Below are 55661 nucleotides of genomic sequence, written 5' to 3' on the forward strand. Positions count from 1 at the left end.
GCCCCGGGGTGGCCAGTGCCAGCATCGATCACAGCGTCTGGTTCCACGACGATGTGGAGTGCGGCGACTGGCTGCTTTACGTCACGGACAGTCCCTGGGCGGGGCATGGACGGGGCTTCGCGCGCGGGCATTTTTACGCGCGGGACGGTCGCCTGGTGGCCAGCGTCGCGCAGGAAGGGCTGATCCGCTTCCGCGAGGCCGAGTGACGCGCGTCCCTTTGGACTGTCTGCCACCCCTATTCCATGTCATCAGGACATCCGTTGCGTTCGAGCCGCGCTGACGGCAAAGTTCATCGCACGAAAGCACTATTGGTCCGGGCCCAACAAAGGCACACTCCGGGCGGAACGGAGGAGTGGATGACCAGAATTCGGGCTGACCGGCCCTCTGTGACGATCAACTATGTCGCACGCACCGACGAACGGCCGCGTTATTATGCGAACGATCACAGTCGGGACACGGTGGTGATCGAGGAGCACGGCATGGCCGCCAGCGATGGACGGCATGAGGTGCTGGGCCTCGACACGGCCGGCGTGGCGCTGGTTGAGGCGCCCACGGCGGTCACCGACTTTGCCGACAAGACCAATTTCCCGGCTTATGCCAAGGAGATCGAAGCGCTGTTGCTGCGCGAGACGGGGGCGGATGTGGTGATCGTCACCGGTCCGCCGATCCTGCGCTTTTCGGAACGCTCCGGCAAGGCCGGCAGCAGCGATAACAGCCACCCCGCGCGCTTCGCCCATGTCGATGTCAGCGACGCGACCGCGCGGGGTTTTTCGGCGCAACGTCAGCCCACGGGGGAAGGCATTGTGCGGGCCGCGCATTACAATGTCTGGCGGGTTCTTTCGCCCGCCCCGCAGGATGTGCCGCTGGCGATCTGCGATGCGCGGTCGGTCACCGGGGAAGAGCTGTTGCTGGCCGATGCGATTTTCGACAGTCCCTCGGGCGACTGGAGCTTCGAGGGCTATGTCGTCGCGCACGACCCGGCACATCGCTGGCTGTGGTTCCCGGACATGACGACGGATGAGGCGATCATCTTCAAGACGCATGACAGCCGGGACGGGGTCGCCCGCTGCGTGCCGCACGTCGCGTTCGATGATCCGCTGTGCGATGACGAGGCACCGCCGCGCGTCAGCGTCGAGGCACGCGCCATTGCCTATTGGCGAGAAGGCAGCGTTCACGTTAAAGGTAAACAAGCGTAAACCAAATTTATCCCGATGGCTGGCCCTATCATCATCAGCTCTTAACCTTGCTCGGGTTAGGCGCAGGTCAAAGAGCTGAGAGTTCCAATGGCGACAAATGCACCTGTGATCACCGAAAAGAAAACCCGTTTCGAGCTGTTGAACTGGTTGATGGCCAACCCTGTTCTGGGGGCGGGTATCCTCGCGGTGCTCGTTCCGACGCTGCTGCTCGTCGCCCGGGAAAGCTGGTCGACGGAGCAAGGCGCGCATGGTCCCATTGTGCTGGCCACCGGTCTGTGGCTGCTGTGGCGGGAATGGCAGAACGCCGCGGTCGTCGCGCGCCCGGCGCCGGGGCTTCCGATTGCCATCGCCTTTGCGATTCTCCTGCCGCTTTATTTCGTCTCGCGTGTCAGCAACATCGTCGAGACAGAGGGCTTTCTCATGTATGGCCTCGTCGTCGCGGCGCTGTTTAGCGCCATCGGCTGGGAGGCGCTCAAGCGGCTCTGGTTCCCGCTCATTTACCTGCTGTTCGTGTTGCCGCCGCCTGAGACGCTGGTGGCCATGGTCACCAATCCGCTCAAGATCATGCTGTCCGAATCCGCCGTCGGCTTCCTGTATCTGGTCGGTTATCCGGTCGCTTCGTCGGGCGTCACCATTCAGGTCGGCCAGTATCAGCTGCTTGTCGCGGAGGCCTGCGCGGGCCTCAACTCGCTCATCTCGCTCTCCGCCATCTCGCTATTCTACGTCTATCTGCGCCACCACGCCAATGTGCGCTACGCGCTGCTGATGATCGTGGCGATCGTGCCGGTCGCCGTGTTCGCCAATTTCGTGCGGATCGTGCTGCTCGTGCTGCTGACCTATCACGGCGGCGAGGCAGCGGCGCAGGGCTTCCTGCATGATTTCGCCGGGCTGACCATGTTCATGACCGCGCTGATCACCATCTTCGCGATTGACCACCTCTTCGGCCTGCTGTTCCCGCGCCTGAAGGGCAGCAAGAGCGATTCCGTCGCGAAGCCGGCGGCCCAGCCTTAAGGCCGGGCGCGGTGTGCCTCAGCTCCGCTGTTGGGCGATCAGGGTCGACATGTCGTCCAGGATTGCCAGCCTCTCCTTTTTGAGATCCTCCAGGCGTTCGTCGCAGGCCGGCTCGATATCGGTCTCGATCCGATAAATCTGGCGCGTGAGCAGGTGGTGTCGCTGGGCAAGCGTGCGGAAATGCGCGTTGTGCAGCTTCAGCGCGTGAAGCACCGCATGGTCATGCGGGAACAGGTCGTCGAGCGTCTCGCGGGTATCAAGGGTCATGTTGCTCTCCTGAATCTTATCCGGCTGGCAATGATCCGATCGTGCCGGACGGAACGATCGCGCGCCTTGCGCAAGATCAATTCGTCGCCCACCGCCAGCGCATGGGCGGCGGGATTGCCCGCGCCCCTTGCCGTTGCGCGTCAACACGGCTAGAGGGCGCACCGGCTCTTTCCATCCTTGAAATAGACAGGCGCGACCCATGAAGATCAGCGGCGTGGATATTCGTCCCGGCAACAATATCGAATATGAAGGCGGCCTGTGGCGCGCCGTGAAGATCCAGCACACCCAGCCCGGCAAGGGCGGCGCCTATATGCAGGTGGAGCTGAAGAACCTGATCGACGGGCGCAAGAACAATGTGCGCTTCCGCTCCGCCGAGACGGTCGAGCGCATCCGCCTCGACACCAAGGATTTCCAGTATCTCTATGCCGAGGGCGACATGCTCGTCTTCATGGACACGGAGACCTATGAGCAGATCAACCTGCCCACCGATCTCGTCGGGGATGCCGCAGCCTTCCTGCAGGACGGCATGATGGTCATGCTCGAAATGTATGAAGAGCGCCCGATCAGCGTGCAGCTGCCCGAGACGGTCGAGGCGACCGTCGTCGAGGCGGACGCCGTGGTGAAGGGGCAGACCGCATCGGCGAGCTACAAGCCGGCGATTCTCGACAATGGCGTGCGCGTGATGGTGCCGCCGCACATCACCACCGGCACCCGGATCATCGTCGACGTCTACGAGCGCGAATATGTGAAGCGGGCCGACTGATGCGCGCTCTCCGCCTCGTCGCCGGGTCCGCGCTGGCCTTGTGCCTTGCCTGGTCCGCGCCGCTGCTGGCGCAGGCCAAGCCGGCCAGGCCTGCGGGGCAGCCCAGCGAAGCGCAGCTTCAGCACGCGGCGGAGAATTTCCGCATCATGGTTAGCGGTCTGCAGTCCGACAAGATTCCGCAGCCGGTGAAGAGCATTCTCTTCACTTGTGCCTACGGGAATCCGTTCAGCAAGATCAGCGAGAATACCGACAAGCTGATGACCGAGAAGAAGCTGGACCGCAAGAATCCGACTCAGGTGCTCAGCGCCATGGCGGCCGTTTGCGGTTTGCGGCCCGAGATGGTCGCACCGCCCAAGAAGTGATTTCATTCCCTGACCGGCCGCTCTTCCGCGCCGGAGGAGACAGATTGACATGGTATCCCATTCCGGCCTGCTGACGGTCATCGAGCGCGCGGCTCGCAAAGTGGCTCCGCAACTGCGGCGCGACTTCGGCGAGGTTCAGCATCTTCAGGTCAGCCGCAAGGGGCCGGCCGACTTCGTGACCGTCGCCGACAAGAAGGCGGAGGACACGCTGGTCGCCGAGCTGAGCAAGGCACGGCCGGACTGGGGCTTCCTGCTTGAGGAAGGCGGCGAGATCGCCGGCGACCCCATGAAGCCGCGCTGGGTGATCGATCCGCTCGATGGCACGACTAACTTCCTCCACGGCATCCCGCATTTCGCCATTTCCATCGCCGTCCAGGAGCCGCACCGCTCCGGCCAGGGCTGGGGCGAAGTGACGACCGGCATGATCTATCAGCCGATCACGGACGAGAGCTATTGGGCGGAGAAATCCCGTGGCGCCTGGCGGCATGACCAGCGCTTGCGCGTCTCGGCGCGTCGCGATCTGACCGAGGCACTGATTGCCACCGGCATTCCGTTCATCGGCCATGGCGACTTTACCGAGTGGAGCCGCATTTTCGGCGCCATTGCGCCGTCGGTCGCGGGCATCCGCCGCTATGGCTCCGCTGCGCTCGACCTCGCCTGGGTCGCGTCCGGGCGCTATGATGGCTTCTGGGAGAGCGGCCTCTCGGCATGGGATGTGCAGGCCGGCATTCTCCTGGTCCGCGAGGCCGGCGGCTTCGTCACCGACTTCCGGGGTGGCGCCGAGCCTGTCGAGCGGCGCCAGGTGCTGGCGGCCAATGACGTGCTGCACAGCAAGCTCCACAAGCTGCTTGCAGGCGCGCTACGCAACATGTGAGGCGGATCGGTGCGGTGCCAGTGGTGACACCGTCGCCGGCGCCGTTCCAGAGCCACAAAAAGGGCGCCCGCTGCTCGCCATTCGGCCAGCAGGGGCGCCCTTTTTGCGTCTGAGCGGCGCGTCAGCCTTCGACAGCCTCGCTGTTCAGCTGGATATAATTGGCCAGGCCCATGCGCTCGATCATCTCGAACTGTGTCTCCAGCTTGTCGACATGGTTTTCCTCGCTGTCGAGGATGTGCTGGAACAGGTCGCGGCTGACATAGTCGCGCACGCTCTCGCAATGCTGGATGGCGTCGCGCAGCAGCGGGATCGCTTCCAATTCTGTATCGAGATCGGCCTTGAGCACTTCCTCGACCGTGCTGCCGATGCGCAGGCGGCCCAGCAGCTGGAAGTTGGGCAGGCCATCGAGAAACAGGATGCGCTCCGCCAGCTTGTCGGCGTGCTTCATCTCGTCGATCGATTCCTCATATTCGAACTTGGCAAGCTTCGAGATGCCCCAATGATCGAGAAGACGGTAGTGGAGGAAATACTGGTTGATGGCCGTCAGCTCGTTCTTGAGCGCGCCATTGAGAAATTCGATGACCTTTTCGTCACCCTTCATGTTCTGTCTCCATGTCGTCAGTCGATGGAGCGCAACTAGCAGCAAAGTGGCAATAATTCACGCGAGAACGTCTCGCAATCTTGGGTGCGATAGGTTCTTAATAGCGGCGCAGTTCTTCGCTAATGCCAATGATAGTCAGGAAAAGAAGGGCCGACCCAAGTCGGGTCAGGCCGTTGCCCAAGTGCCGGTTTGGCTCGGCGCATTGAGGCTGCGGCTGCAGCGCGACCGGCAGGAGGATTGCTCTTCCACCATCACATCTTCTGCATGATCAAGACAGATGCGACATTGCGGCGTTTTGCCGAGCGCCCGGTAGGCGCTTTCGGGACACGTCACACCCTGGCGAGCAACGCTGCGCAGTTCCTGTTCCGTGATCGCATTACAGATACAGACAAGCATGATTCGTTGATAGTGTTGTTGCGAGGCATTTGCAATCTCTTGCGTGATCGAATGCGACGAATGGTGGGCGTTCGATCGCTCTGAGGTCCAGGACGAAGGGCTGAGGCTCGGCTGATTTGTTGCGAATCATTCTCAGTCCGTCCAAGGGTTGCCTCGCAGGTGCAGCAGTCCTAAAGCGCCCCCATCAAAGGCTATTAAGCCTAGGGGATTCAAGTGGTCGATCTGTCGCAATATCTGCCGATCCTGCTGTTTCTGGTTGTCGCATTGGGCTTGTCGTGCGCGTTCGTGTTCCTGCCCATGGCCGTCGGCCGGCTGACGGGATCGCACAAGCCGGACCCGGAAAAGCTGAGCGAATATGAGTGCGGCTTCCCCGCATTCGAGGATCCGCGCAGTCAGTTCGACGTGCGCTTCTATCTCGTCGCGATCCTGTTCATCATCTTCGATCTGGAAGCGGCGTTTCTCTTCCCCTGGTCGGTGAGTCTCGCTGAGATCGGCTGGGCCGGGTGGGGCGCGATGATGATCTTCATTTTCGAGCTGGTGCTCGGCCTCGTCTATGCCTGGAAGAAGGGAGCACTCGATTGGGAGTAGAACTTGAACGGCCGGGCACGCTGGGCGCTCCGCTGATCGGGGTTCCGCCGGCCACGCAGCCGGATCCCGAATTCTTCAAGGCGCTCTCCACCGAGGTGAGCGACAAGGGCTTTCTCGTCACTTCGACGGAAGACCTGTTCAACTGGGCGCGCACCGGCTCGCTTTGGTGGATGACCTTCGGCCTCGCCTGCTGCGCGGTCGAGATGATCCATGTGAACATGCCGCGCTACGACATGGAGCGCTTCGGCGCCGCGCCGCGCGCGTCCCCGCGCCAGAGCGACGTGATGATCGTCGCCGGCACGCTGTGCAACAAGATGGCTCCGGCGCTGCGCAAGGTCTACGACCAGATGAGCGAGCCGAAATACGTCATCTCGATGGGCTCGTGCGCCAATGGCGGCGGCTATTATCATTACAGCTACAGCGTTGTGCGCGGCTGCGACCGGATCGTGCCCGTGGACATCTACGTCCCCGGCTGCCCGCCGACCGCCGAAGCACTGCTTTATGGCATCATGCAGCTCCAGCGGAAAATCCGCCGGGTCGGCACGATAGAGCGTTGAGGGGGCGGATATGGTGACAGCCGTTCATTCCGCACCGCGGGTCGAGCCGATCGAGGGTCTGGCCGATGCCATTCGCGCCGCGCTGGGCGATGCCGTGCTGGCGATCAAGGATGCGCATTTCGAGCTGAGCGTGGGCGTGCAGCGCGAGGCGCTGGCCGACGCGTTACAGCTTCTAAGAGATCGTTTCGACTATCAGCAGCTCATGGAGATCGCCGGGGTCGACTATCCCGAGCGGGCCGAGCGCTTCGAGGTCTGCTATCATCTGCTCTCGGTGACCAAGAACCATCGCCTGCGCGTCAAGGTGCGCACCGATGAGGATCATGCGGTGCCGACCGTCACGCATCTCTGGCCGGTTGCCGGCTGGCTCGAGCGCGAAGTGTTCGACATGTATGGCGTGCTGTTCGAGGGCAACACGGACCTGCGCCGCATCCTCACCGATTATGGCTTCAAGGGCTATCCGTTCCGCAAGGACTTCCCGCTCACGGGCTATGTCGAGCTGCGCTACTCGGAAGAGCAGAAGCGGGTGGTTTATGAGCCGGTGAAGCTGGCCCAGGACTTCCGCAGCTTCGACTTCATGAGCCCGTGGGAAGGCGCGCAATATGTGCTGCCGGGCGACGAGAAGGCCAAGGGCGAGGCGCCGGGTGCGCCCACGCCGCCGCCACCTCCTCCGCCGCCCCCGCCTGCATCCGCTTCCCTGGACGCAAAGACGACCAAGACGACGGACAAGCCTGCGGATACCGGTGCCGGCGCGCCGGCCGACAAGGCCGCGACCAAGCAGGCCCGTGCACCGCGTGCCAAGAAGGCGGAGGTTGCGTCTGCGCCGGTGGAAGACACGCCCCCGGTGGAAAACAAGCCGAAGCGTACGCGCAAGCCCAAGACGCCCGAGGGTGACGCCTGATGTCCGAATATCTCGACAAGCTGGAGCATCTCGTTGACGACGCCGATCCGGCGCTCGGCGACACCGCGATCCAGAACTACACGATCAACTTCGGCCCGCAGCACCCGGCTGCTCACGGCGTGCTGCGTCTGGTCATGGAGCTTGAGGGCGAGATCGTGGAGCGCTGCGATCCGCATGTCGGCCTGCTGCATCGCGGCACCGAGAAGCTGATCGAGTATAAGACCTATCTGCAGGCGCTGCCCTATTTCGACCGGCTGGACTATTGCTCGCCGCTCGGCATGGAGCACAGCTATGTGCTGGCCATCGAGAAGCTGCTGAACCTCGAAGTGCCGCTGCGCGCGCAATATTTGCGCGTGTTCTTTGCTGAGCTGACGCGGATCAGCAACCACATGCTGAACCTCGGCTCGCACGTCATGGACGTTGGCGCGATGACGCCGAACCTGTGGATGTTCGAGATTCGCGAGGACTGCCTCAACTTCTTCGAGCGCGCATCCGGCGCCCGCATGCACTCCGCCTATTTCCGGCCGGGTGGCGTTCATCAGGACGTGCCGCTCAAGCTGCTCACCGATATTGGCGACTGGCTCGATACGCGTCTGCCGCGTCTCTTCGAGGATGCGATCAGTCTGGTGGCGGACAACCGCATCTTCAAGCAGCGCAATGTCGATATCGCGGTCTGCTCCAAGGAAGACGCGCTACGCTGGGGCTTCTCCGGCCCGATGCTGCGCGGCTCGGGTATTCCGTGGGATATCCGCAAGGCTCAGCCCTACGACGTCTATGATCGCATGGAGTTCGACGTGCCCGTCGGCACCAACTTCGACTGCTACGACCGGTTCGTGGTGCGCGTGGAGGAGGTCCGCCAGTCGGCGCGGATCATGAAGCAGTGCTTGAACGAGATGCCGGACGGCCCGGTCGCTTCGCTCGATCGCAAGGTCGTGCCGCCCAAGCGCGGCGAGATGAAGCAGTCGATGGAAGCACTCATCCACCACTTCAAGCTCTATACCGAGGGCTTCCACGTGCCCGAGGGCGAAGTATACGTGGCGACCGAAAGCCCCAAGGGTGAGTTCGGCGTCTATCTGGTGAGCGACGGGACCAACAAGCCCTATCGCTGTAAGATCCGCCCGACCGCGTTCAGCCATCTGCAGGCGATGGACTTCCTGATGAAGGGCCACATGCTCGCCGACACCACCGCCGTACTCGGTGCGATGGATATCGTGTTCGGGGAGTGCGACCGGTGAGCGTTGCAACCATGCTGTCCGCCGACGAGCGCATCGCCATCACCCGCGAAATGATCGCGCGCTACAATCGTCAGGATGCCGACGCCTATGTCGAGTTGATGACGGACGAGGCCTGCGAGGCGAATTATCGCGGTGCGGTCGTGCGCGAAGGCAAGGAAGGGACCCGCTCGGGCCTCGCCGCCGCTTTCGCCAAATGGCCGCAGAACCATGCGGAGATCGTCGAGGCGCAGGCCATCGGCAATTATGTGCTGATGCGCGAGCATGTCACGCGCGGCCCGGCCAGCGATGGCTCGGAGCTGGTCGAGCCGTTCGACGTGATCGCAGTCTATTCATTCGAGGGCGACAAGGTGTCGCGCGTGGAGTTCATTCGATGAGGGGCGACGCAACACCCGTCTGGTTGCATATCCTGGTGCTGAGCCTTGCCGGCATGGTGCTGATCGTGCTGGACCGCATGGCCGATGTTCCTGATGGCGTGGTCGCCGGGCTGGCATGCGCCACGGTCTATTTCTGGCTGACCTTCGGCGCGCCGGCCTACAGCAAGCGGATCCGCGAGAATGGCTGACGCGCCCCAGATCCCCGATGAAGCCGAAGTCCGCGCCCGCTGGGGCGGTTTCGCCTGGACGCCGGAAAATGCCGAGCAGGCCAAGAAGGTCATCGCGCGCTATCCCGAGGGACGCCAGCAGTCGGCAGTGATGCCGCTGCTCGATCTCGCCCAGCGGCAGGTCGGTGCGGAGACGAACACGCAGGGCTGGTTGCCGATTCCGGTGATCGAATATGTCGCCGCCCAGCTCGATATGCCGTTCATGCGCGCCTATGAAGTCGCGACCTTCTACACCATGTACAATCTGGCGCCGGTCGGCCGGTTTCATGTGCAGGTCTGCGGCACGACGCCGTGCATGCTGCGCGGCAGCGACGATGTGCTGGACGCCTGCGCCAAGCGCGGCCTGAAGAAGGGCGCAACGACCGCCGATGGCCTGTTCACGCTCACCGAGGTCGAGTGCCTCGGCGCCTGCGCCAATGCGCCGATGGTCCAGATCAACGACGACAATTACGAAGACCTGACCTTTGAGAGCATGACGGCGATCCTCGACGATCTCGCGGCCGGCAAGCAGCCCAAGATCGGTCCGCAGATCGACCGCCAGACCAGCGCGCCCGAGGGCGGGCCGACTGCGACGAAGGCGATGGTCACCGAGAATCATGATTATCGGGGGGAATGGTAATGGCTGACGAAACGCCCGCCGCGCCGCCGCCCTTTGTCGGCCCGCTGGAAGACAAGGACCGCATCTTCACCAACGTCCATGGCTATCAGGACTGGCGCATCGACGCCGCCATGAAGCGGGGCGATTGGGACAATACCAAGAAGCTGCTGGAAATCGGCCAGGATGGCATCATCGACATCATGAAGGCCTCGGGCCTGCGTGGTCGCGGTGGCGCCGGCTTCCCGACCGGCATGAAGTGGAGCTTCATGCCCAAGGAAAGCAAGGACGGGCGTCCGAGCTTCCTGGTCATCAATGCGGACGAGTCCGAGCCGGGCTCGTGCAAGGACCGCGAGATCATCCGCCACGATCCGCACAAGCTGATCGAGGGCGCGCTCGTCGCCGGCTTCGCGATGCGCGCGCGCGCCGCCTATATCTACATCCGTGGCGAGTTCATCTACGAGGCGAAGGTGCTCTTCGCGGCGGTGGAAGAGGCTTATGCCAAGGGCTTCCTCGGCAAGAATGCCTGCGGCTCGGGCTATGATTTCGACGTGTTCGTGCATCGCGGGGCAGGGGCCTATATTTGCGGCGAGGAAACCGCGCAGATCGAGAGCCTCGAGGGCAAGAAGGGCCAGCCCCGCCTCAAGCCGCCATTCCCGGCGGGCGCGGGCCTCTATGGCTGCCCGACCACGGTCAACAATGTCGAGAGCATCGCGGTTGCGCCGACGATCCTGCGGCGCGGCGCCGGCTGGTTCTCCAGCTTCGGTCGCGAGAACAATCGCGGCACCAAGCTCTTCCAGATCAGCGGCCATGTGAACAAGCCATGCGTGATCGAGGAGAGCATGAGCATCCCGTTCCGCGAGCTGATTGATCGCCATTGCGGCGGCATTCGCGGCGGCTGGGACAATCTGCTGGCGGTCATCCCCGGCGGCTCTTCGGTGCCGCTGGTGCCGGCTGCCGAGATCATGGACGCGCCGATGGATTTCGATGGCCTGCGCGCGCTCGGCTCCGGCCTCGGCACGGCAGCGGTCATTGTCATGGACAAGTCGACCGACATCGTGCGGGCGATCGCGCGGCTCAGCTACTTCTACAAGCATGAGAGCTGCGGCCAGTGCACGCCGTGCCGCGAAGGCACCGGCTGGATGTGGCGCGTGATGGAGCGGCTTGTGCGCGGCGATGCCGAGGTGGAAGAGATCGACATGCTCTTCCAGGTCACCAAGCAGGTCGAAGGCCACACCATCTGCGCGCTCGGCGACGCAGCCGCCTGGCCGATCCAGGGCCTCATTCGCCATTTCCGCCCCGAGATCGAGCGCCGCATCGCGGCCAAGCGCGGCGGCGCCCCTGTGCTGGAGGCAGCGGAGTAATCATGCCCACAGTCAAAGTAGACGGCATTGACATCGAAGTTCCCGCCGGAGCGACCGTGCTTCAGGCGTGCGAGCTGGCCGGCAAGGAAATTCCGCGCTTCTGCTATCATGAGCGCCTCTCTATTGCGGGCAATTGCCGCATGTGCCTTGTCGAGGTGAAGCCCGGGCCGCCCAAGCCGCAGGCGAGCTGCGCGCTGCCAGCGGCGGACGGTCAGGAAATCCGCACCGATAGCGAGATGGTGAAGAAGGCCCGCGAGGGCGTGATGGAGTTTCTGCTCATCAATCACCCGCTCGATTGCCCGATCTGCGATCAGGGCGGCGAGTGCGATCTGCAGGACCAGTCCGTCGCTTATGGGCGTGGCCAATCGCGCTACGACGAGAACAAGCGCGCGGTCACCGAGAAATATATGGGCCCCATCGTCAAGACGGTGATGACCCGCTGCATCCAGTGCACCCGCTGCGTGCGCTTTGCCGAGGAAGTGGCCGGCGTGCCGGAGATCGGCGCGATCTATCGCGGCGAGAACATGCAGATCACCACCTATCTGGAGCATGCCGCCAAGAGCGAGCTTTCCGGCAATGTGGTCGATCTTTGCCCGGTCGGCGCGCTGACGTCCAAGCCCTATGCTTTCGAGGCACGGCCCTGGGAGCTCAAGAAGACGCTCGCCATCGACGTCATGGATGCCGTGGGCACCAACATCCGCATCGACAGCCGCGGCCGCGCCGTGCTGCGCGTGCTGCCGCGCGTCAACGATGATGTGAACGAGGAGTGGGCGAGCGACAAGACCCGCCACGCCGTTGACGGGCTGATGCGCAAGCGGCTGGACAAGCCCTATGTTCGCAAGGATGGGCAGCTTGTCCCCGCGACATGGGACGAGGCCTTTGCTGCCATCGCTGCCGTGGCGAAGAGCGCGAACGGTTCGGTCGCGGCGATTGCCGGCGATCAGCTCGATTGCGAGACGATGTTCGCCGCGCGTGAACTGGTCCATGGCCTTGGCGGTTCGCTGCTGGAAGGTCGCCAGGGCGGCCTCGATTATGACGTCTCCAGCCTTTCGGCGGTGAATTTCAATTCGACGCTTGCTGGCATCGAGACGGCGGACGCGATCCTGCTGGTCGGCACCAATCTGCGCTGGGAAGCGCCGCTGATCAACACGCGCATCCGCAAGGCCATCAAGAAGGGCGCCAAGGTCTGGACCATCGGGCCTGACGTGGACCTGACCTATAAGGTGACCTCGCTCGGCAATGATGCCGCGCTGCTCGCGAACCTGCCCAAGGACGTGCTTGATGCCTTCGCTGCGGCCAACCGCCCGGCGCTCATCATGGGCGGCGGTGCGCTGGCGGCCACGGGCGTGCACGGCGCCGCGCTGGCGGCTGTGAGCACGCTCGGTCTCATCAAGGCTGACTGGAACGGCTTCAACGTCGTCCACATGGCGGCTGCACGGATGGGCGGGCTGATGCTCGGCTATGCGGCACAGGGCGGCGTGAAGGCGATCGCGCAGAGCGAGCCCAAGCTGCTGTTCCTGATGGGCGCGGACGATGTGCCGTTCGATCTCTTCGGCAAGAGCTTCAAGGTCTATGTCGGCCATCATGGCGACAAGGGCGCCCATGCAGCGGACGTGATCCTGCCCGGCGCGGCCTATACCGAGAAGGCCGGCACCTATGTGAACACTGAAGGTCGCGTGCAGCGGGGCGACAAGGCCGTGTTTGCACCGGGCGATGCCCGCGAGGACTGGACGATCCTGCGCGCGCTTTCTGATGTGCTGGGCAAGACGCTGCCGTTCGACAGCTTCGAGGCACTGCGCGCGGCCATGTACGCCGCCGTCCCCGCGCTGGCGCAGGAAGGCCTGGTCGAATTCGGCTGGTCGGCCCCGTCGCTGGCGAGCAATGCGAGCGGCCCGATCAGCCTGCCGATCAAGGACTTCTACCTGACCAACGCCATCTGCCGGGCCAGCCCGACGATGAAGCGCTGCTCGGCAGAACTGGTCATGGGTGAAGAGTTCGCGGAGGCCGCGGAATGACCGAGTTTTTCCAGACCTATCTGGGCACGGGCTTCGGCTGGTTCGTCGCCAACCTGATCCTCATCCTGCTCATCGCGCTGCCACTCATGCTGGCGGTGGCGATGATCATCTATGCCGACCGCAAGATCTGGGCGGCGATGGCGCTGCGTCGCGGTCCCAACGTCGTCGGTCCCTTCGGCCTGCTCCAGTCCTTCGCGGACGGCCTCAAGGTCTTCCTGCAGGAAACGATCATCCCGAGTGCTGCCAACAAGGGCCTGTTCATCCTCGCGCCGATCATCACCTTCACGGTGGCGCTGCTGGCCTGGGCGGTCATTCCGTTCGATGCCGGGATGGTGCTGGCGGACATCAATGTCGGCCTGCTCTATATTCTCGCGATCAGCTCGCTCGGCGTTTACGGCGTGGTGATCTCGGGCTGGGCGTCCAACTCCAAATATCCCTTCTTCTCGGCGATGCGAGCCAGTGCGCAGATGATCTCCTATGAGGTCTCGATCGGCTTCGTGCTGATCAGCGTCGTGCTCTGGTCGGGCAGCTTCAATCTCTCGACCATCGTCGAGACGCAGCGTAGTTATTATGGCTTCCTCAACGGCCATGGCTTCAATCCGCTGCTCTTCCCGATGGCCGTGGTGTTCCTCATCTCGTCCATGGCGGAGACGGCGCGGGCGCCCTTCGACCTGACCGAGGCGGAATCCGAGCTCGTCGCCGGCTACCAGACCGAATATTCGTCGATGAGCTTCGCGCTCTTCTGGCTCGGTGAATATGCCAATGTCATCCTGATGTGCCTGCTCAACGCGCTGCTCTTCTGGGGTGGCTATTTGCCGCCGGTGGACTGGGCGCCGCTTTATATTGTGCCGGGCATCATCTGGCTGCTGGCGAAGACCTTCATCTTCTTCTTCATCTTCAGCTGGGTGAAGGCGACAGTGCCCCGCTTCCGCTATGACCAGCTCATGCGGCTGGGCTGGAAGGTCTTCCTGCCGCTCTCGCTCTTCTTCGTATTCCTCGTGTCCGGGTTCCTGATGTTGACCCGCTATGGAGGCGGCGCATGATTGCGCATCTCGTCAAATCTTTCACCCTCTGGGAGTTTTTGAAGGCGCACGCTTTGACCTTGAAGTATTTCTTCAAGCCAAAGGCGACCATCAACTACCCCTATGAGAAAAACCCGATCTCGCCCCGCTTCCGCGGCGAGCATGCGCTGCGCCGTTATCCCAATGGCGAAGAGCGCTGCATCGCGTGCAAGCTGTGCGAGGCAATCTGCCCGGCGCAGGCGATCACCATCGAGGCGCAGCCGCGCGACGATGGCTCGCGCCGCACGACGCGCTACGATATCGACATGGTGAAGTGCATCTATTGCGGCTTCTGCCAGGAAGCCTGTCCGGTCGATGCGATCGTGGAAGGCCCGAACTTCGAGTTCGCCACGGAAACCCGTGAAGAACTCTATTACGACAAGGCGAAACTGCTCGCCAATGGTGACAAATGGGAGCGGGCAATCGCGGCGAACCTTGCCGCCGATGCCCCCTACCGTTAAGGCGCCGCGAAGGGACCAGAGGGGGACGTTTTGACCGTTCAAGTTTTCGCCTTCTACCTGTTCGCGAGCATCGTCGTGGCATCCGCCACGATGGTCATTCTCGCGCGCAATCCGGTGCACAGCGTGCTCTGGCTCATCCTGGCGTTCTTCAACGCGGCGGGACTCATGGTGCTGCTCGGCGCCGAGTTCGTCGCGATGCTGCTCGTCATCGTCTATGTGGGTGCGGTCGCCGTGCTCTTCCTCTTCGTGGTGATGATGCTCGACATCGATTTCGCGGAGTTGCGAGCGGGATTCGTCAGTTATTTCCCGCTGGGCGGCGCGATCGCGCTGATCCTGCTGGTCGAGCTGGTGCTCGGCATCGCCATCTGGCAGGCTGGTGAGGTCACGCTCGCGCAGCGGTCTGCGCCAACACCGACGGACATGCCGAACATCCAGGCGATCGGCGCGCTGCTTTACTCGCGCTACATCTTTCTGTTCGAGGCGGCCGGGCTCATCCTGCTCGTCGCGATGATCGGCGCCATCGTGCTGACGCATCGCGCCCGGGGCGGCGTGCGCTCGCAGGACATTGGCAAGCAGGTCCGCCGCCGGCCCGAGGATGCCGTGCGCAACATCGATCAGCCGGTGGGCAAGGGGGTAGAGCTGTGAGCCTCTTCCGCATCAACGCTCCGTTCGTGTCGAGCGTCGTCGAGACACGTCGCGCACCCCGCTTCTCGGCCTTGGCCTGTCCTGAGCGCCTGCCTGAGCAGGCAGTCGAAGGGCTCGAAGCGAACGGAAAGGGAGGTCTTTCCGCATGATCGGCCTGGGTCATTATGTCGTCGTCAGCGCGATCCTGTTCGTGCTCGGCGTGCTCGGCATCTTCATCAACCGCAAGAACATCATCGTCATCCTGATGGCGATCGAGCTGATCCTGCTGGCGGTGAACATCAATCTCGTCGCGTTCAGCGCCTATCTGGGCGATCTGGTCGGGCAGGTCTTCGCCATGTTCGTTCTGACGGTGGCCGCCGGTGAAGCGGCGATCGGTCTGGCGATCCTCGTCATCTATTTCCGTCAGCGCGGCACCATTGCCGTCGACGATGTCAACCAGATGAAGGGCTGATCGCGTGATCTCAATCATCGTCTTCGGTCCGCTGCTGGCCGCGATCATCGCGGGGCTGGGCCAGCGCGCCATCGGCAATGTGCCGTCCAAGATCATCACGACGGGCGCGCTGTTCCTCTCCTGCGCGCTGTCCTGGCCGATCTTCATCTCCTACCTCACCGGCAATGCGCAGCCGCAGATTGTCGAGCTGTTCACCTGGATGCGCTCCGGCACGCTGGACGTCAGCTGGGCGCTGCGGGTGGATTCGCTCACGGCGACGATGCTCGTGGTCATCACCAGCGTCTCCGCGCTCGTTCACCTGTATAGCTGGGGCTATATGGACGAGGACCCGGATCAGCCGCGCTTCTTCGCCTATCTCTCGCTGTTCACCTTCGCGATGCTGATGCTGGTGACTGCCAATAACCTGCTGCAGATGTTCTTCGGCTGGGAAGGCGTGGGCCTGGCCTCCTATCTGCTGATCGGTTTCTGGTACAAGAAGCCCTCGGCGGGCGCTGCGGCCATCAAGGCGTTCGTCGTCAACCGCGTCGGCGACTTGGGCTTCATGCTTGGCATCTTCGGCATCTATCTGGTGTTCGGCACGATTGACATTCCGGCGATCCTGGCGGCGGCCCCGACCATGGCCGGCTCGACCATCGGTTTCCTCGGCCATCGCTTCGATACCATGACCGTCCTATGTCTGCTGCTGTTCATCGGCGCGATGGGCAAGTCCGCGCAGCTCGGCCTCCACACCTGGTTGCCGGACGCGATGGAAGGCCCGACGCCGGTCTCCGCGCTCATCCACGCCGCGACCATGGTCACGGCCGGTGTGTTCATGGTCTGCCGCCTCTCGCCGCTGTTCGAGACGAGCGCGACGGCCATGGCGGTGGTTACCATCGTTGGCGCGGCAACCTGCATCTTCGCCGCCACCATCGGCACGGTGCAGACCGACATCAAGCGCGTGATCGCCTATTCGACCTGCTCGCAGCTCGGCTACATGTTCTTCGCTGCCGGCGTCGGCGCTTATGGCGCCGCCATGTTCCACCTGCTGACGCACGCCTTCTTCAAGGCGCTGCTGTTCCTTGGTGCCGGCTCGGTGATCCATGCCATGCATCATGAGCAGGACATGCGCTATTATGGCGGCCTGCGGAAATCGATCCCGATCACCTTCTGGACAATGTTGCTTGGCACGCTGGCCATCACCGGCGTCGGCATTCCCGGCACCTATTTCGGCTTTGCCGGCTTCTTCTCCAAGGATGCCATCCTGGAGAGCGCCTTCGCGGCGGGCGGTCATGGCACGGGCGCGTTCTTCGTCGGCGCCTTCGCGGCGCTGCTCACCAGCTTCTACAGCTGGCGCCTGATGTTCCTGACCTTCTGGGGCAAGCCCCGCTGGGCAGGCAGCGAGCACATTCAGCACGCTGTGCATGATGCCCATGGGCATGATGCCCACGGCCACGGTCATGACGACCATGCCCACGCCGAAGCACATGGCCATGCCGAGCATGGCGCGGATAATCCGCCCGCGCAGGAAGATGCGGGTCATGATCCGCACGGCCATGGCGTCGATGCGCAGGCGACCGGCACGGCAGGCTATCACCCCCATGAGAGCCCGCTGGTCATGCTCATCCCGCTGATCGTGCTGAGCCTTGGTGCGGTGCTGGGTGGCTATGTGTTCTACTACAGCTTCTTCGGGGTCGAAGAGGGCGCCCGCTTCTGGGCGGCCAGCACGCTCTATTTCAACGAGCATCTCGTCCATGCCGCGCATGAAGTGCCGTTCTGGGTGAAGGCGACGCCGGCCGTCGTCATGCTCACCGGCCTCGTCATCGCCTGGCTGGCCTATATCCGCCACACCGACTGGCCGGCCAAGTTTACGGCGCAGTTCTACATGCTCTACGATTTCCTGCTGCATAAGTGGTATTTCGATGAGTTGTACGATCTCATCTTCGTTCGCCCGGCCATGTGGCTTGGCCGCGTCTTCTGGAAGGGCGGCGACCAGGGGGTCATCGATCGGTTCGGTCCCAATGGCGCGGCGGCGGTCGTCGTCGCCGGCAGCCGGGTCACGCGGGCCATGCAGTCGGGCTATCTCTATTCCTATGCGCTGGTGATGCTGATTGGCCTCGCCGCGGCAGTCACCTGGGCGATCATGCCGAAATGAGCCAGAGCTTCCCCATCCTTTCGCTGATGCTCGCCGTTCCGATGATCGGCGCCATCGCCTGCCTGTTCGTCTCGGCGCAGTCGGCGCGCTGGATCGCGCTCGCCGCGACCCTGATCGACCTGGTGCTGGGCGCTATTCTCTGGCTGAGCTTCGACATGACGCCCGGTGCGGCGGAGTGGCAGTTCACCGAATATGCGCCGATCTTCGGGCGGTTCGCCTGGGCGCTGGGCATAGACGGCATCGCGCTGATGCTGATCGCGCTCACGGTGTTCCTGATGCCGATCTGCATCGGCGCGAGCTGGGAATCCGTGAAGGACCGCGTCGGCGAATATATGGCGGCGTTCCTGTTCATGGAGACGCTGATGATCGGCGTCTTCGCGGCGCAGGACATCTTCCTCTTCTACATCTTCTTCGAGGCCGGCCTCATCCCGATGTATCTCATCATCGGCATCTGGGGCGGCGCGGACCGGATCTACGCCAGCTACAAATTCTTCCTCTATACGCTGCTCGGCTCGGTGCTGATGCTCATTGCGATGCTGTGGATGGTCCGCACGGCCGGCTCCACCGCCATTCCGGAGCTGATGGCCTATGACTTCCCGCCGCACGCGCAGACCTGGCTGTTCCTCGCCTTCTTTGCCAGCTTCGCGGTGAAGATGCCGATGTGGCCGGTCCACACCTGGCTGCCGGATGCGCACGTGCAGGCGCCGACGGCAGGGTCGGTCATCCTCGCCGGCGTGCTGCTGAAGATGGGCGGCTATGGCTTCATCCGCTTCTCGCTGCCGATGTTCCCGGTCGCCTCGGCCGAACTGGCCTGGCTGGTCTGGGGCCTCTCGATGGTCGCGGTGGTCTACACCAGTCTCGTCGCGCTGGTGCAGAGCGACATGAAGAAGCTGATCGCTTATTCCTCGGTCGCGCACATGGCGATCGTGACGGTCGGCCTGTTCGCCTTCAACCAGCAGGGCGTCGAGGGCGCCATGATGGTGATGCTGGGCCACGGCCTGGTTTCCGGCGCGCTCTTCCTGTGCGTGGGCATCATCTATGATCGCCTGCACACCCGCGAGATCAGTCGCTATGGCGGCCTTGCCGTCAACATGCCGAAATATGCGCTGCTGTTCATGCTCTTCACCATGGCCTCCGTTGGCCTGCCGGGCACGAGCAACTTCGTCGGCGAACTCTTGTCGCTGATGGGCATCTATCAGGCATCGAGCTGGGTCGCACTGGTCTGCACCACCGGCATCATCCTGGGCGCCGCCTACATGCTGTGGCTCTACCGGCGCGTCGTGTTCGGCGATCTGGTCAAGGACGACGTCCGCGCCATGCCGGACCTCTCGGCGCGTGAAATGGCGCTGCTGGTGCCGATTGCCGCTGCGGTGCTGTGGATGGGCGTCTATCCCGAGAGCTTCCTGGCGCCGATGCGCGGCAATGTCGCCAGCATCGTGGCCCGCACCGAGGCAGTGAAGCCCGCCGGTGACGCCCATCTCACCAAGGGCACGGGCAAGGCCGCAACAACACATCACGAAGAACACGCCGAGGGGGCGCACTGATGGATAGCCTGGGCGTATTTGCTTCGGTCCTGCCGGAAATCACGCTGACGATCTCGGGCCTGGTCCTGCTGATGGTCAGTGCCTTTGCAGGCGATAGCGCCGGTCGCACGGTGAGCTGGCTCTCGGTGCTGGCGCTGGCCCTGGCCGGGCTGCTGCTCGCCACGCCGGCGGTGAATGCCGGCGGCCTGATCTTCGAGGGTCTCTACCGCGCCGATGCCTTTGCGAGCTTCGCCAAGGCACTGATCTTCTTCGCGGCTGCGGCCTGCATCGTCGTGGCACCGCGCTTCTTCGATGGCGACGGCGGGCTGCGCGCCGAATATCCGGTGCTGATCCTCTTCTCGTCCATCGGCATGTCGATGATGGTGTCGGCGGCCGATCTGCTGACACTCTATATCGGCCTCGAGTTGCAGAGCCTGGCCGCCTATGTGCTGGCGAGCTTTGCCCGCAAGGATTCGCGCTCGGCAGAAGCGGGCCTCAAATATTTCGTGCTCGGCGGCCTCGCGAGCGGCATCCTTCTTTATGGCATGTCGCTGCTTTATGGCTTCTCCGGCACGACCAGCTTCACTGGTGTCGCTGCAGCGATGGCCGATGGCCTGAGCACCGGCGAGATGTTCGGCATGGTGTTCGTGCTGGCTGGCCTTGCCTTCAAGATCAGTGCCGTGCCGTTCCACATGTGGACGCCCGACGTGTATGAAGGTGCGCCGACGCCGGTTACCGCCTTCTTCGCCAGCGCACCCAAGGTCGCCGCGCTCGCGCTGACGGTGCGCGTCGCGATCAGCGCGATGGGGCCGAGCGGCGTCGCCTGGCAGCAGATCATCATCTTCATGGCCTTGGCGTCCATCGTGCTGGGCGCCGTTGCGGCGATCAACCAGCCCAACATCAAGCGGCTGTTGGCTTATTCCTCGATCAACAACATCGGTTTCGCGCTGATCGGCCTGGCGGCCGGCACGGCCGAAGGCGTTGCAGCGGTGATGAGCTATCTGTTCATCTACATCATCATGACGGTCGGCAGCTTCGTCTGCGTGCTGCAGATGCGGGATGAGGACGGCAATCCGGTCGAGACGATCGCGAGCCTTGCAGGCCTGTCGCGCTCGCGGCCGGGTCTGGCGGCTGCGCTGGCGATCTTCATGTTCAGCCTGGCGGGTATTCCGCCGCTGTTCGGCTTCTGGGCCAAGTTCCTGGTGTTCGATGCCGCCGTGGGTGCGGGCCTCACGCCGCTGGCCGCCATCGGTATTGCCGCCTCGGTGATTGGTGCCTTCTATTATCTCAAGGTGGTCAAGACGATGTACTTCGACCAGCCGGCCGAGCCTTATGGCACTGCCCGCAGCCCGCTGGAATACGGGCTTATGACCGCCTGCGCAGCGATCATCGTGGTGGGCTATCTGCTCAACCCCTGGCTCGACCGGGCGAGCGCGGCTGCTGCAGCTTCGCTGTTCTGAGACCGCCGCGCGTCGCCTCCCGAGCGGGGCGACGCGGCGGTGCCCAATGGGCGCGTCGATGACCCTCGATCACCGCATGGCGTCAAAGGGGCGTGGCTAGATGGCGCACGCGCGCATCCATGTCGTGTCGGAAACCGGCTCCACCAATGCCGATCTGCGCGCGCAGGCCGACAGCTGGCCGGATGGGCACTGGTTGCGCGCCGAGCGCCAGACGGCGGGGCGGGGGCGGCTCGGGCGCGCGTGGCAGAGCCCGACGGGCAATCTTTACGCGTCGACCCTGATCGCGCTGCAGCCGGGTGATCCGCCTGTCACCGGCATCAGCCTGATGATGGGGATCGCGGTCCATGACGCGCTTTCAAGCCTCGCAGAGAATGCGCCGATCCTGCTGAAATGGCCCAATGATGTGCTGGCGGATGGCGCCAAGCTTGCGGGCATGTTGCTGGAGCGGGAGGGGCAGGGGATCATCGCGGGGGTGGGGGTCAACATCGCCACCGCGCCCCCGCTCGCCGACCGCCCGACTGTGGCGCTGAATTCACTGCCGGGCGGGGCCGGCCTCACTGCCGAGGCGGTTCTCGACGCGCTGGTTCTTGCGGTCGACCGCTGGCTGCCACGCTGGCGCGCCGAGGGGATGAGCGCGCTCGTCCCGGCCTGGCTTGCGCGGGCGCATCCCATCGGCACGCCGCTGGTGGTGACGGGCGCGGGGAGCGCCCCCGTTCACGGGCGCTTTGCTGGCCTGCGCGACGATGGTGCGCTGATGCTGGCCTGTGAAAACGGGACACAGGCGGTCGTGCACAGCGGCGATGTCGGCATATTGCCTTGAATTCGGCGCTGGAAACGCGCAACGCCGCCTGAGAGGATCAGCCCATGTTGCTAGCCATCGATGCCGGAAATACCAATGTCGTCTTCGCGCTGATCGCGCCGGATCGCACGATCCGCGCGCGCTGGCGGATCGCCACCGATCCGCGCCGCACCGGCGATGAATATGCCGTGTGGATCAACCAGCTGCTCCAGCTCGAAGGGCTGGGCATGAAGGATGTGACGGCGGTGATCGTCTCTACCGTCGTGCCGCGCGCGATGCACAATCTCGATACGCTCGCCCGCAAATATTTCGGCGTCGAGCCGCTGATTGCCGGCAAGCCGCCGGTGGAGTGGCACATCAATGTGGACGTGCCGATGCCGCAGACGCTCGGCGCGGATCGCGCGCTCAATGCCATCGCCGCCCATGACGCTTATGAAGGCGATCTGATCGTCATCGATTTCGGCACCGCGACGACCTTCGACTATATCGATTATACCGGCGCCTATAAGGGCGGGATCATTGCGCCGGGCATCAACCTGTCGCTCGATGCGCTGGTGAACAATGCCGCGAAATTGCCCCGCATCGCCATCGAATCCCCGCGCAACAATGATTCCGTGATCGGCCGCACCACGGAAGACCAGATGCTGATTGGTGTTTTCTGGGGATATGTGGCAATGATGGAGGGGCTGGTCATGCGGATGCGCAAGGAGATCGGCCGTCCGGCGACTGTCCTTGCCACCGGCGGCCTCGCCATTTTGTTCGACCAGAAGACCGATCTCTTCGATGCCATCGTGCCGGATCTCACATTGACCGGCCTGGCACTCCTTTATGAACGCAGCGGAAAAAGTGCATGACGCCAGGCGATGAACTTCTCTTCCTGGCCCTTGGTGGGTCAGGCGAAATCGGCATGAATCTCAATCTCTATGGCTGTCGTGGCAAATGGTTGATGGTGGATCTGGGGGTGACCTTCTCCGATCCGTCCTTCCCCGGCATCGATCTCATCATGCCGGACACCGCGTTCATCGAGGAGCGGCAGAAGGATCTGCTCGGCATCGTGCTCACTCATGGGCATGAGGATCACATCGGCGCGGTGCCCTATCTTGCGGCCGATCTCGACGTGCCGATCTATGCAACGCCGTTCACCGCAGGTCTGGTGCGGGGCAAGCTTGCTGAGGAAGGTCTGACGGACAGCGTGACGCTGCATGTCATCCAGGAGGACGAGAGCTTCACGCTGGGCGATTTCCGGATGCGCTATCTGCCGCTGGCGCACTCCATCCCGGAGGGCAATGCGCTGCTGATCGAGACGCCCTTTGGCCGCATCTTCCATACCGGCGACTGGAAGCTCGACGATGAGCCCCAGATCGGCGTGCCCTCCACAGCGGAAGAACTCAAAGCCGTCGGTGACGAGGGCGTATTGGCGCTCGTGTGCGACAGCACCAATGTCTTCAATCCCGAGGCCAGCGGCTCGGAAGGCTCTGTGCAGGCCGATCTGCTGAGCACGATTGCCGGCGCCAAGGGCAGGGTGGTGGTGACCACCTTCGCCAGCAATGCCGCACGCCTACAAACGCTGGCCAATGTAGCGCGGCTCACCGGCCGCAAGCTCTGCGTGGCGGGGCGCTCGCTCGATCGCATCATCACCATCGCCAAGAGCTGCGGCTATCTGCAGAATCTCCCGCCGATGCTGGACTTCGACGCGATCATGGCAGTGCCGCCGCGCGAGGCGATGATCATCGCCACCGGCGGCCAGGGCGAATCCCGCGCCGCGCTCGCCCGCATCGCGACCGATCAACACCCGATCAAGCTGGATACCGGCGACACGGTGATCTTCTCGTCGCGCAAGATTCCCGGCAACGAGCTGGCCATCGGGCGCATTCAGAATGCGCTGGCGGCCAAGAATGTAGTGATGATCACCGAGAACGATGCGCATATCCACGTCTCCGGCCACCCCGGGCGGCCCGAGCTTGCGGCAATGTATGGCTGGATCCGGCCCGAGATGATCGTGCCGGTGCACGGCGAACTGCGCCATATGGCCGAACAGGCGCGCTTTGCCGCCGAGCAGGGCATCGAGCGCGGCATCGTGCAGACCAATGGCGACATCATCCGCCTCGCGCCCGATGGGCCGCACAAGATCGGCGAGACGCGCGCCGGGCGCCTCGTGCTGGATGGCGACGTGATCCTGCCGGCCGATGGCAACACCATGAACGAGCGTCGCAAGATCATGATCCACGGCCATATGAGCGTGGGCCTGGCGATTTCCGCGAAGGGCAAGATGCTCGGCGCGCCGGATATCCGCACAAAGGGTGTGCCGGTGGAGGATGATCGCGAGCAGTTCCTGGCCGATGCGGCCAAGGCTGTGGGCGCAGTGGTTGCCAAGGGCAAGGCGAGTGGCGACGTCGAATCCGTGCGGGAAGCAGTGCGCATCGGCGCGCGGCGCGTGGCGTTCGAGTGGACTGGCAAGAAGCCGATCGTCGACGTGACGATCGTGCAGGCCGGCTGAGGGAGGCGAGGATGCAAATCGGCTCCGCGCTGGCGATCTATTTTCTGATCTGGTTTCTCAGTCTGTTTCTGGTGTTGCCGTTCGGCGTGCGCACCAGCGACGAGCTTGGGAAGGAGAAGGTGCCGGGGCAGGCGGACAGCGCGCCCCACGAGTTTCGCTTTTTCCGCATGATCCTGCGCACGACGGTGCTTTCCGCCCTGTTCTTCGCTTTGTTCTACGCGAACTGGGAATATGGCTGGGTGACCATCCGCAGCTTCGACGGGTTTCTGAACGCGCCGGAGAGCCTCCGGCAATAAGCGGGGAGGCGGGCGCGCGGTTTCAGCCGCGCGCCCCGCTCAGTTCGGCCTCAATTTGGCCGAAGCCGGTCGATGCCCTGTGCAAGCGCGACGTAGAGCTTGCCGATATCCGACGAGATCATTGTCAGCGCCAGGGTGCTGCCATCCTTGGCGGCCATCACCGTGCGCAGCAGCATTTCGAAGTCGCGGATGTAGCGGTTCACATGCTCGCGGAAGGTGGCATCCTCCTGATAGAGGGCGTGGATCTGCTTCGCCTCTGCATTGTTGACCAGCTTGGTCGCGCGCCGTGCGAACAGGCCCTGGTCGCCCTTGAGATAGGCGTTCCAGTCGCTGTCCGAGACATCCTTCTCGAACCATTTGCCGACATCGATGGCATGCTCGCCCAATGCGCCGATGAGCATGGCCGATCGTTCGGAGATCAGGTCGCGGTCCTGCGTCTCCAGCTTCTCGCGATGTGCGCTGATGGCGAGGTCGAGCGTCTTGCCGGCTTCGGCAAGGGTCAGCATGTCGCCGCTCAGCTTGTGCGTTGCCTTCTGGGCGGTCTGCGCAGCCTCGTCGGCCGCCTGAGCCAGCCGAGCCAGTTCGGTCGAGACGGTGGCCTCGACCACCTGCCGGATGGCCTTGTCGCTGGCCTCGGCGAGACCCTGCGCGGCTGCCGGGATCACGCTGTCCATCGCGTCGCGCGCGCGTGAGGCAGCAGCGTCGGCGGCATTGCGGACTTCGCCCAGCGCTTCCGCCAGGCGCGGGCCGACCGTCTCGCCAAGCACCTCCATGCCCCGGCCTGCCTGCTCGACCGCATCGGCCAGCGCGGCGATCTGCTGGCGCTGCGCGGTAAGGGCATCCTGAGACTTGCACAAAGCCTCAGTGAGCACGCTGAGCTGGGTGTTGGTCGCCTTGTCGGACTCGCGCAACTGGCTGACGACGCCGGTTGCCACCGCTTCCACGGCTTCAAGCGCAGGCCCTGCCGTGCGGATGCGTTCGTGCATCGTGCCAAGCTGGCTTTCAACCCGGCCGATCGCGGCAGGCAGGCTCTCGTCCAGCTCGCGCACGCTGCTGTCGAGGGCGAGCAGCAACGCTTCAGTGCGCTGGATAAGCTGACCGGCATGGCCATCGCCGCGCCCCAGAGTCTCGATCAGGGCCTGGGTTTCCCCTGACAGCCGGCTGAGCGTGCCGGAAAGCTGCTGGGTGCGGGCGAGAGAGGCCTGCTCCAGCGCATCGAACGAATGGGCAAGCGCGGTCGCCTGCTCGCTCGTCTGGGTCAGCCATTGCGCGCTCCTGCCGGTCTGCCCTTCCAATCGGGCATCGAGACCGTCGAGCAGGGCTTCCATCTCGCGGCAGGTGGACGCGAAGCGATCCAGACCGCCGCTCGATGCGCGATCGATCGCTGCGGCGCTCTGTTCGACGAGGGCGGCCAGCGCGGCATTCTGCGCATCAAGGCGCTGCTCCGTCGCATCGAGCACGGATTTCACGCGGTCGATGGTGAGGTCGAGACGGGCGGAGGAGAGTTCGGAGAGGTTGGTCAGCTCTTCTCCCGCGTCATGCGCGCCGTCACGCAGCCCGGAGATCTGCGCCGAGAGCGCCTTGCCGGCATCGGTGAGCTGCAGGCGGACTTCCTCCGCCACCAAAGCTGTCGCTTGCAACTGATGATCAAGCGCGTCGTGGCGCTGGCCCAGATCGCCACCGACCCGTGCGAGCGTTTCGCCCAGCGTCGCTAGCCGGTCCTCCAGCTTGGGCAGCGTATCGACCATCGCGGCGAGGCGGTCGCCGACGGCAGTCACGCGCGACAGCGAGGTCGTGCTGTTCTGGCCGAGCAGGTCGGTCTGCGCGGCGATGTCCGTCATGGATCGGCGCAGGGACTCGCTCGCCGCCTCGGCTGCCCGGGCGGTTTCGCGGGTCTGGCCGGCAAGCTGGCCGTTCACGTCAGTGAGCATGGTCAGGGCCTGGCGCGCTTCACTGGTGATTTGCGCGGCGTCGTCGGCGCTGATCGAGGCGGCCGCCGCAGCCGGGCGTCGCATCAGGATCACGGCGAGGCCGCCAAGGATCAACAAGGGTGCCGTCGCGACTGCGATCAGGTTGATCAGCCATGCGGAGCGCGCGCCGATGTCCGGATCGGTCCCACTGGCGACCACAAGCGCGACCCAGCCGACGGCAATGACCCCCAAACCCCACAATGCGGCTTTCCGCGCGGGGCTGAGCGGTTCGCGCTCTTCGGCGCCGCTTGCGAAGGATGTGGCCATGCCTTGATCTCCCCCAGAAGAACGATCGGGAAAGGCGGGCGAGTCCCAGCCTGCATCCGACTCGTTGCGGCGCGAGACGCCGTCCTGTTTCACGTGTTCTGGCCCCTTATTGATGCCGCTAATCTGGTCGATATCCCGCCCATCCGTACCGTTTTGGGACGGATTTTCGACTTTTCGGGCGTCGGACATGGCATTTCCTTAACATGTTCCCTCTGAGGGGGAACCCGGTTTTACACTCTGTTCACCTTTCGAAGGTTATCAGATTGCCATGGCATATGATCCTGGCACGCTCGAAGCAGCCCTTGCTGCGGCAGTCGGTTCCGACCGTGCGCTCATCGCGGATTTGCGTCGCGCATTCCTCGAGAGCGCAGGCCGGCAGGTTGATCTTCTCGCCCGTTCCCGCTGCGATGCGAACTGGACGATGGCGGCGCTACGACTCAAGGGGCTCTGCGCCAGCTTTGGCGTCAACCGCCTGATGAACCTCGCCGATGAAGCGCTGGTGGGCGCGCCGGGCGATCCGGTCATCCTGCGGCGCATCACCCAGGCGCTCGCGACGGTCGGGGCGGAAAACGAAGACTGACAGCCCGACCGTATGTGTCGGCTGATTACTCTCCAGGCAGCCCCATGTGTCGAAACGGGGGCCTTGCAATCAGGCCACCGCATTGCCAGACAGATTGTCTGTGTCGAATGTCGGTCTCTAGGTAGCATCCATGGTGCTGGTCGCTCTGCTCAGTGCGCGCAATGCCGCACGGGACGGTCTGCAGTCGCCCGTGTCATCGGCGCTGCTGGATTTTGGCGGCCAGAGCCTCATCGAATATCAGGCGCGGCTGGCGCTGGGCGCGGGCGCGGAAAAGCTCATCATCCATGCCGATGCGGTGGCGGCCGAGGCGGACTTGCCCGGCCTCACCCGCATGGCCGATCATATCGCGCGGGAGACCGATTGCCCGGTAAGCGTCGTGCGCGACATGCCGGAACTGGCCCGCACGATTGCGCCGGAAGACCTTGTTCTGCTGATGGCGGAAGGGGCGGTGATCCCCTCAGAAGCGCTCGACGCCCTGACGATCAGCGGGGGCGAGGCGGTGCTGGTGCTGCCCTCTGGCGCGAGCACGGCCAGCTTCGAGCGGCTGGATGCCAGCAGCATGTGGGGCGGGGCGTTCTGTGTTTCCGGGGCCCGGCTGCTCGCAACGCTGGATATGCTGGGCGAGTGGGATCTGGTGCTCACCTTGCTCCGTCGCGCCGTTCAGGATGGCGTGGAGCGGATCATGCTGCCGCCCGAGCCGGTGCTGCAGGGGCGGTTGGCCTTCCTCACCGATCAGTCCAGCGCCGATTTGGCGCTGAATGCGCTGAGCGATTACGCCCCCGACGCGAGTTGGCGCGATGGCGGCGGCGTTGCGGCCTTGCTTGCGCCGCTCTCGCGTACGTTGCTGCGCGAGTTGATGCACCGGCAGGCGGAACCGGGACATATCGCGCTGCTTGCCGTGCTGCTGTGCGCGGGCAGTGTGGCAGTGGGGCTCAGCGGATGGGCTTTTCCGGCGCTGCTCCTCATGCTGCCCGCGCTCGGCATTGCGGCTCTGGCAAATCGTTATGCCCAGCTGACCCTGCGCGCGACCGGTCGGCGTTGGCCGCTCGCGCTGGTGCAGGGCGGCGCGCTGCTGCTGTTGGGCATGACCGGTTTGCGCGCGGCGGGAGCGGACCCGCTGGCGCTCACCACGGTGCTGTTCGTGCTGCTGTTCCTCACTCTTTTCACCTTCGGGTCGGAACGAACCCCGCCCACTGCGCTTTGGGAAGTGCAGCTTCGTCCCGGCGTCCCGGCGGCATTGCTGATGGTGCTGGCCGGCGTTATCGTCGGTTATGTGGGAATAGCCTTTGCGCTGCTCGGCTGGGTTCTGGCCGGTCTGCTGGCCGCGCGACTGTTCCATGTGGGAAGGTCCGAATTTTAGGGCCTGTTAAGCCTGTTTGGCTAGGGATGGGGCATGACGGGCGTGGGTGAACCGGTTCAGCAACGCCAGGGCGGCGAGCGGGAAGGCGCGGTGTTTGCCGCGCGCTTTGCTCGTGGGCTGGCGCTGGAGGTTCGCCATGGTGCCGATCTCGCGCGGCTGGCCGACGATGCGCCGGGCCGCTGGACCGATGCCTTGCTGGCCGAAACGCGCATCCATCTTGCCGGGCTGATGAACGCGGTCGAACAGGCGCTGGTCGCCGGACTCGCCCGTGAGCCCGTGGCCTCGGCCTCCGGCATGCCCGATACAGGCTATGCGCGGCAGGCGATCGAGCGGGACATCGCCGTGCTTTCGCCGGACCTGCTGCGCCATCTGCGTCATCGCGCCTGCGTGTCGCTGCTGATGCGGCAATATCGGCTCGAGGGTCGCCATGGCGATCGCTCGCGGCTGGAGAGCGAGGCCAGCGATAATGGTCGGTATCTCGATGCACTGGCTGGCCTCGCGCTGGCGGAGCGCAACTGGTGCGGGCCGATGTTGCTCGCCGCAACGATGCTGCCGGACCTGCCGGCCGAGCTCTATCACGATCTCGTGTGGACCGTCGCGGCCCTGCTGGTGAACGGGAGTAGCACACAAGCCGCCGGCACCGATCCCATGCTGACGACGGCCATTGCGCGCGCTGCCGAGGGGCTGATTGCCCGTCATGATGAAGGGCAGGGCGCCATCGCACAGGCCCGCCGCTGCGCGCGTGCGCTTAATTCGGATCAACGCTTCGCCATCGCCCCGCACGCGCTGGCGGAAGCACGGCTGCTGCTCTTCGCCGCCATCGTGGAGTGCGAGGGCGGCATTGCGCTGGACGAGGTGCTGGAGGCGCTGATCGGCCCGCAGGAGCGCGATCGCTTTGCCCTGTTGCGGGTCATGGGCGTGGACGATCCCGGCGCTTTTCAGGTCGCAGAGATGCTCGGCCCGGTCACCGGTCTCGCCGAAGGGGGCGATGCCGCGCTCGTCGCTTTCGTCGAGGGCTACCGCGCCTTTGACGCGGAACAGGCCATGCAATGGCTGCTCGACCGGATGAACCCGCGCGCGCTGGCGGACAAGCTGGCTCTGCTGGACGGCCGATGACAGTCGCGCCCCCCGGCACGGAGCCAATCCTGGCGCGGCTGGACGGCGACGGCCGCATCATCTCGGCCGACGCGCCGCTTGCGCGGTTGCAGGCCGATGCAGGCGGCGATCCGCATGGGCCGCTCGCCATTCCTGCGCTGGCCGCGCTCGTCCGCCTCGCCGCGCGGCTGCGCATACCGATTTCCCGCGCGGTGCAGGCGGCTCAGGGCGAGGCCGATCTCAGCATGTGGGTGCAAATCCGTCCCGAGGCGGACGGCTATGCCATGTCCATCGTCGACTGGCAGGTGCGCGCTCCGCGTCAATGGCCCGGTGAACTGGGCGTGCTGATGGCGCGCCGTCTGGCGCCCGCCGAGCCGGGCTGGCCGTGGCAGGTGGATACGCAACTGCGCTTCCGGCAGGTCGCTGCCGAGGCCGCCGCCATCGGGCATGAGCCGCCTCGCGATGGCGAGCCGCTGACGGCCTATTTCCGCCTCGATGCGATCATTGCGGACGATGTGTCGCCGATGCCGCTGGTCGAGGCGCTGGCGCTGCGCATGCCATTTACGGACCAGCATGCGCGCCTGCGGGCCGACGATGCCGTCTTCTATCGCATATCCGGCGAGCCGCTGTTCGATGAGCATGGCGCGCTGATGGGCTATCGCGGCCGCGCCGTGCCGCAGGAGAGCCAGCCCGCACAGGAACCCCGCGTCGAGGCAGAGGCGCCGTCGGCGGAGATCCACGATCTCTTTGGCGATGGCATGTTCGATGCCGGCTTCGCCCCCCGGCTGGACCGCGCCCTGCGCCAGCCGATCGGGCGGATCATCGCCAATGCCGGCAGCATTGCCGCGCAGGCCCATGGTGAACTGCGCGAGGAATATGCAGGCTATGGCGCGGACATCGCCCAGGCCAGCCGCCATCTGCTCGATCTGGTTGACGACCTATCCGATCTTCACGCCATCGAGCGCCCCGATTTCCGGGTGGCGAAGGAGCGCGTCGATCTGGCCGATCTGGCACGCCGCGCGGCCGGTCTGCTGCATGTCCGCGCTGGCGAGCGCGGCATCCGTATCCAGACCCCGCCGTTGGGGGAGAGTGCTATGGCCTGCGGTGAGTATCGCCGCGTGCTGCAGATTCTCGTCAATCTCATCGGCAATGCGGTGAGGCATACCCCGCGCGACAGCACCATCTGGGTCCGCGTCGATAGCGAGGGCGGGCGCGCCCGCGTCGTCGTTGCGGATCAGGGCGGCGGCATCGACCCCGCCGATCACCAGCGCATTTTCGAGCGGTTCGAGCGGCTGGGTCTCTCCGGCGGGGATGGTAGCGGGCTGGGGCTCTATATCTCCCGCCGTCTCGCACGCGCCATGAACGGCGATCTGACGGTGGAAAGCGCGCTGGGGCAGGGCGCCCGTTTCACGCTCGATCTGCCGGTGTGGGCGGACGCCTAACCTGAGGCGTAGCGCTCAGGGTACCCGCAGACCTCGCAACTCATAGCCGATCGACTGTTCGATTTCGCAGGTCTTGCGAACGGCTGGCAGCGCCATCATCCGGTCGTAATGGGCGGTGAGGCCCGGCCAGTTCTCCACCGGCAGGGCGAGCGTGTGTCGCATCCGCCAGAATAGACGGAAAAGGTGGATGTCGGCCACCGAAAGCCTGCCGCCTACCGCCCATTCCTGACCCGCAAGCCGATGCTCCGCCTGTTCGAGCGCAGCCTCCGCGCGCTCTTGCCCGGCAATGAAGGAGGGATGCAGCGTCGACGCGGCGAACGACATCCATGAGAGAGCCTGCGCGGTGCCCATGGGATCATCCGGCAGCAGCCCTGCCTCCGGAAAGCGCCGCGCGAGATAGAAGAGGATGGCCGCCACTTCGGTCAGCGTGCCCTCCTCGGTCACCAAGGTCGGCACCTTGCCCTCGGGGTTGATCGCGAGATAGGCCGGCTCGGCCTGTTCGCGCTTGGCGAAGGAGAGGGAGCGCAATTCAAACGGCGCACCGATGTGCACGAGCGCGATGTGCGGCGCCATCGAGCTGGCGCCCGGGGCGATGTAGAGCGTGAGCATGGGTTGTCCTCCCTGATGCCGGCAAAGGCTGTGACAAGCTTAATCCTTCTCCCCTTGGGGGAGAAGGATACGAAGCCTTGCCGCTATGAGCGGCTAGGCGCAGTTGGATGAGGGGTGGCGGATCTATGGTCCGCGCGATCCCGTGGATCGCATACCCCTCTCCCAGCTTCGGCTAGGCAGCACGCTGCCAAGCCTTCGCATCCCTCTCCCTCAAGGGGAGAGGGTACAGGGCGATCCGGCTGCTCGGCCGATTATCCTCTCAGGCGGCCTTCACCTGCGCGCCGTCATAATAGCCGTGGCCGCTCGCTGCCATCTCCCGCAACTGCTCAGGCGGCGCGAAGCGTTCGCCATACGCGGCTGTCAGCCGATCCAGCACCTCGACGACCTTTGCGGGGCCGATCGTGTCGATCGCGCTGAACGGGCCGCCCGTATAGGGCGCGAAGCCCCAGCCAAAGATTGCGCCGATATCGCCATCTTGCGGCGTCACCAGCACGCCCTCGGCAAAGCAGCGGGCGCATTCGACCAATTGGCGGTAGAGCAGCCGCTCACGCACCTCGGCCGGCGTCGGCTGGTTGATGGTGCGGGTAAATTCCGCCGCGAGGCCTGGCCAGAGCGCCTTCTTTCCGCCGTCCGCCGGATAGTCGTAATAGCCCTTGCCGTTCTTGCGGCCGAGGCGGCCGATCTCGACCATATGCGCGACGACATCATCGGCCTTCGCGGGCACATAGGCATCGCCCAGTGCGGCCTTCGCGGCGAGCGTCACCTTATGGGCCAGCTCGATGGAGACCTCGTCCGAGACGGCGAGTGGGCCGACCGGCATGCCGAGCTGGCGCCCGACATTCTCGATCAGCGCGGGGTTGATGCCCTCGGCCAGCATCTGCGCGCCTTCCTGCACATAAGTGCCAAAACAGCGCGAGGTGTAGAAACCGCGCGAGTCATTGACGACGATGGGTGTCTTGCGGATCTGCGCGACGAAATCGAGCGCCTTGGCGACGGCGGCATCGCCGGTCCCCTTGCCGAGGATGATCTCGACCAGCGGCATCTTTTCCACCGGCGAGAAGAAATGCACGCCAATGAAGTTCTCGGGCTTCGACCACGCCTTGGCGAGGCCGGAGATCGGCAGGGTGGAGGTGTTGGAGCCGAAGATCACGTCCGGCCCCAGCACGGATTCGACCCGCTGGGTGATCTCCGCCTTGATCGCCGGGTCTTCGAACACGGCCTCGATCACGAAATCGCAGCCCTGCAGCGCATCCACGCTGTCCGCCGGGGTGATGCGGGCGAGGGCTTGTTCCATCTTATCCGGCGTCATGCCCCGGCCGATGCGCTTTTGCATTTGCGCTTGCGCATGGGCCTTGCCCTTGTCCGCTGAGGCGAGATCGCGGTCGAGCAGCACCACGTCGATACCGGCCTGCGCCGCGACATTGGCGATGCCCGCGCCCATCATCCCGGCGCCGAGCACGGCCAGCTTTTTTGTGGGGGCCTTCTCGACGCCAGCGGGGCGCCGCGCGCCGCGTTCGGCGGCCTGCTTGGATACGAACAGCGTGCGGACCATGTTGCCCGCCTGCGGATCGGCCACCACCTTGGCGAAATATTTGCTCTCGACGCGGATCGCCCGGTCCATCGGCAACTGGATGCCCTCATAGACCGCGCTGAGCAGCGCATGCGGCGCATGGATGTTCCGCTGGGTCTGCTTGGTGGTCATCACCGTCGCGGCCATCATCGTCTGGATGAAGCCGGGGTTGAACTGCCCCGATCCGCCGGGGACCTTGAAGCCCTTGATGTCCCATGGCTGGGTGTGGGCATCGGGATTGGCCTTCACCCAGGCCTTGGCGACATTGACGGTCTGGCCCGGGTCGGCCAGTTCATCGACGACCTTCATCGCCGCCGCCTCGGCCGGGCGCCAGCTCTTGCCTTGCAGCATGTACATGAGCGCGCCCTGGATGCCGATCAGGCGGGGCAGGCGCTGCGAGCCGCCACCGCCGGGGAACAGACCGACAAGGATTTCCGGCAGGCCGATCTGCACCTTGGGATCGTTGCTGAGCACGCGGTGATGGCAGGCGAGCGCCAGTTCCAGACCGCCGCCCATGGCCGTACCTTCGATGGCAATGGCGACCGGCTTTCCGCAAGTCTCAAGTTTGCGCAGCAAGTCGTTGAGGGTGAAGACATTGTCGAACAGGGCGGCCATGTCGACATCGCCGCTTGTCGCCTCGCGCAGCATGGCCGAGAGATATTTGAGATCCATGCCCGCCATGAAGCCACTGTCCTTGCCGGAGCAGATGACGGCGCCCTTGATGGCCTCCTCGCTATCGATCCGCGCGATGGCGGCAGCGAAATCGGTCAGGAAGTCGGGCGTGATGACATTCATCGACTGCCCCGGCACGTCGATGGTGAGAAGGGCGATGCCGTCGCCGTCGATCTCGGTCGTGATGGTCGTAGCCATGTGTGCCTCCTGACTCGTTCGTCTTCACTTTCCGTTCGCCCAGAGTAGGGGCTGAGCCTGTCGAAGACCCGTATCGAAGGGTCACTGAGCAGGCTGGGCGCTTCGATACGCTCCTTCGACAAGCTCAGGAGCTACTCAGCACGAACGGTGTTGAACTGCTGCCTTCAATTCGCGGGCCTCAAACCCGCTCGATAATAATCCCGGTGCCCATGCCCGCGCCGACGCACAGGTTGATGAGCGCCGTGCCCTTGCCGGAGCGTTCCAACTCATCGAGCGCAGTGCCCAGCACCATGGCCCCGGTCGCGCCGAGCGGGTGGCCCATGGCGATGGCGCCGCCGTTCACGTTGATCTGGCCGTGATCGAGCCCCATCGCCTGCATGTAGCGCAGCACGACGCTGGCGAAGGCTTCGTTCAGCTCCCACAGGTCGATATCGCCGACCGACATTCCAGCCTTTTTCAGGAGCTTGCTGGCGATACTTTCCGGTCCTGTGAGCATAATCATCGGCTCTGAGCCGACCGAGGCCATGGCCTTCATGCGGGCGCGCGGCTTGAGCCCATATTTCTCGCCCATCGCCTTGCTGCCGACCAGCACGGCCGCAGCGCCATCGACGATGCCCGAGCTGTTGCCGGCATGGTGGACGTGGTTGACGCGTTCCAGCTCCGGGTAGCGGAGCAGGGCGATGGTGTCGAAGCCCGGCATCTCTTCGCCCATGGCGAGAAAGCTGGGCTTGAGGCTGGCAAGACTCTGCATCGTCGTTTCCGGGCGCATATGCTCGTCATGGTCGAGCAGCACCTGACCGATCACGTCCTTGACCGGGATGATCGACTTGCCGAAGCGCTGGTCGTCCCAGGCGGCCTTGGCGCGCTTCTGGCTCTCGACCGCATAGGCATCCACATCGTCGCGAGAGAAGCCGAACTTGGTCGCGATCACGTCCGCGCCAATGCCTTGCGGCGCGAAATAGCTGGCATAGGCCACATTGGGATCGGAAGCCCAGGCGCCACCGTCCGCGCCCATCGGCACGCGGCTCATGCTCTCCACGCCACCGCCAATGGCCAGCTCCGCCTCGCCGCTGATCACCTTGGCCAGGGCCATGTTCACCGCTTCCAGGCCCGAGGCGCAGAAGCGATTGATCTGCACGCCCGGCACGGTCTCGGCATAGCCGGCGGTCAGCACCGCCATGCGGGCGATGTCCGTCCCTTGCTCGCCGACCGGGGCGACGCAGCCGAGGATCACGTCATCCACGTCCGCCGTGTCGATGGCGTTGCGATCGCGCACCGCCTGGAGAACCTGGACCGCTAGCTGTACCGGCGTCACCTCATGGAGCGACCCGTCCGGCTTGCCGCGTCCCCGCGGTGTGCGCACGGCATCATAGATGAAGGCTTCCATGGTCACTCTCCTGTAGGTCTGGCGGGGCCTTTGGTGCGGCCAATATGGGCCATGCCATCGCCTTCGCGCAAGGGTCAGCTGCGGGTTTCGCCGGTTGGGCGATCCATGCAAGCCCAAGAAATCGGCCAATCCTCGGCCTTACCCTAACGTCAACGGAAGGTGTAAGGGCGGGGCATAATTTCCCTCTCTTTCGCGCCACGGTAAGCCGTTCATGCCAAGTCCGCGCTGCCCTTTTGGGCGCAAGCGGCCCGACTCGGGCGTCTGCGGTTGAATAGAAAGTTCCAACGGCCTATCTGCGCCGCATCAGCATATCGACATGCACACCCGCGTGTCCTCTTGTCCTTTTCCCGGGGGTAGGCATGGCCAGCCAGAACGAACACAGTCCCAAGCCGGCAAAGCCGGACGTTCCCAAGGATGTCGAGGAGGCGATCCGCACCCTCATCCGCTGGGCCGGCGACGATCCAGAGCGGGAAGGCCTCATTGAAACGCCGAAGCGCGTCGCGCGCGCCTGGCGGGAATATTGCGAGGGCTATGCCGAAGACCCGGCCTATCACCTCTCGCGCATCTTCCACGAGGTTGGCGGCTATGACGAGATCGTGCTGCTGACCGACATCCCGTTCCAGTCTCATTGCGAGCATCACATGGCGCCGATCGTCGGCAAGGCGCACATTGCCTATCTGCCGCAGGATTATGTCGTCGGCATCTCCAAGCTCGCTCGCGTGCTGGAGGCGTTCGCCCGCCGCCTGCAGGTGCAGGAGCGTCTGACGGCGCAGGTCGCCGACTGCATCTGGGAGAATCTCAAGCCGCTCGGCGTGGCCGTGGTGATCGAGGCGACCCATGGCTGCATGACCGGGCGGGGGGTGCGCACCCATGGCACGATCATGCGCACCAGCCGGATGATGGGCGTGTTCAAGCGCGACGAAAAGAGCCGAGAGGAAGTGCTGCGCCTCATGGGCGTAAAATGACGGCGCAGGCCCCGCTCGCGCTCGTCACCGGGGGGCACCGCCGCCTCGGCGCGCGCATCGCCATGCATCTGGCGCGCGCCGGCTATGCGTTGGCGATCCATGGCCGGCATGATGCGGAGCCGCATCGCTTCCTGTCCGAGTGCCTCGCCGAAACGGGCGTGAATTGGCATGGCTTCGTCGCGGATTTTCTGACCCCCGGTGCCGTCGAAGGGCTGATGCCGGCGGTGATCGATCATTTCGGCCGTGCACCGGATCTGCTGGTGAACAGCGCCTCGCTGTTCGGCGAGAGCGAGCTGGCCAATGTCAGCGCCGGCCAGCTGGCCGACTATCATCAGGTCAATACGGTTGCGCCGGTGTTGCTGACCCAGGCCTTTGCCGCCGCGGCCCGGCCCGATGATGCTGGCGCCTCGATCGTCAATATTCTCGACCAGCGCCTGGCCCAGCCGCATGGCGACCAGCTCGCCTATACGCTGGGCAAGGCGGGGCTGGAGGCTTTCACGCGGATCGCGGCGCGCACGCTGGCGCCTGCCATTCGGGTCAACGCCGTCTCGCCGGGGCTGACGCTCGCGACCTATGATTATACGCCCGAGCAACTGGAGCGGCTCGCCAGCCACGCGCCGCTCGGCGTGTTGCCGACGCCGGAGGCGGTGGGCGAGGCCGTGCTGTACCTGGCGCGGGCGGAGTCGGTGACCGGCCAGACGATCATCGTCGATGGCGGTGCCCATATGCGCAGTTACGCGCGCGATTTTCTGCATCTGGAGACCTGAACCGCCCGGCAGCGCCCGGTGACGGCCGATCCGATCTCCCACAAAGCAAAACCCCGCCGGACGATCCGTCCGGCGGGGTTTCTAAAGCTTGCGGAGGGAAGGGGCTCAGGCCTCTTCCGTATCCTCATTGGCAGCCGGCTCGGCAGCCTCGGTCGCGATTTCGCCCGGCTCGGCATTGGGATCGTAATCCTCGGTGAAGCCGGCTTCGTCCTTCTCGAACATGGAGGCCATGACGTCCACGCCGTCCTTCTGCAGGTCGGCTTCCTCAGGCGAACGGGCGACGTTGGCCTGAACGGTGACGGAGACTTCCGGGTGCAGAGAGACGCGCACGTCGAACAGGCCGAGCGTCTTGATCGGGCGTTCCAGCACGACCATCGACTTGCTCACATTGGTGTGGCCGGCTTCGTGGAGTGCTTCCACGATGTCACGAACCGAGACCGATCCGTAGAGCTGGCCGCTGTTCGACGACTGACGGATCAGGACGACCTGAACGCCATCGACCTTCTCGGCCGCCTTGGCAGCGTCGTCACGACGGGCTGCGTTGTCGGCCTCGATCTTGGCGCGGTTGGCCTCGAACACCTTCTTGTTGGCGTTGTTGGAGCGAAGCGCCTTCTTGTTGGGCAGCAGATAGTTGCGCGCATAGCCGTCCTTGACGGTTACGACGTCGCCGATTGCACCCAGCTTCTCGATACGCTCGAGCAGAATGATTTCCATGGGTCCGCCCTCCTTACTTCACGATGTAGGGCAGCAGGCCCAGATGGCGGGCGCGCTTGATTGCCTGGGAAAGCTCGCGCTGTTTCTTGGCCGAGACGGCCGTGATGCGCGAGGGAACGATCTTGCCGCGCTCAGAGACGAAGCCCTGCAGCAGGCGCACATCTTTGTAATCGATGCGCGGTGCGTCCTTAGCGGAGAACGGGCAAGTCTTGCGACGGCGGAAAAATGGGCGTGCCATGTGTCAGGTCTCCTTATTCGCCGTCCGAGGCTTCTTCGCGGTCCCGGCGGGGCGCGCGATCGCCGCGATCCGGGCGGTCACCACGGTCGCCGCGCTCACCACGACGCTCACGGTCGCGCTCGTTCTTGCGCATCATCACCGAAGGGCCACCCTCCAGCTCTTCAACGCGGACGGTCATGAAGCGGATCACGTCTTCGTTGATCTGCGTCTGACGCTCCAGCTCGGCGACCACGCCAGCCGGCGCGTCGATGTTGAGCATCACGTAGTGAGCCTTGCGGTTCTTGGCGATCTTGTAGGCGAGGTTGCGGAGACCCCAGCTTTCCACCTTCGTCACCTTGCCTTCATTGGCCTCGATGATCTTGGTGGCATTTTCCGCGAGCGCATCGACCTGGGCCTGTGCCAGATCCTGACGCGCAAGGAAGACATGCTCATAATAGGGCATGGTTCATGCGTCCTGTCTTTTGGCCGATTGCTGACATACGCCCCATGCGCATGCCCCTCCGGCTGTCGTCTCAAACAAAGCTTCGCGGCGGGCGCAGCGAGAGCCTGCCCGGCGAAGGGGCGGCCTATGGCTGAAAAGTGCCCGCAAGGCAAGTGCGCAATGCCAGCTCTCGCCGATAAGCGATCAGGGCCGGAACTGCCGGGCCAGCGCGTGATAGAGCTTGGGCTTGCAAATCTGCCCGCTCACCCAGTTGGCGAAGATCGCCGTAGCGAACAGCGGCAGGATCATCGTGCGGTCTGCGGTCATTTCCATCATGATGATGGCGGCGGTGAGCGGCGCCCGCACCACACCCGCGAAATAGCCGATCATGCCGAGCAGCACGATGGCGCCGTGCGGCTGGTCCGGCATCAGCAGCCCCAGCAGCTGACCAAGGCCGGCGCCGACGGAGAGCGATGGCGCAAAGATGCCACCGGGGGCTCCGCTCAGCGCCGTGGCCAGTGTGGCGACGAGCTTGGCGGGGCCGAAGCTCCAGGACACCTCTTCACCGGCGAGCAGCGCGCGGGTCGTCTCATAGCCGGTGCCCCAGCTGATTCCGGCGGTGAGAATGCCCGTGATGGCGACGACGAGCCCGCAAATGCCCGCGACGAGCAGCGGCTTGGCCCGCATCGCGCGGGTGAGCGGGCTGCGGGACCAGGCAAGAGCGATCAGCGCGCGGGAGAACAGGCCGCCCGCCACGCCGCCGACCAGCCCGGCGACCGGCGTCAGCAGCAGCATGGAGGAGATCGGCATCGATTGATGCATGGCGCCAAAGTAGATGTAATCGCCCGAGAGCCACAGGCTCGTGATGCCCGCCATCATCACGGCGGCCATCACCACGATCGCAATCTTTTGCTCGAAGGCAGCGGCCAGTTCCTCGATGGCGAAGGCGACCCCGGCGAGCGGGGTATTGAACGCAGCGGCAACGCCTGCCGCACCGCCGGCAATGATAATCCCGGCCGAAACCGGCACGCGCAGCCAGCGCTGCACCGCGGCCATGATGGCGGCGCTGATCTGCACGGTCGGTCCTTCGCGACCGACTGAGCCACCCGCGAGCAGCATCCCCAGCGTGCCGAACAGCTTGAACAGCGCGGTCCGGAGCGAGAGCAGGCGGCGGGATTGTGGATGATCCGGCATACGCGCCGCCGCCATGGTCTGCGGAATGCCCGATCCGCGCGCCTCCGGGCACCAGTGCCGCGTGACATAGGTCACCGCGATGAACAGGCCGGGCGTGATGACCAGCGGCGCATAAGGAAAGGCATCGGCCACGCCGGTAAACACGCCTTGCGCGGCCTCGCCCAGCTTGGCGAACAGTACCGCGACCAGGCTGAGCAGCAAGGCGCCGCCGATCGCGCCGATGCGGCCCCGCATCACGCGGGCATCCACGCGGCTGATCGCGTTGGAGAACCGTGGCTTTAACATCCTGGCTTCCCCTATGCCCCATGAGCAGGGCGCACAATGGCGAATGTCCATCCTGGCGCGCCGTCGTGCCGGTCAAGCCAACAGGACTTGCCCGGGGCGCCCCCCCGGACTAGGGCGCAGGCCTTCACAGACCAAGCAGGGATCAGGGCGGTGCGTGCATTCATCTTTCCGGGGCAGGGCAGTCAGGCCGTGGGCATGGGGTCGGCGCTGGCCGCAGCATCGCCCGTGGCGCGCGAGATTTTCCAGGAAGTCGACGAGGCGCTGGGCCAGCATCTCTTCCGCATCATGACCGAGGGGCCGGAAGCGGATCTGACCCTGACCGAAAATGCCCAACCGGCGATCATGGCCAATGCGCTTGCCACTTTGCGCGTGCTGGAGAAGGAGGGCGGCATCGTGCTCCGCGACAAGGCGGATGCGCTGGCCGGCCACAGCCTCGGCGAATATAGCGCCCTGTGCGCGGCGGGCGCCTTCGATCTCGCCACCACGGCCCGTCTGCTCAAGACGCGCGGCCGGGCGATGCAGGCCGCCGTGCCGGTGGGTGAGGGCGCCATGGCTGCCCTGCTCGGAGCCGACATCGAGAAGGCCGAGGCGCTCGCGGCTGCTGCGGCCGAGGGCGAAGTCTGCGCCGTCGCCAACGACAATGATCCCAGCCAGGTCGTCATTTCCGGCCATGTCGGCGCCATCGAGCGCGCGATCGGGCTGGTGAAGGATCATGGCATCAAGCGTGGCGTGCTGCTGCCGGTCTCCGCGCCGTTCCACTGCCCGCTGATGCAGCCGGCTGCCGATGCGATGGCGGCTGCGCTAGCGGACACGCAATCGCCCGGCGCCTTCATTCCCGTCTATGCCAATGTCACGGCCGCGCCGGTGAGCGACGCGGCAACGATCCGCGATCTGCTGGTCCAGCAGGTGACCGGACGGGTGCGCTGGCGCGAGAGCATTGCGGCGATGTGGGAGGCTGGCATTACCGATTTCGTCGAGCTGGGCGGCAAGGTGCTCGGCCCGATGGTCAAGCGCATCGCGCCGGATGCGACCGTGACCAGCGTGATCTCGATGGATGACATCGAGGCGCTGCTCGGCCGCGTGTGAGAGACAGGAGGGACTGCATCATGTTCGATCTCAATGGAATGACCGCGCTGGTCACTGGCGCGAGCGGTGGCATCGGCTCTGCCGTGGCCCGGGCCCTGGCCGCGCAGGGCGCGCGACTGGCGCTCTCCGGCAGCAATGTCGCCAAGCTGGAGGCCTTTGCCGCCGAGCTGGGCGGCGATCACGTCTGCGTGCCGTGCGATCTGAGCGATGCGGCTTCAGTGGACGCGCTGGTGCCCGCCGCGATCGAGGCGCTGGGCGGCAAGCTGGATATCCTCATCAACAATGCCGGCGTCACGCGCGACAACCTCATCCTGCGCATGAAGGACGAGGAGTGGGAGACTGTCCAGAAGATCAATCTGGAGGCAGCGTTCCGCCTGATCCGCGCGGCGGCCAAGCCGATGATGAAGGCACGTACGGGGCGGATCATCTCGATCACTAGCGTCGTCGGCGTGACCGGTAATCCGGGCCAGGCCAACTACGCCGCGTCCAAGGCTGGCCTGATCGGCATGAGCAAGAGCCTGGCACAGGAACTGGCCAGCCGGGGCATCACCGTGAACTGCGTCGCGCCCGGTTTCATCCGCTCGGCCATGACCGACGCGCTCAACGACGCCCAGAAGGACGCCATCCTCTCGCGCATTCCAGCCGGCGCGCTCGGCACCGGAGAGGATATTGGCGCGGCGGTGGTCTACCTCGCCAGCCGCGAGGCTGGCTATGTCACGGGCCAGACCCTGCATGTGAATGGCGGCATGGCGATGATCTGAGTTTTGGCCGGTCTCTGGCGAGATCGGCTCATCTGGAGCTCGTCATCACGGCAGAGCGAGATTTTTTATCGGCAGGCGGAACCCGATGCCGCGCCGATCATTCCCTCACTGACTGGCTCCCGCCGGTCAGCGGACCCCCTTAACGGCGACCTTTCAGAGGTCGCCGTTTTTTTGTGGTGAGGGTGGGTGGGCTGGCCGTGTAAGGTGGTCTCAGTTGACGCTGGCGCGCTGTCCAGTTCTGAACCCACAAATCCGTGGCGGCTGATCCTGCCAGGCCATACCAATATCGAAAACACGGTCCGATATTTTGGCGTGAATATCGCCGATGCACTGACGCTGTCGGAGAAGACAGAAAGCGAGGCATAACCGGCTGCGCGATCTCTACATAGACCAGGCTACGCCAGCGGGAGCTCGCGACGCAATCCACGATGTGTGCGATCCGGTCAAACTCTGGTGGCGCTTGCGAACCACCATTTGGCGACAATCCGCAGCGAACCTATCACTGTTAGACCGACCTGCATTCAGGCTGCGCAAGACCCGCTAGCTTATGGGAGGCACGATTATGTAGGAACAAGAGTGGCATGGTGCAGGTATCCCGTCGAAACCCGGCGGCCCCCTGGTATGGCTGGCAGTCCCTTCCGTCCATCGGGCGCGACGCGTGCTTAGCGTAGGTGCCCTTCTGGCTGAAATCGCTCGCACATGAATTCCATCAGCGCGTCGACGTGCGAATTTTCCAGCCGGTAATAGATCGTTTGCGCATCGCGGCGCGTCTGCAAAATGCCCCCTTCGCGCATCTTGGCGAGATGTTGCGATACGCTCGATTGCGACAGGCCGCAAAGGTCTGTCAGCTCAGTCACAGAAGCTTCAGCCTCCCTGAGGCGACAAAGCAGGACTAGTCGCTGCGGATTCGCCAAGAGTTTAAGCATCGCTGCCACTTCCGTCGCGTGCTCGCATAGGAGGCTCAGCTCCATCTCTCTCATCTTCACTGGGTCGCCAGCCTTTCATCGTCCCTGAGCACCACGTAGATCGCTGGAATAACGAGCACCGTCAGCAGCGTCGAGGAGGCAAGGCCAAAGAGCAGCGAAATCGCAAGACCCTGAAAGATCGGGTCCGTGAGGATCACTGCCGCGCCGATCATAGCCGCCGCGGCTGTAAGGGCGATCGGTTTAACCCGGATCGTGCCGGCTTCGATCAGCACATCGCGCAGCGGCCTGCCCGATTCAGCACTGTGACGGATGAAATCGACCAACAGGATGGAGTTGCGCACGATGATTCCGGCAAGGGCGATGAAGCCGATCATCGAGGTCGCCGTAAATGGGGCCTGAAACAGCATATGGCCGATGACGATGCCGATCAGCGTCAACGGGACCGGTGTCAGGATGACCAGCGGGAGTTTGAAGCTGCTGAACTGTGCGACCACAAGAATATAGATACCGAGTAGCGCGACCATGAAAGCGCCGCCCATGTCGCGGAACGTTACCCAGGTGATCTCCCATTCACCGTCCCAGAGCATGCTGACTTTCGACTCATCCTCGGGCTGGCCGTTGAGGCGAATCTGCGGCTTGACGAGGCCCTTGGCTGCCCAATCATGGTCGTCGACGGCGCGATCAACAGCGAGCATGCCGTAGATCGGTGCTTCATAGGCGCCCGCCAGCTCGGCCGTGACCATGTCAGCATAGCGGCCGTCGCGACGGAATATGGCGGGGCTGCCCGTCTCGTTGCGCGCATCGACCACGGCGCCGAGGTCGATGAGTTGACCGGCTGGCGTCTGGGCGACGGGTGTTGCGGCGAGCGCTTGGGTCCAACTGCGGTCCTTCTGAGCCAGCGCAATCGTAATCGGCAGCGGTGTGCGCCCGTCGCCGCGCGGTGCATAGCCGACCGTTTGGCTGCCCATCAGCATGCCTATGCTGTCGGACACCTGTCGCTCGGAAAGGCTGTAATAGTCGATCCGATCGCGCTGCGGCACCAGACGCAGGCGAGGGCGCGGCTCGCCGACGCTGTTGTCGACATCGACGATGAACGGCACGGACTTGAAGATTTTTTCCAGCTCGGCGGCCGTCTTCTGGCGCGTCGCGGCGTCGGGCCCGTAGACCTCGGCCAGCAGCGTCGCGAGCACCGGCGGCCCCGGCGGTGTCTCGACGACTTTAATCGAAGCGGTCACCGGCAGCTTGAGCGCTTTCAGCCGCTCGCGCAGATCGAGCGCGATCTGATGACTGGAACGACTGCGGTCGCCCTTGGGGAGCAGGGTTACCATGACATCGCCCTGATCGGGTTGCGCGCGCAGAAAATAATGGCGAACAAGGCCGTTGAAATTGAAGGGTGCCGAAGTGCCCACATAGGCTTCCATCGCCGTCGCCTCCGGCAGCTGGCGCACGATGGCGGCGACGTCTTCCAGCACGCGGCCGGTATTCTCAAGTGACGTGCCCTCCGGCATATCGACCACCACCTGCACCTCAGATTTGTTGTCGAAGGGAAGCAGCTTCACCGTCACGGCCTTGAAATAGAACATCGAGCAGGCGACCAGCGTCGCAATCCCGACGCCGATGAGGAAGCGCCAGGCGGATTTGCGCGTGTCGATGATCCGGTGGGCAACTTTCGCGTAGAGACGGCCAAGCCTTCCGCCGCTCTCGTCATGCCCGCCAGCCCCATGCGCCAGCGTCTTGCGGGCAAAGCGGATCATCAACCAGGGGGCGAGCACGACCGCAACGAAGAACGAGAAGATCATCGCCGCGGAGGCATTGACCGGGATCGGCGCCATATACGGCCCCATTAGTCCCGAGACGAACAGCATCGGCAGCAGCGCCGCTACCACCGTCAGGGTGGCGACGACGGTCGGGTTGCCGACCTCGGCGACCGCCTCGATGGCCGCCTGTGTCCGTGTCCGATTGTCGTCCATGGCCCAGTGGCGGGCGATATTCTCGATCATGACGATGGCGTCGTCTACGAGAATACCGATTGAGAAAATGAGCGCGAACAGGCTGACGCGGTTGATCGTGTAGCCCATGAGATTCGAGGCGAACATGGTAAGCAGGATCGTCGTCGGGATGACCACTGCTGTCACGGCAGCCTCGCGCCAGCCGATGGCAAAACCGATCAGGACGACGATGGAGATCGTTGCCAGGCCGAGATGGAAGAGCAGTTCATTGGCCTTCTCGTTCGCGGTCTCGCCATAGTTGCGGGTGACGGCGACGGCGACGCTATCCGGGATGAGCTTGCCCTCGAGTGTCTCGACACGCTTGAGGATCGCATCCGAGACGACGACGGCGTTGGCGCCCGCGCGCTTGGCGATGGCGATGCTGACGGCTGGCGCGCTGGTCCATGTGTCGCCGGCCTTCGCCCATCGCCAGGCGCGTGCCTGATCTTCCCGCGGCCCCTGCGTCACCGCGGCGACATCCCGCAGATAGACCGGTGCGCCCGAGGCGGATCGCACCGTGAGGAGACCGACTTCCTGCGCCGAAGAAAGGGTGCGTCCGGCTGTCACTGCCACGGCCTTGCCGTCCTCGCGGATGTCGCCGAGCGGGAAGCTCCGATTGGCTTGGCTCGCAGCCTCTATGACGTTGGCGAGTGGTACGCCATATTGGCGCAGCCGAGCCGGATCGGGAGCAATGCGGATTTCTTCGGGTCTGCCAGCAACGAGGAACGTGAGGCCGACATTGTCGACCTTGGCGATTTCGGTGCGCAGCTTGGCGGCTAGTTCGTAGAGGCTGGCGTCGTTCCACTGACCTGCCGCGCCGGGCTTTGGGGTGAGCGTCAATACGACAGCCGGCACGTCGTTGATGCCGCGCACGGTCACCTTGGGATCTGGAATGCCGACCGGCTTCCGGTCCCAGTTGGCGCGCAGCTTTTCCTCGACACGAATGGCCGCGTCTTCCGGGTTCGAGCCGACGAGGAACCGGGCGGTGACCATCACCCCGTCATCCTGCGCCTGCGTATAGACATGCTCGACTCCGTCGATGCTCTTGACGACTGTCTCAAGCGGGATGCCGACCAGTTCGATTGCGTCTCCAGCCGAAAGCCCTGGTGCCACCACCTGAATGTCGACCATCGGCACGCTGATCTGCGGCTCCTCCTCCCGGGGGATGGAGAAGAGAGCCAGCAGACCAACGGCCAGCGCCGCCAACAGTAATAGCGGCGTCAGGGGAGAAGAGATCGTGGCGCGCGTGAGCCGGCCGGAAATTCCGAGGTTCATTTCGTGCCTTTCGGCAGGAACAGCGTGTCGCCGGCGGCGACGCCCGCCAGAATTTCAACCTTGGCAGGGTCGTCCGTCGGCGCGATTTGCACCGGCACAACCCCCACTGCTTTGTCGCTGCCAACGATCTGTACCTGATCGATCCCATATTGTGTCGTCACGAAGCTGCGCGGAACGACCAGCGCCTTGCGCGTGCCGACAGAGACCGAAGCGCTGACGCGCCGTCCTACCAAATCAGTGGAGAGGCCAGGAAGCGTGGCATCGACACGGATCTGTCCGCCACTGACGCCCGGATAGACCTGGACGACGCGGCCTTCGCGGACGCCAGAATAGCGCGCATCCGTCACCAGCACGCGCGAGCCGGCCTGAACTGCGCCTGCGGCCGACTCCGGCAGCATGAGGCGCAGAACGGGTGGGCCGGCGGTGACAGTGGCAATCGACATGCCCGGCGCCACGACCGACCCGGCCGGAATGTCGGCGCGCAGCACGCGGCCACTGGCCGGGGCCAGCACGGCGCCTTGCTCCGCGATGCTCGCGCTTGCGCCTCGCTGGGCCTGTGCGGCCGCTACCATTGCATTGGCGGCCTTGGCAGCCGCGACTGCCTGATCAAGTCGAGCCTTGGCGTAGACGCCATTGCTGTAGAGATCCTGGATCCGGGCGAGATCGCTATTTGCACGAGCAGCCTCGGCCTGCGCCGCTGCGACGTTTGCACCAGAGGCGCTGGTTTCGTAGCCGAGGCGCGCATCGACGATCATGCCGATGCGCTGCCCCTTGCTGACCACGTCGCCAGCGCGGACGGAGAGGCTGCTGAGCGTGCCGGGGATGCGCGCGAGGGCCTCGGCTTGGTCGCGGGTTGCGATTTCAGCGCCAACAGCTTTCATGTCGGCAATGTCGCTCAGGGCAAGGCGCAGCGTATTGCCTGCGGGCAAGCTGGAAGACCGTTGCTCCTGCGCTGGTTCGCCGCCGCATGACGGCAGGACCAGCAACACGCCATAAAGCCAAGGCGCTTTCGCTTTTTTCGCCATCATGTGCTCCCCAGTCGTCGCTTCAGTCCATCACCACGGGAAGGCCGCTAGATTTCCAGGCTGCAATGCCGCCGGCCAGATGGGTATCGATGGTCGATTGCGCCTGGCCGCACTTTTCAAGCGCCATGCCCGAGCGCTTTCCGCCAGCACATTGCAGCACGACAGTCCGGCCTTGGGCATCCGGAACATTAAGCGGTGAAAAGGTCGACAGGGGCATATTTACTGCACCGGCAATGTGGCCTGCAGCGAACTCGTCCGGCTCGCGCACGTCGACCAGCAGAACAGCGTCTGCTTTCAGCAGGGCGTCGAGTTCCATCGGCTCGATTTCGCGATGGGTCTTGCCTTTTCCGAATCCGAACATGGATGCCTCCTTCAATTTCTCCATTGCGCATATCGTGATATGCTTATATTAGTCAATAACGATTGATTAAGCGGAGATGGGGCGATGGGCAAGCCGAAGATCGTGGTTCTAGGTGCGGGTCTGGGCGGAACGATCGCCGCCTACGAGATCAAGGCCGCCGTCAAGGACAAGGCCGACATCCTGACGGTCTCCGACTCGGAGACCTATAGTTTCGTTCCGTCTAACCCTTGGGTTGCCGTGCGATGGCGCCAGCCTGAAGCCATTCAGGTTCATCTTCCGCCCGTCTTCGCTAGGAAGGAGATCGGCTTCACATCGGTCGGCGCAAAGCGGGTTCATCCAGTCGAGAAGCGCATCGAGCTGAACGACGGCACGTCCATCGATTATGACTATCTGATCATCGCCACCGGCCCTGATCTTGCCTTCGACGAGATTGAGGGGCTGGGGCCTGATGACGGCCATACCGTGTCGGTCTGCCAGACGGCGCATGCTGCTGCGGCTGCTGACCAGTTCGACGCATTCTGCGAGAAGCCCGGACCTATCGTGGTCGGCGCGGTGCAGGCCGCATCCTGCTTCGGTCCGGCCTACGAGTTCGCGCTCATTCTCGACACCGAGCTGCGCAAGCGCAAGATTCGCGACAAGGTACCGATGACCTTCGTTACCTCCGAGCCCTATATCGGTCATCTCGGCCTCGACGGGGTGGGCGACACCAAGGGGCTGCTCGAGAGCGAGATGCGCAACCGCCACATCAAGTGGATCACCAATGCCAAGGTCTCCAAGGTCGAGGCCGGCATGATGCATGTCGATGAGCTTGACGAGGGCGGCACCGTCAAGAAGTCGCACGACCTGCCGTTCGGCTTCTCGATGATGCTTCCTGCCTTCCGCGGGGTAGCAGCAGTGCGCGGGATCGAGGAACTCACCAATCCGCGCGGTTTCATCCTGGTTGACAAGCATCAGCGCAATCCTGCCTTCCCGGAGATTTTTGCGCTCGGGGTCTGTGTTGCCATCCCGCCAACGGGACCGACCCCGGTTCCGGTAGGCGTGCCCAAGACCGGCTTCATGATCGAGAGCATGGTAACGGCGATTGCCGCCAATCTCGCGGCGATCATCGACGGCAAGGAAGCAACTGCCGAGGCCACTTGGAACGCTGTTTGCCTCGCCGACTTTGGTGACGGTGGCGTCGCCTTCGTCGCCCAACCGCAGATCCCGCCGCGCAACGTCAACTGGTCGTCCAGTGGCAAATGGGTCCATCTCGCCAAGGTCGGCTTCGAGAAATATTTCCTGCGCAAGGTCCGCAGGGGCGAGAGCGAGCCCTTCTACGAGAAGCTGGCCCTACATGTGATGGGCATCCGCAAGCTTCGCTTCTGACCACCATTACCAAGGGGAAAATGCCATGAATATCGATCGCGCTGTCCTGATGTTCGCCGGCTTCGTCGTGCTGCTCGGTGTCACCTTGGCGCTGACAGTCCACCCGTGGTGGATAGCCCTTACGATCTTCGCCGGCGCCAACATGATCCAGGCAGGCATTACCGGTTTCTGTCCGGCAGCGATGATCTTCAAGGCCATGGGCGTGCGCCCGGGAAATGCTTTCAGATGAAGGTTGCCCGGATTATCATGATTGGTCTGTTTGCGGGCACTTCCATGCCTGCGGCGGCGGTGACGCTCGAGGAGGCGATCGCTGCAGCGGTGGCGCATACGCCCGAGATCGTAGCGGCGCGCGCTGACAGCGACGCCGCAGCCGCGCGTTTGGGGGAAGCCAAGGCTGGCAGCCTGCCGACTGCAACCTTGACCGGGACCATCGGTGTCGGCCGTCTCGACCCGCAAAATTTCTTTGGTCTGGGGGCGGCCAATGTGACGCCGCGCGCGGGGCAGGTGACGATCGAGCAGCCGCTCTATGCCGGCGGACGCGTCAGCGCAGGGATAGCGCAGGCGAACGCCGGCAATGATGCTGCCCGGGCGGGCGAAGACGCCACCCGCAGCCAGATGGTCGCCACCGTCGCGCAGGCCTATGGCGACGTGTTGACCAGCCGCCGCCTGATGGTGCTCAGTAACGAACTCGTCGCGCAGATGCAGGAGATCGAGCGGCAGGCCCGGCTGCGCTACAAGGCGGGCGAGAGTCCCAGCACCGAGGTGGCGCAGGCTGCGGCGCGACTTGCTGAAGCACAGGCGGGTCTCGCTCAGGCCCAGGGATTTGTGGTCTCGGCAAATGCCCGCTTTTCCATTTTGACGGGGCTTTCGCCCGAAGCGCTCGAACCGCTCCCCGCCAATCCCGCGCTTCCCGCGACGTTGGACGAGGCCATGGATGCCGCGCTTCAGCACAATCCCTGGCTTGCGGGTGCCGAGGCGGGTGTGCGCGCGGCACGCGCCGCTGCATGGGGCGCACGTGCCGAACGATTGCCGACGGTCGGCGCTTTCGCCGAGGGCGCGATGGTCCGCGATCAGTTCTTCCCAGGCTATCGGGCAGATAGCGCCACCGTTGGCGTGCGGGCTCGTTGGCAGATATTCAATGCCGGCGCATCGGCGAAAGTGGCCGAGAGCGACAGCAGCGTTCGGGCCGCCGAGGCGCGGTTCGAAGCGGCCCGAAATCAGGTGAGAGAGCAGGTCATTGCTGCCTTTCAGGCCGCTCAGACCGCCCTGCTGGTCGAAGAAGCATCTGCCAGGCAGGCCGAATCTGCGAGGCAGGCACGCGACAGCGTTGCGCATGAAGTGCGCGTCGGCCTGAAACCGCAACTCGACCGTCTGAACGCCGAGCGCGAAGCGACCGGGGCTGCGGCGGCTCTGGCCCGGGCGCAAGCGGAGAGGATTGTCGCCGCATTTCGCTTGCTCAGCCTGACCGGCCGATAGTCCGGCAAGAAACAAGGAGCGTCATCCATGGCGCTGGCGCTGGGACGGTTGCCTCGCCTTTCATGCGCAGACCGCGGTCAAGCACGGCGCGTCGTCCGAAGAAATCATGGAGACGATGGGCATGGCGCTCTCTATGGGGGCAGGCCCGAGCCCTATGTATTCGGTTCAGGCTGTCGAGGCCTATGACCAAGTCGCGCAGGATAGCGTCGCCGCTTGAATGAAAGGCGTTTCGGGCCGCACCGGTCTTCAAGTTTCCCCAAATAGCGCGCGCTGCGACGCTTCGACCTCTTCGAAGTAGCGGCGACGCGCATGTTTTTCGCTCACCACACCAAGCACCTGCCCGCGCTCACCGACGACAGCCATTTCGTCTGCGGCATGGATGTCGAACATGTGCAACATGGCCTCTATGCCCGTTGCTGGCGTGAAACTCGTGTCAGCAAGTGTGGCCAGTGCCTTGAGAGGCGAAGTTGCTGGCAGATCGGGCCGATAGGCCGATGTCGTTGCCACGATACCGCAATAGTTCCCCTGCGCATTGGTCATCACAGCCTTGCTGGCCGAACCAAGCGCAACCCGCATACGGAAATCGGCAACAGTCATATCCTCGCGCACCGTGACCCAATCTTTGCGCATGATCCGGCCAGCCGTGAGCGCCATTGTCCAGCCGATGTCACGCGGGCTGCGGATGTTCGCGCCGCGCAGATGGAGGCGCCATGTGGAGAAGGAATAGCCGAATGTTTCGCGTGTGAACGCGCTTGAGATCAGCGTCGCGGTCAGCACTACGCCCATCAGGGCAAAGTCGTGCGTGGTTTCGAGCATCAGGATCGCGAGCGTCATCGGGCCACCGACGATCGAGACGCTGAGCGCAGCCATGCCGACCAGCGCCGCGTCATTCACGTTCAGTGTCACCGCCAGGAGGCTCATGTTGATCAGGCCGGCAAATATCTGGCCGACGAGCGAACCCAGGAACAGCGATGCGAAGAACAGTCCGCCTCTGAAACCAAAGCTCAGCGAAATGACCGAGGCCGCAATTTTCAGCAGAAGCACGACGGCGAGGAAGGTCAGTGTGGGGCGGAGGAGCAGGTCGAGGTGTAGGGCTCCATGCCCCGCTGAGAGCGCCTGCGGCGAGATCCATGCAATCGGTATTAGCAGTAAACCGCCGATCACAGGCCGCCACCGTCCAAGCCGAGTCCACGACTGCACATGGAGTTCGGCCGAAGTGACCAGGCGCATGATTGCTATTCCGATCAGGGCGCAGACCAAGCCGAGCCCAGCATAGGCCAGATAGTCGGCAATCGCTAGGTGCCGGTCCGTAGTGGTCGCGACCAGATAGGGCTCGACGCCAAGCGCTCGAGTGACGAAACTGGCGGTTAGCGCTGCGGCCATAACTGGCGCGATGGCTGCGGGCGTGTAGTTGCCGATCACGATCTCGAAGGCATAGAAGGCGCCGGTAAGCGGCGCCCCAAAGGCAGCACCCACGGCCGCTCCGGCGCCCGCGCCAACCAGAGTCCGCAAGTCGTTTCGTCGAAGCTTGAACCATTGCCCCAGAACCGAAGCGACCCCGCCACCCATCTGGGCATAGGCCGCCTCCAGGCCGACCGACGCGCCTGCACCGTTGGAGATGATGGTCTGGGCTGAAATGACCACATTGTCAGCAAACGGAATGCGGCCCCCGTGCAACGCGTTCGCCTCGACCACGTCGATCGGCGCTCTCTTGCGGCGGCGCCGTGCGCGCGACGCCATGACCAGCATTAGCCCGCCTGCCGGCAGGGCCAGCAGGCGCCAGGGATGATGGATTGAGCCCAGCGCACTTAGGCGATTGATCGTGACGCCGTAGAAGAGATGCTGATGCCGTGGACAAGGAACTGCAGCGCATTGGTAAGCAGACCTGCGCAAAGGCCCGCAATTGTTGCCAACAGGATGAATGCAGCCTCGCTCTCACGAAGGGAGCGTCGCCGCCGGGCAACAAAGGCTAGAAGTGTTTCTTGCCACGAATGATTCATACGGGGGATCAACTCTCACACGTCATCAAAGTCAACTTTAGGCAAGTGCCGGTTGTGTGCATGATCCAGCCGCAAGAGTTTAGCCTTTACCGCCAACATGCAGCCGCTAATGCCATGACAGCCGCTCGTCGTTCAGAACAGCGAACCGCGCAGTTAGATTTCCTCATCCTCTTCATCTGGTTCGTGGCGGCTGGGTTGAAAGTAAGAAGCCGCGAATGAAAAAATGCCAAACGCAGCTGCAAAAGCCACCACCGGCTTCAGAAGAAGCCGCTGACTTTCAACCACAAGTGATGGAAGGCCGAGCAATACACCGAGAAACTGGGTCAACGTCAGCCCTGCGCCCAGGAGCATGCAGATGCACAGGCATGCGTGGAAGGTTGGCCCAGTTCCACAAGTTGACCGAATGCCGCTGCAGCTCGACCTTGGGAGCTAATCACTTCTTTGTCATCTGCTACACCGAATTCAGCGACAGCGACCCGCTCAGCCAGCGATCTTTCGTCGGCTGTACGTTATTGGCTTTCCGAAATGGCCGACGATTGAAAGCGGATGATGCACGTGACCTGACCCACCAATCCCGGTGATATCCGTTTAAGGTGATAAGGACTGGAATGGGCATTGCACTGGACTAGCTGCAACTGGGTAATCCCCAGGTCGACGCCGAGACATGCGAAGATCCGCTATCCCAATAATCGCTTCAAGGGAGCCGTTCCGGATCGTGCGCAACGCGCGCACTCCAAAAAAGGTTACTCTCTCGGCGGCATCGGCCTAACGAGAGCCCCTCAGCAGAATTACGTGCAATCGCTGTAGAAGCGCGCCGCTACATCCGGGTGGGATCTCAAGCGGGCCTTGAGGTGGTTCATACCGACATCGCGGAACAGCGGGTTACCGGGATCCGAACTGACCCCGCGCTCGACCGCGCGGAGTTCGGGGGGCAGATCGATCAAGGGGATGCTGCCTTCGTGGCTCGCGCCGAGGAAGAACGGAATGGAATACCGCGCCGTGCCCGGTTCCGGTGAGGTGGCGCAATGGACGTCCGCGTGAACGAAACCGTTGGTAGCCAGTTCGAGCAATTCGCCGGTGTTCACGACGAATGTGTCCGGCACCGGCGGCGCATCGATCCACGATCCGTCCTCAAGCTGGACCTGCAGGCCAGGCAGAACGTCTTGCAGCAAGATGGTGATCAGCCCGCCATCCTTATGGGCGCCGACGCCCTGTTTCGACGTAGCTTGATCGCGACCGGGATAGCGCACGATCTTGAGATGCTGACGTGGGCCCGACTTGTACATGGGCGCAAAGGCATCTTCGTCCTGGCCGAGCGCCAGGGCGATCGCGCGGAGGATTTCGATCCCGACCCGCGTTACCTCCGCCTGATAGGCCAGAATGATGCCTCGCATCTCCGGCAGGGCATCGGGCCACTGATTGGGCCCGATGGCGCGATGCCAGGCGGGTGTGTCGGGGCCAGTCGGCAGCGGGGCTTCCTCGCGGTCGAAATCCACCTGCTCGCGCCAGTCGGGCTTACCGCCTGTTAGCTCCATGCCGGCCCGGCAATAGCCCCGGAAATGCGGCGATCTGATCATTTCAATGGCGAGCTTGTCTTCCTCCGGCAATGCGAAGAACTGCTTGGAGACGGCGAGGGCTGCGGCGCACAGCGCGGGGTCGACGCCATGACCCTTAAGGTAGAAGAAGCCGAAACGGTGCAGCACGCTCCTCAGATGTGCGATCAGCGTCTCACGGCCTCGCGCGCTGCCTTGCAGTCTGGAGATGTCCACGACCGGCAGGGTGTCAGGCAGATCGGCACCCTGTGCGGGTTGATCGTCAACGCTGGCTTTCCCAGCCACAAGATCTGAAAGAACGTCCAACATCATACTCTCCATTTGCGTCGCCAAGCGTGTAGTCATTGTCCAGGCGGGCAATGATCGCGTTGGCTGATCCATGGTGTTGATTTTGAACGACCGTGTCGGTGGGTAAACCACATTCGTTCCCACCGTCGTTGGGATAAATCCCACCCTTCGAAAATTATCAATCTATATTTCCACCGATGGAAATATATTCAGAAATAGAAGAGATTTACATCGGATTTGAGCTGCGTCTGAATCTCTTCAATATGGGTACCGACGAGATTTGGCGCGAGGTAGATCGCCTTGCCACAAGTCGCGCAGCACAGGTCGCGTTTGGGCGTCTCCAGTGGCTGGTGGGCCACAAGGTCTGGCGTCAGGCTGCAACAGGCGCAGCCGCCGGCACTCGAAAATCTTTCGAGCTGATCAATCATCTCCTGTGTCCAGCGCGCGTGGCAGAATGGGCAGGTCGCGTGATTATCCATATGTCTTCTTTCCATGGCTATCCCAGGTCTGCGCGACGGGAGATGATGTAGGCTTCGTTCTGGAACCACAGCCCGCCATATTTGCGCAGCGTCTGGCGGGTGGCCTCGAGATAGCGATCGCTGTTCATCGCCACGGACAGCCGGTCGTCTTCGATCTGCGCCACGTAGCTGGCGGCATTCCAGGCCGCGAGCAGCGTGGAGGAGCCGATCGACTGATCGATTTCGGTATCCAGCGTCTGGATGCCATAGCGGAACACCGAGCGCTCATCGGATAGATCGTGAAGCTGGAATTTGCGCGCGTCACGGCCGAGTTCGGCCTGGACAGCGGCCATCAGTATCTGCCGCTTGTGGACGAAGGGGGCTTCGTCCGGCCAAATGGTCTGAATCAACTCCATGCCCGGATCGTCACCAAAGGAATGCACGCCCATCAGCTGCCCGCTCAGGCGCAACGCGCGGGCGAGCGGCGCGACGATCTTCTCCGCCTTGAAGGATAGCTCTGCCCGCGCGCTATAGGGTTGGGACAGTAGTACGAAGTCGAAATCGGCACTGGCCCGGCCCCGACGTGGAATGACCGCGTCGAGCGCGAACCGATGGTCGCGGCGGTACAGGATGAGGACGGCGGGGACTTCATGCAGCGGGCGCCCTGTGGCGGCACTGCGGCGCACGCGCCAGTTGCGTTCCAGAAATGGCTGAAGCT

The 55661-nt window shown here is 64.0% G+C and carries 55 protein-coding genes and 2 pseudogenes (2 of these 57 cut by a window edge); 38 read left to right on the forward strand and 19 right to left on the reverse strand.

Annotated elements, in window-relative coordinates:
- From M2343_RS02585 to xrtV, 3 genes are all read left to right on the forward strand, one after another.
- Positions 1-206, forward strand: the end of a protein-coding gene (locus M2343_RS02585) for an acyl-CoA thioesterase (RefSeq protein ID WP_264575488.1). 802 nt of this gene lie to the left of the window's left edge; 206 of the gene's 1008 nt are visible here — the last part of the coding sequence; its start codon lies off the left edge, out of view; the stop codon is at positions 204-206.
- 150 nt (positions 207-356) lie between these two features.
- Positions 357-1196 (forward strand): CmcJ/NvfI family oxidoreductase, encoded by an 840-nt coding sequence (locus M2343_RS02590; protein WP_264575489.1) that lies wholly within the window; start codon positions 357-359, stop codon positions 1194-1196.
- Positions 1197-1283: 87 nt separating this feature from the next.
- Positions 1284-2207 carry an exosortase V gene (gene xrtV / locus M2343_RS02595; RefSeq protein WP_264575490.1) on the forward strand — a complete coding sequence of 308 codons (924 nt, stop codon included), beginning with the start codon at positions 1284-1286 and terminating at the stop codon, positions 2205-2207.
- Positions 2208-2225: 18 nt separating this feature from the next.
- On the opposite strand, the gene M2343_RS02600 is transcribed toward xrtV, so the two are convergent.
- Positions 2226-2474 (reverse strand): YdcH family protein, encoded by a 249-nt coding sequence (locus tag M2343_RS02600; RefSeq protein WP_264575491.1) that lies wholly within the window; start codon positions 2472-2474, stop codon positions 2226-2228.
- Between the two features lie 199 nt (positions 2475-2673).
- Here M2343_RS02600 and efp point away from each other — a divergent pair, with 199 nt between their 5' ends.
- Genes efp through M2343_RS02615 form a run of 3 tightly spaced genes read left to right on the forward strand, consistent with a single transcriptional unit; the run spans position 2674 to position 4473 of the window.
- Positions 2674-3237 carry an elongation factor P gene (efp, locus tag M2343_RS02605; protein WP_264575492.1) on the forward strand — a complete coding sequence of 188 codons (564 nt, stop codon included), beginning with the start codon at positions 2674-2676 and terminating at the stop codon, positions 3235-3237.
- Positions 3237-3599, forward strand: a complete 363-nt coding sequence (locus M2343_RS02610; protein ID WP_264575493.1) for a hypothetical protein — start codon at positions 3237-3239, stop codon at positions 3597-3599. Before efp ends, M2343_RS02610 begins: the two co-directional genes overlap by 1 nt.
- 49 nt (positions 3600-3648) lie before the next feature.
- Positions 3649-4473 (forward strand): inositol monophosphatase family protein, encoded by an 825-nt coding sequence (locus tag M2343_RS02615; RefSeq protein ID WP_181560087.1) that lies wholly within the window; start codon positions 3649-3651, stop codon positions 4471-4473.
- A gap of 121 nt (positions 4474-4594) precedes the next feature.
- Here M2343_RS02615 and bfr read toward each other — a convergent pair whose 3' ends face one another.
- Positions 4595-5074, reverse strand: coding sequence for a bacterioferritin (gene bfr / locus M2343_RS02620; protein ID WP_264575494.1), 480 nt, complete (start codon positions 5072-5074; stop codon positions 4595-4597).
- A 609-nt stretch (positions 5075-5683) separates the two neighbouring features.
- On the opposite strand from bfr, the gene M2343_RS02630 reads away from it, so the two are divergent.
- The 20 genes from M2343_RS02630 to M2343_RS02725 all read left to right on the forward strand — a co-directional run bounded on the left by M2343_RS02630 (position 5684) and on the right by M2343_RS02725 (position 24647).
- Complete coding sequence (locus tag M2343_RS02630) at positions 5684-6058, forward strand: NADH-quinone oxidoreductase subunit A (protein ID WP_181560085.1); 375 nt, start codon at positions 5684-5686, stop codon at positions 6056-6058.
- On the forward strand, positions 6049-6615 hold the full coding sequence (locus M2343_RS02635) for a NuoB/complex I 20 kDa subunit family protein (protein WP_181560084.1): 567 nt from the start codon (positions 6049-6051) through the stop codon (positions 6613-6615). Before M2343_RS02630 ends, M2343_RS02635 begins: the two co-directional genes overlap by 10 nt.
- A 10-nt stretch (positions 6616-6625) precedes the next feature.
- Positions 6626-7513, forward strand: coding sequence for an NADH-quinone oxidoreductase subunit C (locus tag M2343_RS02640; protein ID WP_264575495.1), 888 nt, complete (start codon positions 6626-6628; stop codon positions 7511-7513).
- On the forward strand, positions 7513-8748 hold the full coding sequence (locus M2343_RS02645) for an NADH-quinone oxidoreductase subunit D (RefSeq protein WP_264575496.1): 1236 nt from the start codon (positions 7513-7515) through the stop codon (positions 8746-8748). Before M2343_RS02640 ends, M2343_RS02645 begins: the two co-directional genes overlap by 1 nt.
- An 11-nt stretch (positions 8749-8759) precedes the next feature.
- Positions 8760-9122 carry a nuclear transport factor 2 family protein gene (locus tag M2343_RS02650; RefSeq protein ID WP_264574893.1) on the forward strand — a complete coding sequence of 121 codons (363 nt, stop codon included), beginning with the start codon at positions 8760-8762 and terminating at the stop codon, positions 9120-9122.
- On the forward strand, positions 9119-9310 hold the full coding sequence (locus M2343_RS02655) for a hypothetical protein (RefSeq protein WP_181560082.1): 192 nt from the start codon (positions 9119-9121) through the stop codon (positions 9308-9310). Before M2343_RS02650 ends, M2343_RS02655 begins: the two co-directional genes overlap by 4 nt.
- Entirely contained in the window at positions 9303-9968 is a 666-nt protein-coding gene (nuoE, locus tag M2343_RS02660) for an NADH-quinone oxidoreductase subunit NuoE (protein ID WP_264575497.1), read from the forward strand. The genes M2343_RS02655 and nuoE overlap by 8 nt, the downstream gene beginning before the upstream one ends.
- On the forward strand, positions 9968-11308 hold the full coding sequence (gene nuoF / locus M2343_RS02665; protein ID WP_264570753.1) for an NADH-quinone oxidoreductase subunit NuoF: 1341 nt from the start codon (positions 9968-9970) through the stop codon (positions 11306-11308). Before nuoE ends, nuoF begins: the two co-directional genes overlap by 1 nt.
- Positions 11309-11310: 2 nt before the next feature.
- Positions 11311-13323, forward strand: a complete 2013-nt coding sequence (gene nuoG / locus M2343_RS02670; protein WP_264575498.1) for an NADH-quinone oxidoreductase subunit NuoG — start codon at positions 11311-11313, stop codon at positions 13321-13323.
- On the forward strand, positions 13320-14366 hold the full coding sequence (nuoH, locus tag M2343_RS02675) for an NADH-quinone oxidoreductase subunit NuoH (RefSeq protein WP_264573153.1): 1047 nt from the start codon (positions 13320-13322) through the stop codon (positions 14364-14366). Before nuoG ends, nuoH begins: the two co-directional genes overlap by 4 nt.
- Positions 14363-14845, forward strand: coding sequence for an NADH-quinone oxidoreductase subunit NuoI (gene nuoI, locus M2343_RS02680; RefSeq protein WP_264570750.1), 483 nt, complete (start codon positions 14363-14365; stop codon positions 14843-14845). The genes nuoH and nuoI overlap by 4 nt, the downstream gene beginning before the upstream one ends.
- Before the next feature lie 30 nt (positions 14846-14875).
- On the forward strand, positions 14876-15490 hold the full coding sequence (locus tag M2343_RS02685) for an NADH-quinone oxidoreductase subunit J (protein WP_264575499.1): 615 nt from the start codon (positions 14876-14878) through the stop codon (positions 15488-15490).
- Between the two features lie 145 nt (positions 15491-15635).
- Complete coding sequence (gene nuoK, locus M2343_RS02690) at positions 15636-15941, forward strand: NADH-quinone oxidoreductase subunit NuoK (RefSeq protein WP_181560075.1); 306 nt, start codon at positions 15636-15638, stop codon at positions 15939-15941.
- 4 nt (positions 15942-15945) lie between these two features.
- Positions 15946-18072 (forward strand): NADH-quinone oxidoreductase subunit L, encoded by a 2127-nt coding sequence (nuoL, locus tag M2343_RS02695; protein ID WP_264575500.1) that lies wholly within the window; start codon positions 15946-15948, stop codon positions 18070-18072.
- Positions 18069-19616: an NADH-quinone oxidoreductase subunit M gene (locus M2343_RS02700; protein WP_264575501.1), complete on the forward strand. Its 1548-nt coding sequence runs from the start codon at positions 18069-18071 to the stop codon at positions 19614-19616. The genes nuoL and M2343_RS02700 overlap by 4 nt, the downstream gene beginning before the upstream one ends.
- Positions 19616-21055: an NADH-quinone oxidoreductase subunit NuoN gene (nuoN, locus tag M2343_RS02705; RefSeq protein WP_264575502.1), complete on the forward strand. Its 1440-nt coding sequence runs from the start codon at positions 19616-19618 to the stop codon at positions 21053-21055. The genes M2343_RS02700 and nuoN overlap by 1 nt, the downstream gene beginning before the upstream one ends.
- 100 nt (positions 21056-21155) lie before the next feature.
- Positions 21156-21875 (forward strand): biotin--[acetyl-CoA-carboxylase] ligase, encoded by a 720-nt coding sequence (locus M2343_RS02710; protein ID WP_264575503.1) that lies wholly within the window; start codon positions 21156-21158, stop codon positions 21873-21875.
- A 44-nt stretch (positions 21876-21919) separates the two neighbouring features.
- The gene (locus M2343_RS02715; protein ID WP_181560070.1) at positions 21920-22708 is read left to right on the forward strand and encodes a type III pantothenate kinase; all 789 of its coding nucleotides are present in this window, start codon (positions 21920-21922) and stop codon (positions 22706-22708) included.
- Positions 22705-24351, forward strand: a complete 1647-nt coding sequence (locus M2343_RS02720; protein WP_264575504.1) for a ribonuclease J — start codon at positions 22705-22707, stop codon at positions 24349-24351. The genes M2343_RS02715 and M2343_RS02720 overlap by 4 nt, the downstream gene beginning before the upstream one ends.
- An 11-nt stretch (positions 24352-24362) precedes the next feature.
- A complete protein-coding gene (locus M2343_RS02725) occupies positions 24363-24647 on the forward strand; it encodes a DUF1467 family protein (RefSeq protein ID WP_264570743.1) in 285 nt (94 codons plus the stop codon).
- A 50-nt stretch (positions 24648-24697) separates the two neighbouring features.
- Here M2343_RS02725 and M2343_RS02730 read toward each other — a convergent pair whose 3' ends face one another.
- Positions 24698-26884 carry a hypothetical protein gene (locus M2343_RS02730; RefSeq protein ID WP_264575505.1) on the reverse strand — a complete coding sequence of 729 codons (2187 nt, stop codon included), beginning with the start codon at positions 26882-26884 and terminating at the stop codon, positions 24698-24700.
- Between the two features lie 268 nt (positions 26885-27152).
- Between M2343_RS02730 and M2343_RS02735 the strand changes: the two genes are divergently transcribed.
- From M2343_RS02735 to M2343_RS02750, 4 genes are all read left to right on the forward strand, one after another.
- Positions 27153-27464 carry an Hpt domain-containing protein gene (locus M2343_RS02735; protein ID WP_264570741.1) on the forward strand — a complete coding sequence of 104 codons (312 nt, stop codon included), beginning with the start codon at positions 27153-27155 and terminating at the stop codon, positions 27462-27464.
- Between the two features lie 130 nt (positions 27465-27594).
- Entirely contained in the window at positions 27595-28824 is a 1230-nt protein-coding gene (locus tag M2343_RS02740; RefSeq protein ID WP_264575506.1) for a hypothetical protein, read from the forward strand.
- Positions 28825-28857: 33 nt separating this feature from the next.
- Positions 28858-29940 carry a hypothetical protein gene (locus M2343_RS02745; protein ID WP_264575507.1) on the forward strand — a complete coding sequence of 361 codons (1083 nt, stop codon included), beginning with the start codon at positions 28858-28860 and terminating at the stop codon, positions 29938-29940.
- The gene (locus tag M2343_RS02750) at positions 29937-31361 is read left to right on the forward strand and encodes an ATP-binding protein (protein ID WP_264575508.1); all 1425 of its coding nucleotides are present in this window, start codon (positions 29937-29939) and stop codon (positions 31359-31361) included. Before M2343_RS02745 ends, M2343_RS02750 begins: the two co-directional genes overlap by 4 nt.
- A gap of 15 nt (positions 31362-31376) precedes the next feature.
- Here the strand turns inward: M2343_RS02750 and M2343_RS02755 are convergent, their stop codons facing one another.
- From M2343_RS02755 to M2343_RS02765, 3 genes are all read right to left on the reverse strand, one after another.
- Entirely contained in the window at positions 31377-31970 is a 594-nt protein-coding gene (locus M2343_RS02755) for a glutathione S-transferase family protein (protein WP_264575509.1), read from the reverse strand.
- A gap of 259 nt (positions 31971-32229) precedes the next feature.
- Positions 32230-34410 carry a 3-hydroxyacyl-CoA dehydrogenase NAD-binding domain-containing protein gene (locus tag M2343_RS02760; RefSeq protein WP_264575510.1) on the reverse strand — a complete coding sequence of 727 codons (2181 nt, stop codon included), beginning with the start codon at positions 34408-34410 and terminating at the stop codon, positions 32230-32232.
- Between the two features lie 178 nt (positions 34411-34588).
- Positions 34589-35797, reverse strand: coding sequence for an acetyl-CoA C-acetyltransferase (locus tag M2343_RS02765; protein WP_264575511.1), 1209 nt, complete (start codon positions 35795-35797; stop codon positions 34589-34591).
- 359 nt (positions 35798-36156) lie between these two features.
- Between M2343_RS02765 and folE the strand changes: the two genes are divergently transcribed.
- Positions 36157-36762, forward strand: a complete 606-nt coding sequence (gene folE, locus M2343_RS02770; protein ID WP_264573139.1) for a GTP cyclohydrolase I FolE — start codon at positions 36157-36159, stop codon at positions 36760-36762.
- Positions 36759-37529, forward strand: a complete 771-nt coding sequence (locus M2343_RS02775; RefSeq protein ID WP_264575512.1) for an SDR family oxidoreductase — start codon at positions 36759-36761, stop codon at positions 37527-37529. Before folE ends, M2343_RS02775 begins: the two co-directional genes overlap by 4 nt.
- Before the next feature lie 105 nt (positions 37530-37634).
- On the opposite strand, the gene rplI is transcribed toward M2343_RS02775, so the two are convergent.
- The 4 genes from rplI to M2343_RS02795 form a co-directional block, all read right to left on the reverse strand.
- Positions 37635-38243 (reverse strand): 50S ribosomal protein L9, encoded by a 609-nt coding sequence (gene rplI / locus M2343_RS02780; protein ID WP_181560057.1) that lies wholly within the window; start codon positions 38241-38243, stop codon positions 37635-37637.
- A 13-nt stretch (positions 38244-38256) separates the two neighbouring features.
- Entirely contained in the window at positions 38257-38481 is a 225-nt protein-coding gene (gene rpsR / locus M2343_RS02785) for a 30S ribosomal protein S18 (RefSeq protein ID WP_181560056.1), read from the reverse strand.
- A 13-nt stretch (positions 38482-38494) separates the two neighbouring features.
- Positions 38495-38923: a 30S ribosomal protein S6 gene (gene rpsF, locus M2343_RS02790; RefSeq protein ID WP_181560055.1), complete on the reverse strand. Its 429-nt coding sequence runs from the start codon at positions 38921-38923 to the stop codon at positions 38495-38497.
- 183 nt (positions 38924-39106) lie between these two features.
- Positions 39107-40381 carry a chloride channel protein gene (locus tag M2343_RS02795; protein WP_264575513.1) on the reverse strand — a complete coding sequence of 425 codons (1275 nt, stop codon included), beginning with the start codon at positions 40379-40381 and terminating at the stop codon, positions 39107-39109.
- A 150-nt stretch (positions 40382-40531) separates the two neighbouring features.
- Here M2343_RS02795 and fabD point away from each other — a divergent pair, with 150 nt between their 5' ends.
- The gene (gene fabD / locus M2343_RS02800) at positions 40532-41467 is read left to right on the forward strand and encodes an ACP S-malonyltransferase (protein ID WP_264575514.1); all 936 of its coding nucleotides are present in this window, start codon (positions 40532-40534) and stop codon (positions 41465-41467) included.
- A gap of 20 nt (positions 41468-41487) precedes the next feature.
- Complete coding sequence (gene fabG / locus M2343_RS02805; RefSeq protein WP_264575515.1) at positions 41488-42228, forward strand: 3-oxoacyl-[acyl-carrier-protein] reductase; 741 nt, start codon at positions 41488-41490, stop codon at positions 42226-42228.
- A gap of 662 nt (positions 42229-42890) precedes the next feature.
- Here the strand turns inward: fabG and M2343_RS02810 are convergent.
- From M2343_RS02810 to M2343_RS02825, 4 genes are read right to left on the reverse strand one after another with little or no spacing between them, the layout of a single operon-like run.
- Positions 42891-43199, reverse strand: a complete 309-nt coding sequence (locus tag M2343_RS02810) for an ArsR/SmtB family transcription factor (RefSeq protein ID WP_264575516.1) — start codon at positions 43197-43199, stop codon at positions 42891-42893.
- A gap of 11 nt (positions 43200-43210) precedes the next feature.
- Positions 43211-46417, reverse strand: a complete 3207-nt coding sequence (locus tag M2343_RS02815) for an efflux RND transporter permease subunit (protein ID WP_264575517.1) — start codon at positions 46415-46417, stop codon at positions 43211-43213.
- The gene (locus tag M2343_RS02820) at positions 46414-47445 is read right to left on the reverse strand and encodes an efflux RND transporter periplasmic adaptor subunit (protein WP_319799385.1); all 1032 of its coding nucleotides are present in this window, start codon (positions 47443-47445) and stop codon (positions 46414-46416) included. The genes M2343_RS02815 and M2343_RS02820 overlap by 4 nt, the downstream gene beginning before the upstream one ends.
- 19 nt (positions 47446-47464) lie before the next feature.
- Positions 47465-47803, reverse strand: coding sequence for a rhodanese-like domain-containing protein (locus tag M2343_RS02825; protein ID WP_264577477.1), 339 nt, complete (start codon positions 47801-47803; stop codon positions 47465-47467).
- 84 nt (positions 47804-47887) lie between these two features.
- On the opposite strand from M2343_RS02825, the gene M2343_RS02830 reads away from it, so the two are divergent.
- From M2343_RS02830 to M2343_RS02845, 4 genes and pseudogenes are all read left to right on the forward strand, one after another.
- Positions 47888-49168, forward strand: a complete 1281-nt coding sequence (locus M2343_RS02830) for an NAD(P)/FAD-dependent oxidoreductase (protein WP_264575518.1) — start codon at positions 47888-47890, stop codon at positions 49166-49168.
- Positions 49169-49193: 25 nt separating this feature from the next.
- Positions 49194-49397 carry a DUF2892 domain-containing protein gene (locus tag M2343_RS02835; protein ID WP_264575519.1) on the forward strand — a complete coding sequence of 68 codons (204 nt, stop codon included), beginning with the start codon at positions 49194-49196 and terminating at the stop codon, positions 49395-49397.
- A gap of 17 nt (positions 49398-49414) precedes the next feature.
- Complete coding sequence (locus M2343_RS02840) at positions 49415-50644, forward strand: TolC family protein (protein WP_264603855.1); 1230 nt, start codon at positions 49415-49417, stop codon at positions 50642-50644.
- 55 nt (positions 50645-50699) lie between these two features.
- Positions 50700-50861, forward strand: a pseudogene (locus tag M2343_RS02845) (carboxymuconolactone decarboxylase family protein); the annotation flags it as partial.
- Positions 50862-50890: 29 nt separating this feature from the next.
- On the opposite strand, the pseudogene M2343_RS02850 reads toward M2343_RS02845, so the two are convergent.
- The 5 genes and pseudogenes from M2343_RS02850 to M2343_RS02870 form a co-directional block, all read right to left on the reverse strand.
- Positions 50891-52644: pseudogene (locus M2343_RS02850) on the reverse strand (chloride channel protein).
- A 153-nt stretch (positions 52645-52797) separates the two neighbouring features.
- Positions 52798-52971: a hypothetical protein gene (locus M2343_RS02855; RefSeq protein WP_264575522.1), complete on the reverse strand. Its 174-nt coding sequence runs from the start codon at positions 52969-52971 to the stop codon at positions 52798-52800.
- A 461-nt stretch (positions 52972-53432) separates the two neighbouring features.
- On the reverse strand, positions 53433-54506 hold the full coding sequence (locus tag M2343_RS02860; protein WP_264603856.1) for an isopenicillin N synthase family dioxygenase: 1074 nt from the start codon (positions 54504-54506) through the stop codon (positions 53433-53435).
- 188 nt (positions 54507-54694) lie between these two features.
- Positions 54695-54964 (reverse strand): hypothetical protein, encoded by a 270-nt coding sequence (locus M2343_RS02865; RefSeq protein ID WP_264603857.1) that lies wholly within the window; start codon positions 54962-54964, stop codon positions 54695-54697.
- 17 nt (positions 54965-54981) lie between these two features.
- On the reverse strand, positions 54982-55661 hold the final stretch of the coding sequence (locus tag M2343_RS02870; RefSeq protein WP_264575525.1) for a hypothetical protein. 685 nt of this gene lie beyond the right edge of the window; 680 of the gene's 1365 nt are visible here — the last part of the coding sequence; the start codon falls outside the window, past its right edge; its stop codon occupies positions 54982-54984.

This window comes from Sphingobium sp. B8D3B (assembly GCF_025961875.1).
Taxonomy (GTDB): domain Bacteria; phylum Pseudomonadota; class Alphaproteobacteria; order Sphingomonadales; family Sphingomonadaceae; genus Sphingobium.

Excerpts from the sequence above, each read along its gene's own strand:
- M2343_RS02590 (WP_264575489.1), top strand. The coding sequence starts at position 357 with ATGACCAGAATTCGGGCTGACCGGCCCTCTGTGACGATCAACTATGTC.
- xrtV (WP_264575490.1), top strand. The coding sequence starts at position 1,284 with ATGGCGACAAATGCACCTGTGATCACCGAAAAGAAAACCCGTTTCGAG.
- M2343_RS02600 (WP_264575491.1), bottom strand. The coding sequence starts at position 2,474 with ATGACCCTTGATACCCGCGAGACGCTCGACGACCTGTTCCCGCATGAC.
- efp (WP_264575492.1), top strand. The coding sequence starts at position 2,674 with ATGAAGATCAGCGGCGTGGATATTCGTCCCGGCAACAATATCGAATAT.
- M2343_RS02610 (WP_264575493.1), top strand. The coding sequence starts at position 3,237 with ATGCGCGCTCTCCGCCTCGTCGCCGGGTCCGCGCTGGCCTTGTGCCTT.
- M2343_RS02615 (WP_181560087.1), top strand. The coding sequence starts at position 3,649 with ATGGTATCCCATTCCGGCCTGCTGACGGTCATCGAGCGCGCGGCTCGC.
- bfr (WP_264575494.1), bottom strand. The coding sequence starts at position 5,074 with ATGAAGGGTGACGAAAAGGTCATCGAATTTCTCAATGGCGCGCTCAAG.
- M2343_RS02640 (WP_264575495.1), top strand. The coding sequence starts at position 6,626 with ATGGTGACAGCCGTTCATTCCGCACCGCGGGTCGAGCCGATCGAGGGT.
- M2343_RS02645 (WP_264575496.1), top strand. The coding sequence starts at position 7,513 with ATGTCCGAATATCTCGACAAGCTGGAGCATCTCGTTGACGACGCCGAT.
- M2343_RS02650 (WP_264574893.1), top strand. The coding sequence starts at position 8,760 with ATGCTGTCCGCCGACGAGCGCATCGCCATCACCCGCGAAATGATCGCG.
- M2343_RS02655 (WP_181560082.1), top strand. The coding sequence starts at position 9,119 with ATGAGGGGCGACGCAACACCCGTCTGGTTGCATATCCTGGTGCTGAGC.
- nuoE (WP_264575497.1), top strand. The coding sequence starts at position 9,303 with ATGGCTGACGCGCCCCAGATCCCCGATGAAGCCGAAGTCCGCGCCCGC.
- nuoF (WP_264570753.1), top strand. The coding sequence starts at position 9,968 with ATGGCTGACGAAACGCCCGCCGCGCCGCCGCCCTTTGTCGGCCCGCTG.
- nuoG (WP_264575498.1), top strand. The coding sequence starts at position 11,311 with ATGCCCACAGTCAAAGTAGACGGCATTGACATCGAAGTTCCCGCCGGA.
- nuoH (WP_264573153.1), top strand. The coding sequence starts at position 13,320 with ATGACCGAGTTTTTCCAGACCTATCTGGGCACGGGCTTCGGCTGGTTC.
- nuoI (WP_264570750.1), top strand. The coding sequence starts at position 14,363 with ATGATTGCGCATCTCGTCAAATCTTTCACCCTCTGGGAGTTTTTGAAG.
- nuoK (WP_181560075.1), top strand. The coding sequence starts at position 15,636 with ATGATCGGCCTGGGTCATTATGTCGTCGTCAGCGCGATCCTGTTCGTG.
- M2343_RS02700 (WP_264575501.1), top strand. The coding sequence starts at position 18,069 with ATGAGCCAGAGCTTCCCCATCCTTTCGCTGATGCTCGCCGTTCCGATG.
- nuoN (WP_264575502.1), top strand. The coding sequence starts at position 19,616 with ATGGATAGCCTGGGCGTATTTGCTTCGGTCCTGCCGGAAATCACGCTG.
- M2343_RS02710 (WP_264575503.1), top strand. The coding sequence starts at position 21,156 with ATGGCGCACGCGCGCATCCATGTCGTGTCGGAAACCGGCTCCACCAAT.
- M2343_RS02715 (WP_181560070.1), top strand. The coding sequence starts at position 21,920 with ATGTTGCTAGCCATCGATGCCGGAAATACCAATGTCGTCTTCGCGCTG.
- M2343_RS02720 (WP_264575504.1), top strand. The coding sequence starts at position 22,705 with ATGACGCCAGGCGATGAACTTCTCTTCCTGGCCCTTGGTGGGTCAGGC.
- M2343_RS02725 (WP_264570743.1), top strand. The coding sequence starts at position 24,363 with ATGCAAATCGGCTCCGCGCTGGCGATCTATTTTCTGATCTGGTTTCTC.
- M2343_RS02730 (WP_264575505.1), bottom strand. The coding sequence starts at position 26,884 with ATGGCCACATCCTTCGCAAGCGGCGCCGAAGAGCGCGAACCGCTCAGC.
- M2343_RS02735 (WP_264570741.1), top strand. The coding sequence starts at position 27,153 with ATGGCATATGATCCTGGCACGCTCGAAGCAGCCCTTGCTGCGGCAGTC.
- M2343_RS02740 (WP_264575506.1), top strand. The coding sequence starts at position 27,595 with ATGGTGCTGGTCGCTCTGCTCAGTGCGCGCAATGCCGCACGGGACGGT.
- M2343_RS02745 (WP_264575507.1), top strand. The coding sequence starts at position 28,858 with ATGACGGGCGTGGGTGAACCGGTTCAGCAACGCCAGGGCGGCGAGCGG.
- M2343_RS02750 (WP_264575508.1), top strand. The coding sequence starts at position 29,937 with ATGACAGTCGCGCCCCCCGGCACGGAGCCAATCCTGGCGCGGCTGGAC.
- M2343_RS02755 (WP_264575509.1), bottom strand. The coding sequence starts at position 31,970 with ATGCTCACGCTCTACATCGCCCCGGGCGCCAGCTCGATGGCGCCGCAC.
- M2343_RS02760 (WP_264575510.1), bottom strand. The coding sequence starts at position 34,410 with ATGGCTACGACCATCACGACCGAGATCGACGGCGACGGCATCGCCCTT.
- M2343_RS02765 (WP_264575511.1), bottom strand. The coding sequence starts at position 35,797 with ATGGAAGCCTTCATCTATGATGCCGTGCGCACACCGCGGGGACGCGGC.
- folE (WP_264573139.1), top strand. The coding sequence starts at position 36,157 with ATGGCCAGCCAGAACGAACACAGTCCCAAGCCGGCAAAGCCGGACGTT.
- M2343_RS02775 (WP_264575512.1), top strand. The coding sequence starts at position 36,759 with ATGACGGCGCAGGCCCCGCTCGCGCTCGTCACCGGGGGGCACCGCCGC.
- rplI (WP_181560057.1), bottom strand. The coding sequence starts at position 38,243 with ATGGAAATCATTCTGCTCGAGCGTATCGAGAAGCTGGGTGCAATCGGC.
- rpsR (WP_181560056.1), bottom strand. The coding sequence starts at position 38,481 with ATGGCACGCCCATTTTTCCGCCGTCGCAAGACTTGCCCGTTCTCCGCT.
- rpsF (WP_181560055.1), bottom strand. The coding sequence starts at position 38,923 with ATGCCCTATTATGAGCATGTCTTCCTTGCGCGTCAGGATCTGGCACAG.
- M2343_RS02795 (WP_264575513.1), bottom strand. The coding sequence starts at position 40,381 with ATGTTAAAGCCACGGTTCTCCAACGCGATCAGCCGCGTGGATGCCCGC.
- fabG (WP_264575515.1), top strand. The coding sequence starts at position 41,488 with ATGTTCGATCTCAATGGAATGACCGCGCTGGTCACTGGCGCGAGCGGT.
- M2343_RS02810 (WP_264575516.1), bottom strand. The coding sequence starts at position 43,199 with ATGGAGCTGAGCCTCCTATGCGAGCACGCGACGGAAGTGGCAGCGATG.
- M2343_RS02815 (WP_264575517.1), bottom strand. The coding sequence starts at position 46,417 with ATGAACCTCGGAATTTCCGGCCGGCTCACGCGCGCCACGATCTCTTCT.
- M2343_RS02820 (WP_319799385.1), bottom strand. The coding sequence starts at position 47,445 with ATGATGGCGAAAAAAGCGAAAGCGCCTTGGCTTTATGGCGTGTTGCTG.
- M2343_RS02825 (WP_264577477.1), bottom strand. The coding sequence starts at position 47,803 with ATGTTCGGATTCGGAAAAGGCAAGACCCATCGCGAAATCGAGCCGATG.
- M2343_RS02830 (WP_264575518.1), top strand. The coding sequence starts at position 47,888 with ATGGGCAAGCCGAAGATCGTGGTTCTAGGTGCGGGTCTGGGCGGAACG.
- M2343_RS02835 (WP_264575519.1), top strand. The coding sequence starts at position 49,194 with ATGAATATCGATCGCGCTGTCCTGATGTTCGCCGGCTTCGTCGTGCTG.
- M2343_RS02840 (WP_264603855.1), top strand. The coding sequence starts at position 49,415 with ATGATTGGTCTGTTTGCGGGCACTTCCATGCCTGCGGCGGCGGTGACG.
- M2343_RS02860 (WP_264603856.1), bottom strand. The coding sequence starts at position 54,506 with ATGTTGGACGTTCTTTCAGATCTTGTGGCTGGGAAAGCCAGCGTTGAC.
- M2343_RS02865 (WP_264603857.1), bottom strand. The coding sequence starts at position 54,964 with ATGGATAATCACGCGACCTGCCCATTCTGCCACGCGCGCTGGACACAG.